The 55,412-nt window shown below is 63.4% G+C and carries 57 protein-coding genes, 4 tRNA genes and 1 riboswitch (1 of these 62 running past the window's edge); of the genes, 26 read left to right on the plus strand and 35 right to left on the minus strand.

Features of this window, described 5'->3' with window-relative positions:
* Positions 1–159 precede the first annotated feature (159 nt).
* The 6 genes from LN996_RS03665 to LN996_RS03690 all read right to left on the minus strand — a co-directional run bounded on the left by LN996_RS03665 (position 160) and on the right by LN996_RS03690 (position 6,316).
* Positions 160–1,020 carry a phosphogluconate dehydrogenase C-terminal domain-containing protein gene (locus tag LN996_RS03665; RefSeq protein ID WP_231338825.1) on the minus strand — a complete coding sequence of 287 codons (861 nt, stop codon included), beginning with the start codon at positions 1,018–1,020 and terminating at the stop codon, positions 160–162.
* 1 nt (position 1,021) lies between these two features.
* A complete protein-coding gene (locus tag LN996_RS03670; protein ID WP_231338826.1) occupies positions 1,022–1,834 on the minus strand; it encodes a sugar phosphate isomerase/epimerase in 813 nt (270 codons plus the stop codon).
* Positions 1,831–2,655, minus strand: a complete 825-nt coding sequence (locus LN996_RS03675; protein ID WP_308102695.1) for a triose-phosphate isomerase family protein — start codon at positions 2,653–2,655, stop codon at positions 1,831–1,833. Before LN996_RS03675 ends, LN996_RS03670 begins: the two co-directional genes overlap by 4 nt.
* Complete coding sequence (locus LN996_RS03680; RefSeq protein ID WP_231338827.1) at positions 2,639–3,109, minus strand: ribose-5-phosphate isomerase; 471 nt, start codon at positions 3,107–3,109, stop codon at positions 2,639–2,641. The genes LN996_RS03675 and LN996_RS03680 overlap by 17 nt, the downstream gene beginning before the upstream one ends.
* Complete coding sequence (locus tag LN996_RS03685) at positions 3,106–4,863, minus strand: dihydroxyacetone kinase family protein (RefSeq protein WP_231338828.1); 1,758 nt, start codon at positions 4,861–4,863, stop codon at positions 3,106–3,108. The genes LN996_RS03680 and LN996_RS03685 overlap by 4 nt, the downstream gene beginning before the upstream one ends.
* Before the next feature lie 85 nt (positions 4,864–4,948).
* Positions 4,949–6,316: an MFS transporter gene (locus tag LN996_RS03690; RefSeq protein ID WP_231338829.1), complete on the minus strand. Its 1,368-nt coding sequence runs from the start codon at positions 6,314–6,316 to the stop codon at positions 4,949–4,951.
* A 212-nt stretch (positions 6,317–6,528) separates the two neighbouring features.
* On the opposite strand from LN996_RS03690, the gene LN996_RS03695 reads away from it, so the two are divergent.
* A complete protein-coding gene (locus LN996_RS03695; RefSeq protein WP_231338830.1) occupies positions 6,529–7,269 on the plus strand; it encodes a FadR/GntR family transcriptional regulator in 741 nt (246 codons plus the stop codon).
* A gap of 94 nt (positions 7,270–7,363) precedes the next feature.
* On the opposite strand, the gene LN996_RS03700 is transcribed toward LN996_RS03695, so the two are convergent.
* The 4 genes from LN996_RS03700 to LN996_RS03715 all read right to left on the minus strand — a co-directional run bounded on the left by LN996_RS03700 (position 7,364) and on the right by LN996_RS03715 (position 10,576).
* Positions 7,364–7,434: transfer RNA gene (locus tag LN996_RS03700), tRNA-Cys, on the minus strand.
* A gap of 161 nt (positions 7,435–7,595) precedes the next feature.
* On the minus strand, positions 7,596–8,060 hold the full coding sequence (locus tag LN996_RS03705; protein WP_231338831.1) for a hypothetical protein: 465 nt from the start codon (positions 8,058–8,060) through the stop codon (positions 7,596–7,598).
* A gap of 54 nt (positions 8,061–8,114) precedes the next feature.
* On the minus strand, positions 8,115–9,059 hold the full coding sequence (hutG, locus tag LN996_RS03710; protein ID WP_231338832.1) for a formimidoylglutamase: 945 nt from the start codon (positions 9,057–9,059) through the stop codon (positions 8,115–8,117).
* A 74-nt stretch (positions 9,060–9,133) separates the two neighbouring features.
* Complete coding sequence (locus tag LN996_RS03715; protein WP_159705375.1) at positions 9,134–10,576, minus strand: NCS2 family permease; 1,443 nt, start codon at positions 10,574–10,576, stop codon at positions 9,134–9,136.
* A 114-nt stretch (positions 10,577–10,690) separates the two neighbouring features.
* Between LN996_RS03715 and LN996_RS03720 the strand changes: the two genes are divergently transcribed.
* Together LN996_RS03720 and LN996_RS03725 are read left to right on the plus strand one after the other, a co-directional pair.
* Positions 10,691–11,320: a copper resistance CopC family protein gene (locus LN996_RS03720; protein ID WP_231338833.1), complete on the plus strand. Its 630-nt coding sequence runs from the start codon at positions 10,691–10,693 to the stop codon at positions 11,318–11,320.
* A 150-nt stretch (positions 11,321–11,470) separates the two neighbouring features.
* A riboswitch (cyclic di-AMP (ydaO/yuaA leader) is annotated at positions 11,471–11,663 on the plus strand.
* A gap of 3 nt (positions 11,664–11,666) precedes the next feature.
* Entirely contained in the window at positions 11,667–12,443 is a 777-nt protein-coding gene (locus LN996_RS03725; protein WP_231338834.1) for an NlpC/P60 family protein, read from the plus strand.
* A gap of 164 nt (positions 12,444–12,607) precedes the next feature.
* Here the strand turns inward: LN996_RS03725 and LN996_RS03730 are convergent, their stop codons facing one another.
* Entirely contained in the window at positions 12,608–13,300 is a 693-nt protein-coding gene (locus LN996_RS03730; RefSeq protein ID WP_231338835.1) for an FAD-binding protein, read from the minus strand.
* Positions 13,301–13,717: 417 nt separating this feature from the next.
* Between LN996_RS03730 and LN996_RS03735 the strand changes: the two genes are divergently transcribed.
* Positions 13,718–14,755 carry a universal stress protein gene (locus LN996_RS03735; protein WP_231338836.1) on the plus strand — a complete coding sequence of 346 codons (1,038 nt, stop codon included), beginning with the start codon at positions 13,718–13,720 and terminating at the stop codon, positions 14,753–14,755.
* Between the two features lie 20 nt (positions 14,756–14,775).
* Positions 14,776–17,544, plus strand: a complete 2,769-nt coding sequence (locus LN996_RS03740; RefSeq protein ID WP_231338837.1) for a PEP/pyruvate-binding domain-containing protein — start codon at positions 14,776–14,778, stop codon at positions 17,542–17,544.
* On the opposite strand, the gene LN996_RS03745 is transcribed toward LN996_RS03740, so the two are convergent.
* Both LN996_RS03745 and LN996_RS03750 read right to left on the minus strand, forming a co-directional pair.
* Complete coding sequence (locus tag LN996_RS03745) at positions 17,541–18,461, minus strand: cation diffusion facilitator family transporter (protein ID WP_159705357.1); 921 nt, start codon at positions 18,459–18,461, stop codon at positions 17,541–17,543. The two genes, LN996_RS03740 and LN996_RS03745, sit on opposite strands and share 4 nt — an antisense overlap.
* A gap of 10 nt (positions 18,462–18,471) precedes the next feature.
* Positions 18,472–18,981 (minus strand): metallopeptidase family protein, encoded by a 510-nt coding sequence (locus LN996_RS03750; protein ID WP_231338838.1) that lies wholly within the window; start codon positions 18,979–18,981, stop codon positions 18,472–18,474.
* 91 nt (positions 18,982–19,072) lie between these two features.
* Between LN996_RS03750 and LN996_RS03755 the strand changes: the two genes are divergently transcribed.
* Positions 19,073–19,996, plus strand: a complete 924-nt coding sequence (locus tag LN996_RS03755) for a carbohydrate kinase (RefSeq protein ID WP_231338839.1) — start codon at positions 19,073–19,075, stop codon at positions 19,994–19,996.
* A gap of 7 nt (positions 19,997–20,003) precedes the next feature.
* On the opposite strand, the gene LN996_RS03760 is transcribed toward LN996_RS03755, so the two are convergent.
* Positions 20,004–20,945 carry a DMT family transporter gene (locus LN996_RS03760; protein ID WP_159705348.1) on the minus strand — a complete coding sequence of 314 codons (942 nt, stop codon included), beginning with the start codon at positions 20,943–20,945 and terminating at the stop codon, positions 20,004–20,006.
* Positions 20,946–21,192: 247 nt separating this feature from the next.
* On the opposite strand from LN996_RS03760, the gene LN996_RS03765 reads away from it, so the two are divergent.
* The 3 genes from LN996_RS03765 to LN996_RS03775 all read left to right on the plus strand — a co-directional run bounded on the left by LN996_RS03765 (position 21,193) and on the right by LN996_RS03775 (position 21,545).
* Positions 21,193–21,265, plus strand: a tRNA-Glu gene (locus LN996_RS03765).
* Positions 21,266–21,349: 84 nt separating this feature from the next.
* Positions 21,350–21,423: transfer RNA gene (locus LN996_RS03770), tRNA-Asp, on the plus strand.
* Positions 21,424–21,469: 46 nt separating this feature from the next.
* Positions 21,470–21,545, plus strand: a tRNA-Phe gene (locus LN996_RS03775).
* A 205-nt stretch (positions 21,546–21,750) separates the two neighbouring features.
* Here the strand turns inward: LN996_RS03775 and LN996_RS03780 are convergent.
* Together LN996_RS03780 and LN996_RS03785 are read right to left on the minus strand one after the other, a co-directional pair.
* Positions 21,751–22,479 carry a PKD domain-containing protein gene (locus tag LN996_RS03780; RefSeq protein WP_231338840.1) on the minus strand — a complete coding sequence of 243 codons (729 nt, stop codon included), beginning with the start codon at positions 22,477–22,479 and terminating at the stop codon, positions 21,751–21,753.
* A gap of 232 nt (positions 22,480–22,711) precedes the next feature.
* Positions 22,712–23,176 carry a DUF6318 family protein gene (locus LN996_RS03785; RefSeq protein WP_231338841.1) on the minus strand — a complete coding sequence of 155 codons (465 nt, stop codon included), beginning with the start codon at positions 23,174–23,176 and terminating at the stop codon, positions 22,712–22,714.
* Between the two features lie 383 nt (positions 23,177–23,559).
* Between LN996_RS03785 and LN996_RS03790 the strand changes: the two genes are divergently transcribed.
* From LN996_RS03790 to LN996_RS03825, 8 genes are all read left to right on the plus strand, one after another.
* Positions 23,560–24,090, plus strand: coding sequence for a hypothetical protein (locus LN996_RS03790; protein ID WP_231338842.1), 531 nt, complete (start codon positions 23,560–23,562; stop codon positions 24,088–24,090).
* Between the two features lie 90 nt (positions 24,091–24,180).
* A complete protein-coding gene (locus LN996_RS03795) occupies positions 24,181–24,627 on the plus strand; it encodes an Asp23/Gls24 family envelope stress response protein (protein ID WP_231338843.1) in 447 nt (148 codons plus the stop codon).
* The gene (locus LN996_RS03800) at positions 24,624–24,815 is read left to right on the plus strand and encodes a DUF2273 domain-containing protein (RefSeq protein WP_018779541.1); all 192 of its coding nucleotides are present in this window, start codon (positions 24,624–24,626) and stop codon (positions 24,813–24,815) included. Before LN996_RS03795 ends, LN996_RS03800 begins: the two co-directional genes overlap by 4 nt.
* Positions 24,812–25,192 (plus strand): hypothetical protein, encoded by a 381-nt coding sequence (locus tag LN996_RS03805; RefSeq protein WP_231338844.1) that lies wholly within the window; start codon positions 24,812–24,814, stop codon positions 25,190–25,192. The genes LN996_RS03800 and LN996_RS03805 overlap by 4 nt, the downstream gene beginning before the upstream one ends.
* Complete coding sequence (locus LN996_RS03810) at positions 25,189–25,824, plus strand: DUF6286 domain-containing protein (RefSeq protein WP_231338845.1); 636 nt, start codon at positions 25,189–25,191, stop codon at positions 25,822–25,824. The genes LN996_RS03805 and LN996_RS03810 overlap by 4 nt, the downstream gene beginning before the upstream one ends.
* On the plus strand, positions 25,821–26,432 hold the full coding sequence (locus tag LN996_RS03815) for a hypothetical protein (RefSeq protein ID WP_231338846.1): 612 nt from the start codon (positions 25,821–25,823) through the stop codon (positions 26,430–26,432). Before LN996_RS03810 ends, LN996_RS03815 begins: the two co-directional genes overlap by 4 nt.
* Before the next feature lie 102 nt (positions 26,433–26,534).
* Entirely contained in the window at positions 26,535–26,870 is a 336-nt protein-coding gene (locus LN996_RS03820) for a hypothetical protein (RefSeq protein WP_231338847.1), read from the plus strand.
* A 116-nt stretch (positions 26,871–26,986) separates the two neighbouring features.
* Positions 26,987–27,667, plus strand: a complete 681-nt coding sequence (locus LN996_RS03825; RefSeq protein ID WP_374110770.1) for a DNA alkylation repair protein — start codon at positions 26,987–26,989, stop codon at positions 27,665–27,667.
* Positions 27,668–27,680: 13 nt separating this feature from the next.
* Here LN996_RS03825 and LN996_RS03830 read toward each other — a convergent pair whose 3' ends face one another.
* Positions 27,681–28,082, minus strand: a complete 402-nt coding sequence (locus tag LN996_RS03830; protein ID WP_231338848.1) for a helix-turn-helix transcriptional regulator — start codon at positions 28,080–28,082, stop codon at positions 27,681–27,683.
* Positions 28,083–28,334: 252 nt separating this feature from the next.
* Here LN996_RS03830 and LN996_RS03835 point away from each other — a divergent pair, with 252 nt between their 5' ends.
* The 4 genes from LN996_RS03835 (at position 28,335) to LN996_RS03850 (ending at position 32,869) form a co-directional block, all read left to right on the plus strand.
* Positions 28,335–29,681, plus strand: coding sequence for an ABC transporter substrate-binding protein (locus tag LN996_RS03835; protein WP_231338849.1), 1,347 nt, complete (start codon positions 28,335–28,337; stop codon positions 29,679–29,681).
* 96 nt (positions 29,682–29,777) lie between these two features.
* Positions 29,778–30,743: a carbohydrate ABC transporter permease gene (locus LN996_RS03840; RefSeq protein WP_231338850.1), complete on the plus strand. Its 966-nt coding sequence runs from the start codon at positions 29,778–29,780 to the stop codon at positions 30,741–30,743.
* On the plus strand, positions 30,740–31,702 hold the full coding sequence (locus LN996_RS03845; protein WP_231338851.1) for a carbohydrate ABC transporter permease: 963 nt from the start codon (positions 30,740–30,742) through the stop codon (positions 31,700–31,702). The genes LN996_RS03840 and LN996_RS03845 overlap by 4 nt, the downstream gene beginning before the upstream one ends.
* 114 nt (positions 31,703–31,816) lie before the next feature.
* Complete coding sequence (locus LN996_RS03850) at positions 31,817–32,869, plus strand: LacI family DNA-binding transcriptional regulator (RefSeq protein ID WP_231338852.1); 1,053 nt, start codon at positions 31,817–31,819, stop codon at positions 32,867–32,869.
* 31 nt (positions 32,870–32,900) lie between these two features.
* Here the strand turns inward: LN996_RS03850 and LN996_RS03855 are convergent, their stop codons facing one another.
* The 5 genes from LN996_RS03855 to LN996_RS03875 are packed head-to-tail and all read right to left on the minus strand — an operon-like array spanning position 32,901 to position 37,074.
* A complete protein-coding gene (locus LN996_RS03855; RefSeq protein WP_231338853.1) occupies positions 32,901–33,788 on the minus strand; it encodes a hypothetical protein in 888 nt (295 codons plus the stop codon).
* A gap of 36 nt (positions 33,789–33,824) precedes the next feature.
* The gene (locus LN996_RS03860; RefSeq protein ID WP_231338854.1) at positions 33,825–34,631 is read right to left on the minus strand and encodes an exodeoxyribonuclease III; all 807 of its coding nucleotides are present in this window, start codon (positions 34,629–34,631) and stop codon (positions 33,825–33,827) included.
* A gap of 60 nt (positions 34,632–34,691) precedes the next feature.
* Positions 34,692–35,258, minus strand: coding sequence for an HdeD family acid-resistance protein (locus tag LN996_RS03865; RefSeq protein WP_231338855.1), 567 nt, complete (start codon positions 35,256–35,258; stop codon positions 34,692–34,694).
* Between the two features lie 26 nt (positions 35,259–35,284).
* Positions 35,285–35,911, minus strand: a complete 627-nt coding sequence (locus LN996_RS03870) for a response regulator transcription factor (RefSeq protein ID WP_231338856.1) — start codon at positions 35,909–35,911, stop codon at positions 35,285–35,287.
* Complete coding sequence (locus LN996_RS03875; protein WP_231338857.1) at positions 35,908–37,074, minus strand: sensor histidine kinase; 1,167 nt, start codon at positions 37,072–37,074, stop codon at positions 35,908–35,910. The genes LN996_RS03870 and LN996_RS03875 overlap by 4 nt, the downstream gene beginning before the upstream one ends.
* 212 nt (positions 37,075–37,286) lie before the next feature.
* Between LN996_RS03875 and LN996_RS03880 the strand changes: the two genes are divergently transcribed.
* Together LN996_RS03880 and LN996_RS03885 are read left to right on the plus strand one after the other, a co-directional pair.
* A complete protein-coding gene (locus LN996_RS03880) occupies positions 37,287–37,862 on the plus strand; it encodes a heme-binding protein (RefSeq protein WP_231338858.1) in 576 nt (191 codons plus the stop codon).
* 80 nt (positions 37,863–37,942) lie between these two features.
* Positions 37,943–38,620, plus strand: coding sequence for an ankyrin repeat domain-containing protein (locus tag LN996_RS03885; protein WP_231338859.1), 678 nt, complete (start codon positions 37,943–37,945; stop codon positions 38,618–38,620).
* On the opposite strand, the gene LN996_RS03890 is transcribed toward LN996_RS03885, so the two are convergent.
* The 3 genes from LN996_RS03890 to LN996_RS03900 are packed head-to-tail and all read right to left on the minus strand — an operon-like array spanning position 38,617 to position 41,250.
* The gene (locus LN996_RS03890) at positions 38,617–39,831 is read right to left on the minus strand and encodes an acetyl-CoA acetyltransferase (RefSeq protein ID WP_231338860.1); all 1,215 of its coding nucleotides are present in this window, start codon (positions 39,829–39,831) and stop codon (positions 38,617–38,619) included. The two genes, LN996_RS03885 and LN996_RS03890, sit on opposite strands and share 4 nt — an antisense overlap.
* Positions 39,828–40,514 (minus strand): CoA transferase subunit B, encoded by a 687-nt coding sequence (locus LN996_RS03895; RefSeq protein WP_231338861.1) that lies wholly within the window; start codon positions 40,512–40,514, stop codon positions 39,828–39,830. The genes LN996_RS03890 and LN996_RS03895 overlap by 4 nt, the downstream gene beginning before the upstream one ends.
* Before the next feature lie 19 nt (positions 40,515–40,533).
* Positions 40,534–41,250, minus strand: coding sequence for a CoA transferase subunit A (locus tag LN996_RS03900; protein ID WP_231338862.1), 717 nt, complete (start codon positions 41,248–41,250; stop codon positions 40,534–40,536).
* Positions 41,251–41,427: 177 nt separating this feature from the next.
* Between LN996_RS03900 and LN996_RS03905 the strand changes: the two genes are divergently transcribed.
* Positions 41,428–42,192, plus strand: a complete 765-nt coding sequence (locus tag LN996_RS03905) for an IclR family transcriptional regulator (protein ID WP_231338863.1) — start codon at positions 41,428–41,430, stop codon at positions 42,190–42,192.
* On the opposite strand, the gene LN996_RS03910 is transcribed toward LN996_RS03905, so the two are convergent.
* Complete coding sequence (locus LN996_RS03910) at positions 42,189–42,761, minus strand: GNAT family N-acetyltransferase (RefSeq protein ID WP_231338864.1); 573 nt, start codon at positions 42,759–42,761, stop codon at positions 42,189–42,191. The genes LN996_RS03905 and LN996_RS03910 overlap by 4 nt on opposite strands.
* Before the next feature lie 207 nt (positions 42,762–42,968).
* Here LN996_RS03910 and LN996_RS03915 point away from each other — a divergent pair, with 207 nt between their 5' ends.
* A complete protein-coding gene (locus LN996_RS03915; RefSeq protein WP_231338865.1) occupies positions 42,969–43,343 on the plus strand; it encodes a VOC family protein in 375 nt (124 codons plus the stop codon).
* A gap of 206 nt (positions 43,344–43,549) precedes the next feature.
* Positions 43,550–44,236, plus strand: coding sequence for a fasciclin domain-containing protein (locus tag LN996_RS03920; RefSeq protein WP_231338866.1), 687 nt, complete (start codon positions 43,550–43,552; stop codon positions 44,234–44,236).
* A gap of 104 nt (positions 44,237–44,340) precedes the next feature.
* Here the strand turns inward: LN996_RS03920 and LN996_RS03925 are convergent, their stop codons facing one another.
* The 9 genes from LN996_RS03925 to LN996_RS03965 form a co-directional block, all read right to left on the minus strand.
* On the minus strand, positions 44,341–44,535 hold the full coding sequence (locus LN996_RS03925; RefSeq protein ID WP_231338867.1) for a hypothetical protein: 195 nt from the start codon (positions 44,533–44,535) through the stop codon (positions 44,341–44,343).
* A gap of 45 nt (positions 44,536–44,580) precedes the next feature.
* Positions 44,581–46,602: a BCCT family transporter gene (locus tag LN996_RS03930; RefSeq protein ID WP_231338868.1), complete on the minus strand. Its 2,022-nt coding sequence runs from the start codon at positions 46,600–46,602 to the stop codon at positions 44,581–44,583.
* Between the two features lie 453 nt (positions 46,603–47,055).
* Entirely contained in the window at positions 47,056–47,862 is an 807-nt protein-coding gene (locus LN996_RS03935; protein WP_231338869.1) for an IclR family transcriptional regulator, read from the minus strand.
* Positions 47,863–48,006: 144 nt separating this feature from the next.
* Entirely contained in the window at positions 48,007–49,251 is a 1,245-nt protein-coding gene (locus tag LN996_RS03940) for a molybdopterin molybdotransferase MoeA (protein WP_231338870.1), read from the minus strand.
* Positions 49,252–49,371: 120 nt separating this feature from the next.
* Complete coding sequence (fdhA, locus tag LN996_RS03945; protein WP_026005570.1) at positions 49,372–50,589, minus strand: formaldehyde dehydrogenase, glutathione-independent; 1,218 nt, start codon at positions 50,587–50,589, stop codon at positions 49,372–49,374.
* A gap of 161 nt (positions 50,590–50,750) precedes the next feature.
* Positions 50,751–53,069: an FdhF/YdeP family oxidoreductase gene (locus LN996_RS03950; protein ID WP_231338871.1), complete on the minus strand. Its 2,319-nt coding sequence runs from the start codon at positions 53,067–53,069 to the stop codon at positions 50,751–50,753.
* 10 nt (positions 53,070–53,079) lie between these two features.
* Positions 53,080–53,964, minus strand: coding sequence for a bifunctional 5,10-methylenetetrahydrofolate dehydrogenase/5,10-methenyltetrahydrofolate cyclohydrolase (locus LN996_RS03955; RefSeq protein ID WP_231338872.1), 885 nt, complete (start codon positions 53,962–53,964; stop codon positions 53,080–53,082).
* Complete coding sequence (locus LN996_RS03960) at positions 53,961–54,587, minus strand: cyclodeaminase/cyclohydrolase family protein (protein WP_231338873.1); 627 nt, start codon at positions 54,585–54,587, stop codon at positions 53,961–53,963. The genes LN996_RS03955 and LN996_RS03960 overlap by 4 nt, the downstream gene beginning before the upstream one ends.
* 3 nt (positions 54,588–54,590) lie before the next feature.
* Positions 54,591–55,412: the final stretch of an FAD-dependent oxidoreductase gene (locus LN996_RS03965; RefSeq protein WP_231338874.1), read on the minus strand. The gene runs 1,671 nt beyond the window's last position; 822 of the gene's 2,493 nt are visible here — the last part of the coding sequence; its start codon lies off the right edge, out of view; it ends in the stop codon at positions 54,591–54,593.

Consider the following 55,412-nt stretch of genomic DNA (forward strand, 5'->3'; position numbering starts at 1 on the left):
AGACCCCCGCACACACCAAATCAACAAACTCGGCACGCGCACCCGAAGGAAACAACTTGACCATGAAACGCTCCATCAATCAGAGCGTTGCAACGACCCTATGACTTTGCCAGCCAAACATTGGCATCAAATGCCACCTCGGTGGAGGGATGGGAGGCCTTAGCGCTTGACGGCGTCCAGCTTGAGCATCTTGGCGATCACGCCGTCGAGTTCGGAGTCGTCGAAGATCTTCTTCCAGTCGTCCTTGATGATGGTGTCCTTGCCGTACTGGATGGCGATTTCGCAGGCTTCGGAGAACGGGTTGGATCCGCGCAGGGCGTTGGTGAGGGCGATCTGGACGTGGCCGAACAGCATGGCCTTGGCTGCTTCCTCGGGAACGCCGGCGGTGTGCACGGTCTCGTGGAGTGCCTCGTTGAGGAGCGTGCCGATCATGCAGGCCACGGTTTCCACCAGGGTGGGTTCCAGGATGGCGAGCTGCTTGACGGTGACCCAGTGAACGTCGATCACGGGTGCGTAGATGGTGCGGATGACGGCTTCTGCTACGTCGCGGGTTGCTGCGGGTGCGTCCTCGTCGATCGCGGAGACCACGTTCTGTGGGGCGCCCTGGCCGCCGAAGGTGTCGGCCCATTCTTCCTTGGTGGTGCGCTCCAGGAACACGGACGGGTGGCAGGGGTGCGCGACCGCCTGGACGACGTCGTCGCGCTTGGCCAGCAGGCCTGCGTACGCGGCGGCGGGATCGAGGGTCAGCAGGATCGCGCCGGACTTCATCTGCGGGACGACGCCCTCGGAAACGATGCCGAGGACGGTGTCCGGTACGGCGAGGATGACGACGTCGGCTGTGGGAACGGCGTCGTCGGTGGCGGTGATGTCGCGGCCTTCGGCGCGGACGCGGTCCTGGCCGGCGGGGGAGTTCTCACTGTAGAAGACGTTGTGGGTGGACTTCTGGAGGTTGCGGGAAACGCGCATCCCCATTTTGCCACCGGCTCCGACAACGGCGACGGTCAATTGTTCTGCTGACATTTCACTTGCTCCTTAGGAAATCGAGGCTTTGTTGGGTCCACTGGTTTTCGAGGCGGATGGTCTCCGCTTCGGAGTCCTGCCACGGCAGCCAGTGCTCCACGATTTGGTTGATGTTTCTTTCTTTGGGCTGGATCTTTTCGACCATGTAGTCGTAGTCGAGAAGGCCTTCGCCGAGGGGTGCGCCCGAGTACGTGAACCCGACCCATCCCTGCTTGCGGCTGAACGCAAAGTCTTTGATGTGCATGTTCAGGACATAAGGCGCGACGGCGTCAATCACCTGCCGCGGCATCTCCAGCGCAGCCACGGTGTTGGCGGGGTCGCTGCAGATTCCGAGGTAGGGGCTGTTGACGTGGCGGACGACGTCCAGGATCCGGTCCGTGGGGACCTGTTCATAGGTCTCGACGGCGATCCTCACCCCGGCTGCCTGGAATTCCGTCAGGATCCCGGTGAAGATCCTGACGGCTTCCTCGGTGTCCGGGGTGTGGCCGGAGACGTTTAACATGGTCCGCAGCAGGTCCGAGCCCAGCATCTGGGCGATGTGCAGGAACTTCGCCAGGTGCTCCGGACGGATACCCTTGGTCCCCACTTCCAGGGTGATGCCCAGCTCGTCCGCCGTACTGCGGACGGCGGCGAGCCCGGCGTCGTTCATGTCTTCCAGCGGCGCGTAGTCGCAGATCTGGAAGAGGTCCACGCCCATATCCGACGCCTTACGCAGCGCGTCATGGATGCTCAGCGGCTGGCTGACCTGGTCCGAGAGCTGCCAGAAGAACGCGTAGCTGCTGAGGCCGATCCTGCTTTGGGAGGCGCCGTTCATGCTGCCACCGCCTTAGCGGCCAAGCGCGCGGCGGTCTCGTCCAGGATGGTTTTCAGCGCTGCGGGATCGTGCGCGAAGCGGCCCAGGAACAAGCCTGCGACGGCGGTGTCCAGTTCCGTGATGAGGCCCGGTCCGGCGCTGCCGCCGTAGATGACGCGGCTCTCTTCCTGGCCGGGCAAGGAACGCAGGTGCTCGTCCAGTCCGCGGACCACGGCGCTGATGTATTCCGGTGTTGCGGGTTCGGGGGCGCCGATGGCCCATTGCGGCTCGTAGGCCACGATGGTCCGGTCTGTGGGGCCGAGCGTTGCGGCGCGGTTGAGGGCGGCGTCGATTTCGGCCGTGCACTGGGCGATGGCTTCCTCGGGGGAGCCTGCGATCAGTTCGCCAACGCACAACACCGGGGTGAGCCCGTTGCGGTAAGTGGCCGCGGTCTTCAGGCCGATGATCCGTTCGTCTTCGCCGAAGATCCTGCGGCGCTCCGCGTGCCCTACCTCGACGTACCGTCCGCCGAGTTCGGCGACGGTCTTGCCGCCTACCTCGCCGGTGTACGCGCCTTCGTCTTCCCAGAAGATGTCCTGCGCTCCGGTACCAACGCCGGCCGCGCCCAGGATCCGGGCTGCTTCGGGCAGGGCGGGGAGAGTGGGTAGCACGAACAGTTCGATGTCGCCGCTCACCACTGCCGGGTGCTTGAAGGCGATGGTGGCGATGTCGCGGCAGTAGTCCACGGAGCGCTGGTAGCCGAAGTACATCTTCAGGCTCACGCCGATCACCGCACGTGGTTGCCGGGAAGCCGCGTCGGTGGTCTTAGCAGGAAGTGACACCCTCGTAGTCCTTAATCAGTGTGACTTTCTCGGCCGAGGCAGAGGTTTCGTCGAAGGTGTAAGTGAGCCATTCCTTGGCCAGGCGGCGGGCGAGTTCCAGCCCGACCACGCGCTGGCCGAACGTGAGGACCTGGGCGTTGTTGCTCAGGACCGAGCGTTCAACGGAGAAGGAATCGTGGGCGGTGACGGCGCGGATGCCGGGGACCTTGTTGGCGGCGATCGCGACGCCCAGGCCGGTGCCGCAGACCAGGAGTGCCCGGTCGGCCTTGCCGGCGGCGATCAGTTCAGCAGCGGCGATGGCTACGGACGGGTACGGAGTGTGGCTCGTGGCGTCCACTCCGACGTCGGTGACGGACTCAACGAGGCCGTTCGCTTGCAAGTCGGCCTTGAGGGCTTCCTTGTACTCGAATCCGGCGTCGTCCGATCCTATGACCAGGCGCAGTTTGGTGCTCATGCTGTTTCCTTTACTGAGATCTTCCCGGCGGCATTCCCGGCGAGGGTGTTGTGGATGGCCCGGACGATCAATGCCATGGAGACGGCTCCGGCGTCGGGTGTTCCCAGGCTCTTTTCGGCGTGCGGGCGGGCGCGGCCCATGAGGGGCAGCAGGTTGGCGGTCGCTTCGGCGGATTGCTCGGCGATGGTGGCAGCGGCGCCCCATGCATCCCGAAGTGTTGCTCCGCCCTGAACTGCCGCGGTGAGTGCTTCGCTGAACGGGGACAGGACGTCCACCAAGGTTTTGTCGCCTACTTTGGCCTTGCCGAAGTCCATGATGGAACGCTTCGCTTCGGCCACACCCGCGGCCACGGCTACGGCGCTGGGGCGCTCGCTGTCACCCACGGATTGTCCGACGGCGCGCAGGGCCATGCCCCACAAAGCGCCCGAGGTGCCACCGGCTTTGTCCGCCCAGGCGTCGGCGGCCAGGTTCAGGGCGGTCCCTGCCCCGGCACCGCGTTCGACGGCGTCTGCCGCAGCAGCGACGGCGGCGTGGATTCCACGCTCCATGCCGATCCCGTGGTCACCGTCGCCGGCGACCGCGTCGATCCGGCCGAGTTCTTCCACATTGGTGTCAACCACGGCTTTGGCGGCGCCCAGGGCCGCGAGGATGGTGGGCGCTGCGGTTTTGGACTCTTTGCTGGCGTCCGGGATCACGGATTGCTGCTCGGCGGCCATGGTGAGCTGGTCGGCGTCGAGCGCTTGAGCGCTGACCGCACCGCGGCGGAAAGCCGGGGCGTCCGCGGGTGCGAGCCAGAGTTCCTCGAGCTCGGAGTCCAGCCAGAACAGTGTGAGGGAGGTGCCGGCCATGTCGAAACTGGTCACGAGCTCGCCGACCTGCGGGTCCACAGCCTCGATACCGGCCTCGGCGAGCAGCTGGGCCACGCGGCGGTAGACCACGAACAGCTCCTCGTACTTGACGCTGCCCAGGCCGTTGAGGATCGGGACCACCCGTGCGCCGTCCACGGAAAGGCCGTCCGGGATCTCGGCAAGGAGGTCCTTGACCAGCAGTTCGGCGAGTTCATCCGCCGTCGGGATGTTCGTCTCGGCAATGCCGGGTTCGCCGTGGATGCCCATGCCCACGGCCATGCGCCCTTCGGGAACTGAGAAGAGCGGGTGGTCCGCGCCCGGGAGCGTGCACCCGGTGAACGCGACGCCGAAGGAACGGGTGCGGTCATTGGCGCGCTCGGCGATCTCCACCACAGCGTCCATGGAGTAGCCGGCCTCAGCGGCAGCGGCCACCACCTTGAAGACTGTCAGGTCCCCGGCGATCCCGCGGCGCTTGTGTTTCTCGGCCAGGGGAGCCGAAGAGATGTCGTCCGTGACTGCGATGCTCCTGCAATCGATGCCCTCGGCGCGGAGTTTTGCCTGGGCCTGGGTGAAGTGCAGGACGTCGCCGGCGTAGTTGCCGTAGCCCAGGAGTACGCCGCCGCCGTTATCCGCTGCCTTGGCTACGTTATAGACCTGCTGTGCCGAGGGTGAGGCGAACAGGTTGCCCATCGCCGCGCCGTGCGCCAGGCCCTGGCCAACCAGCCCGGCGAAGGCCGGGTAGTGGCCGGAGCCGCCGCCGATCACCAAGGCGACCGAGTTCGGCGTCGACCGCGTGCTGCGGGCAACACCACCGGAGACGCGCCGGACCCACCGGCCGTGCGATGCGACGAAGCCTTCGATCATTTCATCAGCGAAGGCTGAGGGCTCGTTGAAGAGGCGGGTCATGGGGTATCTCCTGGGCTGTACTGAAGGGTGTGAAGTGTGGTGGTTGTGCCCTCCCTGATGGAAGGGCACAACCTGCTTGTGGTGGTTACGGCTCCGCGTGCTGCCCGGCCCCTTGTGGGTCCAGCGCCTCGGCAGGCGTGCCAGCAGATGCCTTGCCCTGCTTGCTGAGGGTCACCATGAGGATGGAGGAGAGCAACATGAAGCCGCCGACGACGAACATCGGGACCGTGTAGCCGCCCGTCAGATCCTTGAGCCAGCCGGTGATGTAGCCGGCGCTGAAGCCCGCCAGGTTGCCCACCGTGTTGATCAGTGCGATGCCTGCTGCTGCGGCTGCGCCGGTGAGGAACTGCGTGGGGACGGTCCAGAAGTTCGGCAGGGCCGCGAAGATGGACATGGCCGTGACCGTGATGACGGCGATGGTTGCCGCGGGGGATCCGGCGAACAGCGCCAGAGGGATGCTGACTCCGCCGATTAGGGCCGGAAGGGCGATGTGCCAGGTCTTCACGCCGCGCTTGGTGGCGTCCTTGGACCAGAAGTACAGGGCAAAGGCTGCCGGCAGATACGGAATGGCCGTGATGAGTCCCTTCTGGAACACATCGAACTTGGTGCCGTAGAGGCCTTCGAAGCCGGCGATGATGGTCGGCAGGAAGAAGCCCAGTGCGTACAAGCCGTAGATGAAGCCGAAGTAGATCAGGGAGAGCATCCAGACGCGGCCGTTGCCGAACACCGTGCGAACGCTGACGTGCTTGTTGCTGGCGGCGGTTTCCTTCTTTTCCTTTTCGAGGGCGCCGGTCAGCCAGGTCTTCTCTTCTGCGGTAAGCCACTTGGCCTTGGAGGGGTTGTCTGCCAGGTAGAACCAGGCGATGATGCCGACGATGATCGCGGGGATGGCGACTCCGAAGAACATGAAACGCCAGCCCTCGAGGCCAAAGAACATTCCGTGCTGCTGGATCAAAGCGCCTGCGAGGGGAGCACCGATCACCGTGGTGAGCGGCTGCGCCAAGTAGAAGAGGGCCAGGATCTTGCTGCGGTGCTTGGACGGCACCCAGAGGCTCAGGAAGAGGATGGCGCCGGGGAAGAAGCCGGCTTCTGCCACACCCAGGATGAATCGGAGAATGTAGAGCTGCTCAACGTTGCCCACCCAGGTGAAGAGCAAGGACACGATGCCCCAGCTGACCATGATGCGGGCCAGCCAGCGGCGGGCGCCGAACTTGTGGAGGGCCAGGTTGCTGGGGATTTCGAGAAGGATGTACCCGATAAAGAAGACTCCGGAGGCGAAGCCGAACTGTGCCGCTGAGAGGGCGAGGTCGTTGTTCATGCCGTTGGGGCCGGCGAAAGAAATGGCGGTGCGGTCCAGATAGTTGATGAAGAACATCAGGGCGACGAACGGCACAAGCCGGACTGCCACCTTCTTAATTGCGGATTTTTCGACCACCGATTGTGTGGTGTCCACATTGACTCCTAGATGTTGGTGTCCCTGCGGATCCTGCACTGGATGCGCCGGGCTGGTTCGTGGCATGGCCGGCGGGGATCCGGCGATGGCGAAGCTTGTGATTTAAACCATAGGACTGGATTCTAAATTGGTCAACCGGTTGACTGGTTAAAGTTTTTTGGGCTCTGACTAGTCGCCGCAGGGATTGGTCATCCGGTTGCTACGCTGTGAAGGTGTCAGCGAACTCAGCAGCAGCGGCCCACATGACGGCCGCGCTTGCCCCCATGGAGCAGGGCTCCGTTGTGTCCGAAGTAGCGGAGCGCCTCCTTGCCTACTTCACGAGTGGAGACATCGCCCCCGGCACCCGGCTTCCGGCAGAGCGGCAGTTGGCGGCTTCACTTGGTGTTGGACGTTCGGCCGTCCGCGAGGCCCTCGCTGCCCTGGAGATCCTCGGGATCGTGATCGTCCGTCCCGGCTCGGGAACGTACCTGCGCGACGGCGTTTCCGAACTTTTGCCGCGGACGCTCAGCTGGGGATTGATGCTGGGGGAGCCGCGGACCCGCGAGCTGGTGGAATTGCGCAGCGGACTGGAAGTTCAGGCTGTTGAGTTGGCGGCCCTGAGGGTCACGGATGAAGCCTTGGAACGGATGCGGGCCGACCTTGACGTCATGGAGAGGAACCTCGACGACCTCGCAGCCTTCGTGGAAGCCGATGCGGCCTTCCACCGCGAGATCGCCGCGGCCTCCGGCAACATGGTCCTGGAAGAACTCCTCCAAAGCATCCGCTCGCTGCTGCGGATCTGGGTGGACCGGGCACTGACCGATGAAGGCCACGCCGAGGCTGCCCTGCGCGAACACACTGCCATCTACGAGGCACTTGTTGCCCGGGACGCGTCCGCCGTTTCACAGAACATGCGCTCGCACATGGCTACGGCATCACGGCGCCTGCTGGCGGGCTTCGACGCAGCCCAATAATCTCCCGCCAGACGGCAAATAATGCCAATGCCTGAGCGGAACGTTGCCATCAAATGCCATCCCGCGAAGGGGTTTCCGGCTCAGGTCCCCCGAGACGTGGTGGCGGGATTCGAACCCGCGTGCGCTGCTTTGCAGGCAGCTCCCTGGCCTCTCGGGTACACCACGTGCAAACGACACTAGGCGCCTGGGCGCAGCCGGATCAAAGTTCATTTCGCAGGCTTTCGCAGGGCTACGAAGCGTTGCCGCAGGTTGCTGCCCGTGACCTCAAAGCTGTCTAATGCGACCCCATCCCCGCTGTCGTACACGGCCCAACAAGCGGTGGGCGGTCAGAGGCTGTGGTTCGCCCTTCGAAGCGGCTGTGCTCGTTTCTGCGCCGCCAGCTTCGCCACTCCCGCTGCAACCAAGAGCGTGAGGATCGCCGCTGCCATGTGGGTGTACAGCAGGAGGTGCACGGAGCCCCCACTGGGAGCGGCCCCTGCTGGCACGTCCCCCAAGACCTGGCCGCTGTGCAAGTGGTCCAGCAGCCCGCTGCCCGCAAAGAAGCCACCGAAGGCGACGAAGCCGAAGTGAAGCAGTTGCTGCGCCAGCCCGGAAAACAGCAGCAACAACAGCGGCCCGTGCACCCAACGGGCAATGAGCTGGGCGGCGAGTGCAGCCAGCGCAGCGAAGGCCAGGACGACAGGTATGGCCGGAGCGCTTCCGCCCGCGACCATGTGCGCTGCGAGTCCCAGAACCACAGCAACGGGCCCGGCAATCCAGGCCCACTTGTCCTGCACAGGAGTTTCGCGCATCGCCATCCTTCCCTCCCCACAGGCTAAGCGGAGGAGGCGGCTGGCAACAGGGGCCTAGGCGAGCAGCGTGTTTACCAGACGTGCCGCTACTTTTGCTGTCCTGGAATCAACGTCGAACTCCGGATTCAGTTCCGCGACGTCCAAGTGCACCAGCTTCCCGCTCGCAGCGACCTGACGGCAGATTGCGCTGATCACCGGCAAGGGCACGCCATAAGCGGCAGGCGCGCTCACCCCGGGCGCCACTGCTGCCGGCATGACATCCAGGTCGATCGTTAGGTACAGCGCGTCAACGCCAGCCAGGAAGTCGGCAACAAATACCTCCACGGCCTCCGGGGAGCACAACTCATCAAGGAGGTACTTCACGCCCAGCCGGTCTGCGGTGTCGAAGAGCGTTCGCGTATTGTTCGGCTCCGAAATGCCCACGACGGCGTACTGCAGTTCGCGCCCCGCGGCCGCTTCGGCGTGGGCCATCTGAAGGAACGGCGTGCCCGAGCTCGGCGTGGGTTCGTCGCGCAGGTCAAAGTGGGCGTCCAGGTTCAGCACGCCCAGTCGCTTCCCACGAACGGCTTCAGAGCCAGCCACGCCCAGGTAACTGGCAAACGCGGTCTCGTGGCCGCCGCCCAGCACTACAGTGAGGTTTCCGGCGTCGAGCAGTCCCGAAATGGCGCGTCCGGCGCGCTCTTGGCCCGCTTCCAGTGAGTCGTCCTCCACAACCACATCGCCGGCGTCGAATACGTCACGGTCAAGGTGGAAAGCCAGCGGACCCAGCGCCGAGCGGATGGCGGCCGGTGCCGCCGCGGCACCCACGCGGCCCTTGTTGCGGAGGACTCCGGCGTCGCTGCAGAACCCAAGTACGACGGCGGGACGCGAGGCCGTTGCCGGCGCGGGCGACGTCAGGGGTGCTACCGCCTGCCACCACCGGCGGTGCCCGGCACCGTCGCCGTCAAAGCGCCCGGTCCACGGGGTGGGGCTGACATCTACGGCGAGGGTGGTTTCCATGCTTCAAGCACACCCGAACGGGCACGCGAAAACCAGCCACCCCGCACCGCGCGTGTCTGAAACCCCGGATTTCCCTATTTGACCCCGAGCAGCTCTTCCACGGTTCCGATGCCGAAGAACAGCAGGAACGCGGCAGCCACAGCCCACATGAGCGGGTGGACTTCGCGGGCACGGCCTTGGAACGTGCGGATCAGGACGTAGGAGATGAAGCCGGCGCCCAGGCCGTTGGCGATGGAGTACGTGAACGGCATCAGGGCGATGGTCAGGAACGCCGGGATGCCGACGCCCCAGTCCTGCCAGTCGATCTTGCCCACCTGGGAAACCATCATGAAGCCCACGACAACCAGTGCCGGGGCAACGGCTTCGAACGGAACCAGGTTGATCAGCGGCGTGAAGAACATGGCCACCAGGAACAGCACTCCGGTAACGATCGAGGCGAGGCCGGTGCGTGCGCCTTCGCCGATGCCCGCTCCGGATTCAACGAAGATCTGGTTGGACGATACGGACGCGCCGCCACCGACGATTGCGCCGAGGGCGTCAACCTGCAGGACCCGGTCCACGTTGGGGATGTTGCCGTCCTTGTCCACGGTTCCGGCCTCGTTTGCCAGGCCCACCATGGTGCCCATGGCATCGAAGAAGATGCTCAGGAGGATCACGAAGGCCAGCAAAGCAGCAGCGATGAAACCGAGGTGCTCGAACGCGCCGAAAGGGTTCGCCTTGCCGATCAGGGACAAGTCCGGGGCGCCCCATTCGGAGAGCGTGGGCGCCACGAGCGACCATCCGCGCGGGTTGACGTTCTTGCCGTCAAAGCTCGGGCCGATGTGGAGCGTGAATTCAAGGATGGCTGCCAGGGCGGTGGAAACCACGATCCCGATCAGGATGGCGCCGCGGACTTTGCGAACCACCAGGGCGATGGTCAGGATCAGGCCCACCGCAAAAACCAGGGTGGGCCAGCCCATGAGCTTGCCGTCCACGCCCAGCCCCAGGGGAACCGTGGTGCCGGCAGCGTCCGGGATGCGGCGCACGAATCCGGCATTGACCAGGCCGATCAGTGCAATGAAGAGACCAATGCCCACCACGATTGCCGTCTTGAGGGCTTCTGGAACGGCTTTGAACACCGCAGTACGGAAACCGGTGAGCACCAGGATGAGCATGGTGACGCCGGAAAGCACCACGAGGCCCATCATGTCCGGCCAGGTCAGTCCGGGGTGTGAGGCCACGGTGACTGCCACGAACGCGTTCACGCCGAGCCCCGTTGCAACGGCGAACGGGTGCTTGGCCCACGCGCCCATGAGGATGGTCAGGATGCCCGCCACGAAAGCCGTAGTGGCTGCGACGGCCGTGAAGCCCAGGGACGCTCCGCTCGAGTCCGCTCCGGAGAGGATCAGGGGGTTCAGCACCACGATGTAGCTCATGGCGAAGAACGTTGCGAAGCCGCCACGAATTTCCCGGGAGTACGTGGATCCACGTTCAGTGATTTTGAAGTAGCGGTCGACTGCAGAACCTTGTTTAAGCATGAAGGACTCCGGGGATCGAGGGGAGTGTGCTCTCAAATCCTATGCGGTCGGATACGGGCGCCCCGGACGATTCGCCTAGTCTGTAAGGAAGCCAACACTAGGAGAAACCGCCCCATGCGTACCATCCGCCCGCTTCTGGCCGCCGTCGTTGCTGCCCTCGCCTTCGCGTCGGCCTTGCTGTTTTCCGCGGCTCCGGCGTCCGCCCATGACGTCGCCGAATCCACCACGCCGGCCAACGGTGCCAGCGTGACTGTTGTCCCGGCGTCGGTCTCCATCACGTTCAACAACCGGCCGCTGGCCATCGGTTCGGGCGTAACGGTCACGGCGGGCGGCGAAAACTGGGCAGACGGTCCCGTGGAAATCATTGACAACCAAGCTGTCCAGAAGCTGCGCGAAGGCGCACCCGCGGGCGAGTACACGGTGGTCTGGCGGGTCGTCAGCAGCGATTCGCACCCCATCGAGGGCACCTTTACGTTCACGGCAGCCGGAGGCGCGACGTCGGCAAGCGGTTCGGCGGTTGCCTCACCGTCTGCTTCGGCTCCTTCAGCCTCGGTACCGACGGCCGGTACCGGTGCGCCGGGAACGGGCACCAGCGAACCGGCAGCGGATGCCTCCCAGCCGTTCCCGTGGAGCATCGTGGGACTGGCCGTTGTTGCTATCGGACTCGTTATCTTTCTGGCTGTTACGGCACGTAGGAAACTCGCTGCTTCCAACGACGCGGATGGCGATAATCCCGCGGAATAACAGGGTTTTCTACGTACCTGCGAATATCTCGAAACGGTCACCGCGACACGCCAGAAGAGTAGTTCTCGTTACTTAAATGTGACTTCGGCGTGATCATCGCGTACGGTTGTACCTGTGCCTGTTCCACGTAGCGGGCACTTCCGGCCTGATTGCCTAGCTCTGCCGCAGTCCGGAATCCGTTCGCAGACAAACCTTACGGCAGAGACGGGGAACCCATTTTAGGTCGCTTTCGAGCGTGCCTTGGGGTGAAGTCACGAAGCTTCCGCTGAACAGCGGGGGATAGTGACCGGGTGACTCCCATCCGAATCCGACAGCTAACCTCGCAGGCATCGGGAGAGGCTCTTTCATGTCTTCACGCATTCTTCGCGGCCGTCGTAAGGCGGACAGCGTACGTCCTAATCCGTTCATCTCCATCTCCAAGGCAGTTGCCAGCAACGCCTCCGGCGCTGGCCGCCAGGCAGCTGTCATCGCAGCAGCCTCGGGCCTCGTCTTGACCGGCTCCATCGCCGCCCACGCAGCTGAAGCTCCGGTTCAGCGGGACTCCAGCCCCGCCACGGTCGCAGAGACCGCCTCCGAAGCTCCCACCCAGGTTGTTACCGCCGCCTCCACGGCGACCATCAACTTCGAGCGCCCTGCCGTTGCTTCCGTAGCGGCTCCGGTCATCGAGAAGCCGGCTCCCGTCGTTGAGGCTCCCGTAGCCAAGAAGGCAGCAGTCACCACTGCCGCTGCAACGGCTCCTGTCGCCAAAGCCGCAGCTGCCGCTCCGGCTGCTGCTGCTCCCGCTGCTGCTGCCCCGGCAGTCGGTGGCGTCAACGCAGCCATGGTTGCCTCGGCTTACGCCCAGATCGGCATCATGCAGGACTGCACCGCCATGGTGGAACGGGCTCTCGGCTCCGCAGGCATCCCTGTTGGTGACCTTGGCCCCATGCAGTTCATGAACTACGGCAAGGTCGTCAGCGACCCCCAGCCCGGTGACATGATCGTTCAGTCCGGCCACGTCGCCATCTACATCGGCAACGGCCAGGCCATCAGCGGTGGCATCAACGGCAACCAGACGGGCATCCACCCGATCAGCTGGTTGACCGCAACGGGTCCCCTGACCTACGTACGCGCTGGCGCATAAGCCTCACGCTTCTGTCCAAAGGCCGGTGTCTTTGAGGAATCACTCCTCAAAGGCACCGGCCTTTGGCGTTAAGTTTTGTGCGTAAAAGTTCCAGACATGGACGTACGACGGCGGGTAGGCGCGCCTTTGCCGCGTAGTGGGGCAGGGTGTGCCGGTTGGATCGGCTAGGCGGTGGCCAGGCCTGGCCCTGCCGGGAGGGCAACCTTGGAAGAGATCGCCTGACCCACTGCTTTGGCCTGCCGAAGGACTTCCTTGGGGGTGGGCGTAATGAGTTCGCCGACGCCTACAAGATGCATCCCGACTGCCCTCATGGCCGCGGCCAGGTTTTGGCCGATGGCAATCCCGAGTTCGGCCAGCATCCGGCGCAACTGGCTCTGCGCACAGCGCGTGACCACGATGTGGTCGGCCAGGAGAACCCCGTTGGCGGTGTGGACTGCCCACTGGCGACGGGTGGATTCGAGGGGGCCGGATACGTGGAGTCCGGTTCTCAGCCCCGCAGTGGTCATGCTGGCGGCCAAACCGTAGCCAATCTGCTGTGACGGATCCGAGCCCAGGAAATCAAGGCGCACGGCGCGCGTGGTGCTGCGGACGTCCAGCTGATGGCTTGCCGCGTAGTTCCGTAAGTGGCGGAGGATCTCGTTGCGTTCCTTCATTGCAGCGGGATCGGCGGCGTCGCAGCGTTGAAGCATGCCTGTATGGACCGACGGGCCCGTTGCGGACAACGCACCAAAGCCGTCCACGACGATGGAACCCACGCCATAGCGGCTGAGCTCACTGGCAACTGCCAAGCCGGACAAGCCGGCTCCGATGACCACGGTGGTGGTGCGTTCCGTGGCGGAATCAGGCGTGAGTGACACTGCTTGGTTCCTCCTTGACGTGTGTGCCCTTCGGCATCGCGTGGGGTCGCGTCCGAGTTCCCCAAGCGGCCGCAAATAAATGGCCGGTGTGTGTCGTGAAACACGTTTGCCGGCCATTCGGTGACTCGAACACTACCGAACTTTTTCGGCCATGGATAGCCTCCCGGATGCGCGTGTTTGGGTTGTTCATCCGGAGCGCAAAATGGACCTCCGATAACCGAGCCCGGACCGTTATACACATAGCCCAAAGTCGCCTTGATTCGGCGTTGCCGACCGAGAATAGTGGGCCTTGGAAGGAGAAATTTCCAGGTTTCTCCTGCCCCGGCCATTGACAATGATGCAGTCAGGGAATCCGACCCGGAAAACCTCTGGCAGAATAGCCGGAACATCAAGCAGTAGGTGGAGAGGCGGGCCCCAATGGACCAGCACGGCAGACACAGTGAAGAGCCACAGCAGGGCGACGACCAAGCTGTCGCACCAGGCGGCATCGTCGTTGGAGTGGACGGTTCAGAGCACGGTCAGTGTGCCTTGGTTTGGGCCGCGCGGGAAGCAGAGCGCCGGCAGCTTCCGTTGCACATCGTCACGGCCTACTCCGTGCCCATCTTCGCCGCATCAGGGCTGGACGGTGGCTACGCAACCGTGGACGATTCAGTGATTCGCGAGGGCGCGGATGCGATCGTGAAGCAGGCCATGGACAAGATCTCCGGCTATGCCATCGACGTCGACGCTTCGGTGGAGAACGGCGACGCTGCAGGTGTCCTGCTGGATCTCTCCGCAGAGGCCGCACTCCTTGTTTTCGGCAGCCGGGGCCGTGGAGGTTTCGTCGGGCGCCTGTTGGGTTCCGTCAGCAGCGCCTTGCCGGCCCACGCCAAATGCCCCACCGTGACGGTGCCCCTGTATTGCGCCGACCGGCTGGGGGAGAATACCGAGGACAAACACATCAAGGCCGAGCATGCCAAGGCAGGCCCCCGCACCGTGGAAAACGTGGTTGCAGTGGGCGTGGATGGCTCTGAGCAAGCCCGTGTGGCAGTGCTCGAAGCAGCTGAGCAAGCCCAGCGCATGGGCGCCAAGCTCCGAGTGATCTGTGCGGTGCCGCAGTACAGCGGTTCCCTGGCCTGGGTCCCGGCCCCGTTGGACCGCGATGCTCTGTTTGCGGACATCAGGGTCCAGCTCGACGCCGGTGTCGCGTGGCTTAGGAGCCACTTCCCGCAACTGACCATTGAGACGGACCTCCGCGATGGATCGCCGGTGGACGTCCTGGTCGAGACGAGCCGCAGCGTGGAGTTGGTGGTGCTGGGGACCCGTGGCCGCGGCGGGTTCGCTGGCATGCTCCTGGGTTCCACCTCGGACGGCGTCCTGCACCACGCCAAGGGGCCGGTGCTGGTGGTCCCGGACCGTGAGGATCCCCGGCTTGCTGACCGCGACAAGTTTGGGCCGATGCTCGGCGCAGCCTAAGCCGCGGATTGCCACCTTCCATGGACAGCCAGCAGGCCGGGGAGCAGCCGCAGGACCAGGGAGCGGACCCAGTCGCGTCCGGGTCGGTGTTCACGCTGGATATTGCCGACATCCGCGCACCTATGCTTCCGGAAGTGGGTGGCAAGGCCGCGAACCTGGGTGAGCTGGCAAGCGCCGGGTTGCCCGTCCCTCCTGGCTTCTGCCTCACCACAACGGCATACCGGCTCGCGCTCTCGGACGTCGGCCTGCAGGAGGTCATTGCCGCTTTGGAAGCGGCCGGCCCTTCTGATCTTGACCAGTTGAACGGGCTCGCCACCCGTGCCCGGTCCTTGGTGCTCGACGCCGGAGTCCCGGCTGCGGTGGCTGACGCCGTGCGGTCCGCCTACCAGCAGTTGGGAGGCAACGTCCCTGTCGCCGTCAGGTCGTCAGCTACCGCCGAGGACCTGGCCTTCGCGAGTTTCGCTGGCCAACAAGACACATACCTGAACGTCGTCGGCATCGACGCTGTGCTGGAGGCCGTTAGCCGCTGCTGGGCCTCGCTCTGGACAGACCGTGCCGTGGCCTACCGGACCACCAACGGCATTGACCATGCTTCGGTGACGCTGGCCGTGGTCGTGCAGGAAATGGTGGATTCCGCTACCGCCGGTGTCATGTTCACCGCCAATCCGGTCACGGGGAACCGGTATGAAGCAGTGATTGACGCCAGCCCTGGTTTGGGAGAGGCCGTGGTGTCCGGCGCGGTGAATCCGGACCAGTATGTTGTGGACGTCCGTCGATGGTCCATTGTGAAAAGGACCATCGGTGACAGGCAGGTGGAGATCCGTTCGCTTCCTGGTGGTGGCACGGAACGTGTCGAGCGCCCCGGCCGGGATGGTCCTGGTGCTCCTGCCCCGCAACCTTGCCTTAGCGATCCCCAAGTCCTCGCCTTGGCGGAATTGGGCCGTAAAGTCCAGGAGCACTACAGCGCTCCGCAGGACACCGAGTGGGCCATCGATGATGATGGGAAACTCTGGCTAACCCAGGCCCGGCCCATTACCACCCTGTATCCGCAAACCACGCGCACACCTCCGGGCGCCGGCGAGCACGCTTTCCTGAACTTCAGTCTTGCGCAGGGCCTCACCAGGCCACTGACACCCATGGGCCTGGCCGGTATCCGCCTCATAGCCTCGTCCGTTGCCAGGACTGCGGCGTTCGATGTCCCGGATCCCCGGTCCGGGCCAGCGCCGTACTACGAGGCGGGCCAGCGCATCTTCTTCGACCTCACTGCGGTGCTGAGGAGCCGGGTTGGCCGGGCAATCGTGCCGCGGGTTTTCGATGTCATGGAGGCCCGGTCAGCCACGCTCATGCGTGGCCTGTTCGACGATCCACGCTTCACGGTCAGAATCAAGACACCCCGGAAGCTGATTCGCCACGTCGCTCCGGTCGCTGCCAAGTATCGTGTGCCGGAGTCACTCTTCCGCGGCCTGTTCCGCCCGGCTGCCGCCATGAAACGTCTAGAGGCGCTGACCGCGGAACTTCGCAAAACCCTCGATGTCCCGCGTACGGCAACGTCCCATCAGCGGCTCGCCCACGTCCAAAGAATCCTTGGCGAGGAGCTGTTCGCCACAGTGCCGCAGGTACTGCCCCTTCCCGCGCTCGGTTTTGCGATGCTGGCGCTGGTGAGGCGGATCCTGGGGGATCAAGCCACGTACGACGAACTTCAGACGGTGATCCGCGGCCTGCCCAACAATGTCACCACAGAGATGGATCTGGCCCTGTGGCAGCTTGCCTCGCAGATCCGCGACGACCCCGACGCCGTTGCCTTCATGGCTGGCCGGACGGCAGCGGCGTTGGCGGAACAGTATCGGGACGGAAGCCTCCCACCCGTTGCACAGTCAGGACTGGATTCCTTCCTGAGCCTGTACGGGCACCGGGCCGTTGCCGAGATCGACCTCGGCATGTCCCGCTGGTCAGACGATCCCACCCACATCCTTGGGGTCGTCGCCAACTACTTGAGGCTCGCGGACGGCGCAGAACCTCCGGATCAGCAGTTCCAAAAAGCCGCTCGGGAAGCGGATGAGCAGGTTGCGCGCTTCGTGGCGCGGGCCAGGGCGAAGAGCCCGGTGCACGCGGCGATCGTGCGCGTCGCGTTGGACCGGACCAGGAGGTTCGCGGGGCTTCGCGAATTGCCCAAGTACAACCTCGTCCTGGGACTGGCTGCCGCGCGGGAGCAGTTGCTCTCGGTGGGACGCGAACTGGCAGAGTCCGGGCGCATTGAGCGTGCTGAGGACATCTTCTTCCTGGATCTTGACGAAGCTGAGGCTGCGCTGGCTGGAGATGACCTCCATGGAAGAGTGGCCGAGCATCGTGCGGCCTACCAGCAGGAACTCCGGCGCAGGCATATCCCGCGGGTGCTGTTGTCTGATGGAACCGAACCAGAGGCCACGCCGGGGATCAGCGGAAAACAGCGCCCAGGCACCTTGTCCGGCAGCCCGGCGTCGGCAGGCCTCGTGACAGCACCGGCGCGCGTCATCATGGATCCCGTTGGCGCGCACCTCGAGCCAGGAGAAATCCTCGTCGCACCGTCAACGGACCCAGGATGGACGCCGCTGTTCCTTACTGCTGGGGGACTGGTCATGGAGATGGGCGGGCCCAACTCACACGGTGCAGTGGTGGCCCGTGAATACGGGATCCCCGCAGTGGTCGGGGTTCCGGACGCAACATCGCGCCTTGGGACCGGTCAGCGCGTCACGGTGGACGGGGGCGCCGGGACGGTCAGCGTTGAGGACGCGGGTGGCGGGACAGCCTAGGCGTGCTGGTGCGATTCGTGCTCGGAGTGGCTCACAGGCTCCAACTGGAAGGTGCAGTGCTCGGTGTCGAAGTGCCGGCCAAGGCAGGACCCCAGCTGGTCAAGGATGCTGTCCGCCCCGCTGGCGTTGAGGACCGCGTCCTCCACCACAACATGGGCTGAGAACACGGGCACGCCGGAAGTGATGGTCCAGATGTGAATGTCGTGGGCCTCGACCACCCCATCCACAGCGAGGATGTGCTCGCGGATCATGTTCACGTCCACGCCCTTCGGGGTGGCCTCCAGGAGGACATCCACCACGTCGCGAAGCAAGTGCCAGGCACGGGGAATGATCATCAATGCGATCACCACAGAGGCGATGGGGTCTGCCGCGCTGAAGCCCGTGGTCATGATGACGATTGCTGCCACGATGACCGCGATGGAACCCAGGAGATCTCCAAGGACCTCAAGGTAGGCGCCACGGACATTGAGGCTTTCCTTTTGTGCACCCTGCAGGATCAGGAGCGAGACAAGGTTGGCCACGGCACCCAGAATGGCGGCCCACAGCATGACATCGGTATGAATGTCCGGGGATTCCCCGAAACGGCGGATGGCCTCGATCATGATCACAACAGCGATGACAATCAGAATCAGGGCGTTGGCCAGGGCAGCCAGCACTTCGGCCCGCTGATAGCCATAGGTGCGCTGGTCACTTGCTGGACGCGTAGCAATCCACGCCGCCATGAGGGCGATGAAAACGCCTGCTGCATCAGAGAGCATGTGGCCGGCATCAGCCAGCAGGGCCAAGGATCCAGACACGACGGCGCCAACAACCTGGATGCCCACCACCCCTAAGGTGATGGCCAGGACGGCAATGAGCCGCTTCCGATGCTTGCCGGTTGCTGTGACTCCGTGGGAGTGGTTGTGGTCGTGCCCCATGGATATAAGGCTAGCCCCAGCCGAGCTCATGCAAGCGGTCGTCGTCTATCCCAAAATGGTGAGCTATCTCATGGACCACAGTGATGGCCACTTCATCAATGACTTCTTCACGCGTGCTGCAGATGTCCAGGATCGGCTGGCGGTAAATGGTGATCCGGTCAGGCAGGGAGCCCGCCTCCCACCAGGAATCACGTTCGGTCAGCGGGACGCCCTCGTAGAGTCCCAACAACACTGTGTCCGGATCTTCTCCGGCTTGCGGCGTGTAGTCGTCCTCAATGAATATCGCTACGTTGTCCATGGCGCTGGCCGCCTTGGGCGGGATCAGTTGGAAGGCGTCACTGACTGCCTCTTCAAATTCCTCGGGAGACATTTCGAAAGGCCGGGCCGCTCCAGCCGCGTAGGCCTCGTCCACGGGATTGTGCTCAACGGGACTGTGCACCGCGTTCCGTTCCCTGAGGGGAGACGAAGGGCGCTCGCCGTCCGGGACGATGGGCAAGCCGGGAGGAAGATTCGCGGGCATGATCCGACTTTAGTCCGCTGCGGCCGCATCGGCGCCGTGTGTGATGAGAGATACTAAAAGTCAATCTCTTTTCGACAGACACAGGAACCGCATGACCGGCACCTCTTCCCTCGCGCCTGAGCCCCTCGACGTCGTCGTTGTAGGTGAGGCCTTGATCGACATCGTGCAGTCCTCCGATGGGCAGGTGGAGTACCCCGGTGGTTCGCCGGCCAACGTCGCCTTCGGCCTGGGCCGATTGGACGTCAAAGCCGGCTTGCTGACCGCCATTGGCCGTGATGCGCGGGGCGACGCCATCGCAGCACATCTGCACAGCGCGGGTGTGGTGCTGTTGCCCGGCTCCATGTCAGCCGGAAAGACCGCGACGGCGACGGCCCGCATAGCTGCCGACGGTTCTGCTGATTACACCTTCGATATCGATTGGGACTTGCCTCCGATTGCCTTGCCCTATGCGCCGAGAATCCTGCACACAGGCTCAATCGCCACCTTCCTTGAACCCGGCGCAAGCGTTGTCCGGAGTTTGCTGGAGCAAGCTCAGGGTGGGTGCATGGTCACCTACGACCCCAACATCCGCGCCGATCTTCTGGGGAGCCACCACGAGGCCCTGGCGCTCTTCGAGGAAATAGTGCCGCTGACCGACGTCGTAAAGCTCAGCGGCACCGACGCCCGCTGGCTGTATCCGGGCAAAGCGCTCGAGGATACGGCGAACCACCTCCTCGCCCTTGGCGCCGGATTGGTAGTGGTGACCCAAGGGGTCAAGGGCTCCCTCATGGCTACCCGGCACATACAGCTCAACGTTCCCGCCGTTCCCGCCACTGTCGCGGACACCATCGGGGCGGGCGACTCCTACACGGCTGCGCTCATCATGGGGCTCCTGCTTCGTGGAAGTGACGGACTGGCTCCTACCGTCATGGAACGAATCGGCACCATTGCCTCCATGGCTGCCTCCATCGCCGTCGGCCGGCCGGGCGCCAATCCGCCCACGCACCGCGAACTTTTGGCCGGAATGGCCCGCTAACGGGAAGCTAACGGGTTCGACGACGGGTCAGGCCGACGCCGATCAGGCACACCACGCCTCCGATCAGCCCCCAGATGGTGGGGACCTCCTGAAGTACGGCCCATGAAATCAGGATGGTGGTGCCCGGCACCAGGTACGTGGTGGCAGCCAGCTTTCCCGCCGAAATCAGTGACAGGGCGTAAGCCCACGTGGTGAATGCGATGGCCGTGGGGAAGATGCCAAGGTAGATCAAACCCAGAGTGGCGGGGAGCGGTGCTGCTTGGACCTCGGAAATCAGCTGCCCTGTCCAAGGCAAGCAGCAGATCGCGCCCACCATGATCCCGAACCACGTCGCCTGTCCTGCCGTGAACTTCCGGAGCACGGGCTTCTGCAGGATGGCACTCACCGAAGCGAGTACGGCGGCGAGCAAGCACAACAGCACCCCGGCGACGTCCGCCGTCGAACGCTGTCCCGAACCCAACGCGATCATCGCGACGCCGCAGAATGCCACCCCGCTGCCAATCAGCAGCCAACGCGGGAAGCCCTCCTTGAGGAAGATTCCGGCAAGGATCGCGATCAGGATGGGCGAGACGTTGATCAGCATGGCGCTGGTCCCGGCGTCCAGCATGTGCTCCGCAGCGTTCAGAGCTACGTTGTAACCGCCAAACCACATGACACCGTAGGCCACGATCGGCAACCATTCCCGGCCGCTTGGCCAGACTTTCAGCGTTGGAAGCACCACGATTCCCAGCACGACGGCGGCAACCGCCAAGCGTCCGAGCGTCAAGGAACCGGGGGAGAAGCTGGGGCCGACTGCGCGGATGCCCACGAAAGCCGAAGCCCAAAGGACGACGGTGACGATCACGGCCGCGATGCCGAGCTTGCTGATGGCCGGTGCCGGCGCGGGGGTGGTGCGCTGGGGCAGGTCCGGGGAAGGCTGGCCGGGTTCGGCCGGGGAGGTGGTTGTCATAGAGCCAAATCTAGCCGTCAGACAGTCGGTGCGGCTGGCGGTTTTCGGACGCGTCAGGGCAATATCCTGCCAATGTTCGGCGACCGGCCCGATGGCCTCAGCTGTGGGTCCCTGGACCGTGCGCAGACCTCGATTTGGGAATATCGCCATCTATGCTCTAAAGTTTTAGAGTCCAGTTCGGACGAGCGAGACACGGAAAGAACGCGTAAAGCGTCGCTTTTCTTTGCGAAATCCGAATTGAGTTCAGGCCCCCATCGTCTAGCGGCCTAGGACACCGCCCTTTCACGGCGGCGGCACGGGTTCGAATCCCGTTGGGGGTACGCAAGGAAGTGGTAAATCGGATGAAAAAAGTCTGGTAAGCTAGAAGCCTTGAAAAAAACGCGGTAGAGATACTGCAAACGCAAGGCCCTGTAGCGCAGTTGGTTAGCGCGCCGCCCTGTCACGGCGGAGGTCGCGGGTTCAAGTCCCGTCAGGGTCGCTCTGAGCGCCGAAGAAATTCGGTTCTCAAGGTGACACGTCACCTAGGCTCTGTAGCTCAGTTGGTAGAGCGTTCGACTGAAAATCGAAAGGTCACCGGATCGACGCCGGTCGGAGCCACCACTGGGAAGCATCAGTTCTTCGGAACTGGTGCTTTTCTTCTTTAACGCGATCAACCCGCCTGACGCGTAGGGCCGTGTGCGGCCAGCATTTACTCTGATTCTTCGCAGGGGCTGACCCGCCGGATCTCCGGTGTGTCGAAGCTCACGTCAGTTCATAGAGGGTGGTGGCGGTACGGATACTTCGCCCGCTGGCTCCTCCGCATCCCCTAATGTGCGGATTCACCGCCGGGGCAGCCCCAGGATTTGGGGTTCTCTTCGCAGGTGTCGGCTACGAGTGCTCTTTCTGTTTTCCAGACCTGGATGGTTTTGGGCGGTGTGCTGATGTCCAGGGTTCCGTTGATGGGCAGTGGTGGGCCGTTGTTGACGGAGTAGGTGCCGGTGAAGCTTGCTGTGAGGGTGGCTTGGTAGTTGCCGGTTTCGGTGTAGATGTGGCTGGTGCGGGTCTCGTTGCTGAGCCATTCGGTCTCGGGGATGGAGTAGCCAGCTACCGGGGTCGGTCCGAGGTTTGTTCCGTCGCCGAAGGTGTAGGTGTAGCTGGCGGGTGTTGCGGTGAGGTGGACGCCTTGGCCGAGGATGGTGACGTCGAAAGCCTGTTCTCCTGCGGTGGCGTAGAAGTTGGTGGGTCCGCCTTTGAGGGTGTGTGGGAAGGGTTGGGCTTCGAGGGTTCCTGGACTTACGGGTAGTTGGCGGAAATCGTTGAGGATTCTGGCGGCGATGTTGGCCAGGACGTTCTCGGGGTGGGGGTCGTACAGGCACGTGGGTCCGCTGACGGGGATCCAGTCGGTCCAGCCGGGGTTGGTGATGGCTTTCGGCGCCTGTTTCCAGATAACAGGGGTGCCTTCTTCGCCGCCAACTGTGGTTGCAGGGCATTCGAGGGCGTCACAGCCGGGGTCCTTGGTATCGGGCCCGTCGGCGCGGCAGTGAGTATCAGCCATGTACTGGTTTGGGTCGTCAGTGGCCGGCGAATCGCCAGATCCGCCGAGGCTAGGGGCTAGCTGTCCTGTCAAAGGATCGACGTGAAACCTTGCACCTATTTCGATGCCCCGGTCCCCAGCATTGTTTGCTGCCCACGCACCATCGGCCGGGGTAGAGGGAAGGGCAAGAGCCAAGGTGAGGATGATCCAACCTAGGACCCCCAGAGCGAAGAGGGACAGCCCTCTGGCGGTCTCATTCAATGACGCCAAGGTCCACCACCGTCCATTTTCCCTCGACATACTTAGCGAATATGGCGAAGGCATCATTGGAGGCTTCCGACCTTGACCTCCCGACAGTTCCGTCAGCGTTGTAGTAGTCAATTTGACCTTGAATGACCTGCACCTTCACCGCCTGTACGGCTTCGGCGGTCCATAGCGCTTCTATGGCCGGTACGGAGATTTTCCCTCCGGCTAACCAGCGCCCATCGACGAAGCCATCTTCACCGGACTCCTGAAGGCCAAGACAAAGCTGGCATTCCGGCGAGCTCAAAGGGAGCCACAATGACATGTCACCTGTTTCTCCAACGTAGGACAGTTGTGCATACCAATATCTGATAAACGCTTCCAGCCCAGCCTTCGAGTTCTCTTTCGCCAGGTCGGGCATCACAGGAACCGGCACATTCTGTGCCTTCCCCTGGGCATCCGCAGGCTTGTACACGGCAGACGCCGACGCTGTACCCGTGGTAGCCGAAGCTGCCGGGACCGAAGAGCTTGTGGTGGGTGACGCCGTCGTCGTGCCCGTATTAGATGGTGAACCGCCGGGCGTGGAGCCGTTCTGGCAGCCCGCCAGAAGCAAAGCAAGCCCCACGCCCAAGGCCGCCGTCCGGGAGAGCGCAAAAGGAAAAGTGGCAGACGAAAGGCGTGGCATGACAGGCTCCCCAGCAGCTGTTTGGCGGTGTGTCGGCCAGTCTAGGTGCGTCAAACGCGCCCACCACAGTCACGAACCGGGTCTTGTGGATAACCCAACCCTTTTCACCGCGGGGTGCTGGGCGTAGTCTTGCCTCGCTGGCCCGTCAATCGCACGCATCCTATGGGGGAACCATGGTCACCATCCCACGTTCAAGTACGCCCAAGCGCCGCCGCCTCATTCCGGTAGCCCTTCTGATTGCCACGCTGACCCTCAGCGCGTGCACCATCCCGTCGCCGGTTGCGCAGCAGTCTCCCAGTGCGTCGTCGGAGGCTCCGGCCGCGGAGGTGGGAACCAGTTCAGCCGCACCCTCAGAATCGAGCCCGGACGCAACAGCCAGCACCGGCGCCACCACTGGCATGGGCGGAGCCTATGGTGAGTTCACGTCGATTTCCGAAGCCTGCATCTCGGTCAGCGCCACCATGCTGAGCGTCACCATCCTGCCGTTGGCTGGACTGGTGGGCGGCAATCCCGATGACGTGGAGAAGGCCAAGCAGGAGTTGTCCCAAATGCAGGGCAAAGTGCCGGATGAATTGAAGCCCGCCTTCGAAAAGCTCAGGGCTTTCACGGAGTCCGCAGGATCGGATTTCAGCAAGTATGGCGATGGGAAGTTCGAAGAACTCATGAAGCCCATTCAGGACTGGATGGATAAGAACTGTAAGTAGCCGCCGCGCGCACTCCCCTCTCGCCTGACGCTTCTCCCAAAGCGTCGGAGCTAGACGCTAGGGTGGTACTCAAGAGAAGGGGAGTGCTCCATGGAAGACCAGAACGTGCAGTTTGATCCCGTGCCTGGGGGCGAGATCCTTGGTACCGGACGCACCATCATCTCCGAGGCGGCCGTGGCCAAAGTTGCGGGCATCGCTGCTCGAACCGTGCCGGGCGTCTACTCGTTGGGATCGGGGCCGTCCCGTGCTCTGGGCGCCATTCGCGACGCCGTCGGCAGTTCGGACCATGCAGCGGGCGTCCGCGCAGAAGTCGGCGAAACCCAGGTGGCCGTGGACATCAATCTGGTAGCCCTTTATGGACATCCCCTGCACAGCGTCGCCAACCAGGTCCGGAGTGCTGTTTTCCGTGCGGTTGAGGAACTTGTTGGCCTCCAGGTCATTGAGGTCAACATCGAGATCAACGACGTTTACGTGGCCCCATCGGCCAAACCTGTTGGTACCAAGAATGTCCTCGCTGAAAGGGAGGCACTCCAGTGAGCATGACCGTTGTTGGAATTGCGATCGGCGCCTTCGTGGCCTTCATGTCCTTTTCGTTCGGACTCTGGGGTTTCCTGATCTCGCTTCTTTTCATGGGCATCGGTGCGCTGCTGGGCCGCGCAGCTGAGGGCAAACTGGACCTCCGCAGCGTCCTGGATGCCATTACGGGCCGGCGCTCTTCGTCATGAGCGTGGCTGAGGCTGTGGACACCACCACCAGCCTGGCCGGCCACAACCGGATCAGTACCCAGGCATTGACATCCTTGGCGCGCGCTGCCGCCGCCGAGGCTCTTGGCGTTCCCGCCACCGACATCCGCGCCGATTGGGCGGACGACGACGGCCTGCTGGCTTTGTCGATCGTGGCACCGATCAGCATCCCGGCTTTGACCGAGGTCCTTCGGGATCCGTTGCGTGTACAGGGCTTCGGGGGATCCATCTGGGATCGTGCGGTGGCAGCCAAGGCAAGTGTTCTTGACACGGTCACGAGACTCAGCGGCTCCCAAATAAGCCGGGTAGACATCAGGATCAGTGGAGCGCATGTGACGGAGGGAGGCCGCGTTCAGTGACACAGGACCAGGAAACACAGGTGGACTCGAACGCAGGAGCAGGCCCGGTGGCAGGTGAAGACCCAGAAATGAGCCGAATCCTGCGCCGTGAGACCCATTCGTCCCGGGCAGGGGCATCCGTCATCGCCGCGGTGCTGGTGATCCTTTTCTGCGTCTATGCGCTGCTCGAAGCAGGTGTTCGCGCAGTTGGGCAACCGCCGTGGCTCATCGACCCCACCACAGCGGCCGAACGCATTATCAAGCTCCCCGACGGCATTACGCCCCTGCTGTTGGGTGCCAGTGGTGCCGTTATCGCGATGATCGGCCTGTTCTTTTTCCTGCATGCAGTGCTGCCCGGCAGGCGGGCACGGCATCTGCTCCGGGACCCGCGTACCGCCGTCGTAGTTGATGATGAGGTCCTTGCCTCCGCCCTGGCACGTCGTGCACGAACTGCTGCGAACGTGACCCAGGAGCAGGTCATGGTGGTTGTCTCGCGCCAAATGGTGGTGGTCAATGTACGGCCCACCTCGGGCAGCAGGGTCAGTGAAGAGGCTGTTCTGGCTGCGGTGCAAGCCGAACTTGATGAGATGTCGCCGGTACCGATGCCTTCTGTCCGGGTAAACCTGGCGTCGTCGGGGGTGATTGGCGCGTGAACGGAACACCAAGGGCCCTCAACCGTGTACTGCTGTTCATTATTGGCGTGAAACTCCTGGCCGTCGGTCTGCTTCTCCTGTTGTTGGCCACCGTGCCAGCGGTGGCTGCATGGTGGCATGGCTGGTCCGCCAGTGTCTGGGCTGGCATGGAGACCGCCTTCCGCGAGACGCGCTTCCCAGGGCGGGAAGAAAGCTGGCTGTGGATTGCGGCCGGCGCGATCCTGGTGGTCATCATCATCGCCATGGTCGCCTGGCTCTCCCAGCAAGGTAAGGGCCGGGCCAACCTTTTGGTCGCCAGTGACGACGACAGCCATATCAATGGCGAAGTCCGGATTGGTGGAGGGGTCGCCGAGCAGGCGCTCAGGGCGGCCTTGTCTGAGAGATCAGACCTCGCGGGCGCCTCAGTGGCGACCTATGAAGTGAAGGGCAAGCCTGGCCTGCGTATTCGGATCCAACCGAGGCAAGGAGTGGCGCCGCATATCCTCGCGGCCGAGGTGTCGCAGCTTGTTGAAGTATTGGACCAAGTAATTGGTCAGAAGACGCCGGTGCTTGTCCACATGGTTTCCGGAGCCCGGTCCCGTTTCACTAAGGCGGAACGTGTCCGCTGATATTGCAGAACCCGACACCAAGCCAATAGGTTGAATCCAAAGGGGGAATAACTTCCTTTGGCACGTACTGTCCCAGATCCAACCGTCACAAAGGAGAGCACCATGAGTGAAGAGACCACGGGAGCCGAAGCGGTCAACGGCGCGGCGGAAAATGCCAAGGATGCCGCTGGCGATGCCTTGGAGAATGCCAAGGAATTTGCTGGCGAGGCTGTTGAGAATGTCAAGGAGTTTGCCGGTGACGCTGCTGAGAATGTCAAGGAGTTTGCCGGTGACGCAGCCGAGAATGTCAAGGAATTCTTCTCCGGTGATGTAGGAGAAAACGCCAAGGAATTGGCGGGCGATGTCGCGGAGAAATCCAAGGAAATCGCCGGAGACGTTGCCGAAAACGTCAAGGGTTTGGGCTCGAAGATCGCCGGTCTGTTCAAGGGCGAGAAGTAACCACGCAAAACAACTGATGGCAGCCCCCACCGCGGACAACCGACGGGACGGGGGCTGCCATCTTCTTGTCCTTGCCTAGTAGCCTGAGATTCATACGCAATGGACAGGAGACTGCAGTGGCTGGAACGACGGTGCTGGAAACGACCGTGGCCGAACTCATGGACGAGCTGGCCGCTCTGGAGGAACCCCGGGCCCGGGAAGTCAACGAAAAGCACGGCGACGACCACGGCGTGAACCTCAGCAAGCTGCGCGCCGTCGCGAAGAGGCTGAAAACGCAGCAGGAGCTGTCGCGCGAACTGTGGTCCACGGGCGACACCGCTGCCAGGCTGCTGTCACTCCTGATTTGCCGCCCCAAGGCCTTTGAAAGCGAGGAGCTGGACAGCATGCTCCGTGAGTCCCGGACTCCCAAGCTGCAGGACTGGCTGGTGAACTATGTGGTGAAGAAGAGCCCGCACTCCGAGGACCTGCGGGTGGCGTGGTTTTCTGACCCTGACCCTGTTGTGGCGAGTGCGGGGTGGGCGCTGACGTCCGAGCGGGTAGTCAAGAAACCTGAGGGCCTGGCCCTGGAGCAGCTTCTGGACATCATCGAGGCCGAAATGAAGGGCGCTCCGGACCGCCTCCAGTGGGCCATGAACCAGTGCCTGGCCCAGATCGGGATCGAGTTCCCGGAACATCGAGCCAGGGCTTTGGATATCGGCGAGCGGCTTGAAGTCCTCAAGGACTACCCCACGCCGCCTAACTGCACGTCACCTTTCGCGCCCAGCTGGATCAATGAGATGGTCCGGCGCAAGGGCTGACCATCCGCCGGGCCTAGCCCCTGTTGCGGTGCATCATCCGGTAGGTGAGCTCTGCGAGGAGTTCTTCGTCGGAGAGGTGCGAAGCCCGGGCGATGGGAGCGGCGGGTACTGCTATGCGCGGAGGCCCCTGACGCGGTTCGTCGCCCGAACGCATGTCGTCGGGGGTGATCATTTCCGGCGCAAAGCTGGATTTTCCTTTGAGGACCTCTGAGACGGAGCCGGCCCGCCAACCCAACGCGTGTTCCAGCTTGCGCTGGTTGATTTCCTGGGTGCGCCGCGTGCCCGATTCCAACGTGCGGACGGTCTTGATGGCGGTGCCTGCCTGCTTGGCCAACTGCACCTGGCTCAAGCCTTGCGCCAGGCGTTCTTCCTTGATCAGTCGGCCGATAGTCTGCAGTGCTTCAAGTTCATCCACACTTCCTACCCTTCCATAGGCAACACTGGGTAAACAAATCGGAAGGCTGCCCTGCCGGTCGCGGCGGACTTCCGAAGAGGCGGCTCCAAGGGGTCGCTACTGACCCTCAATCGAGATCAGCAGACTGCTTGGTATCGATGCGGTTACGTTCGGTGTAAGCGCTTGCATTTATGCTTCCATCATGGCTAGTGTGAGCGTCACCACATCAATTGCGCCGCCGAAATCACTTGTACTCAGCGAGGAGTCTTTAGCATGAAGAAAACCAAGTACCTGCTACCGGTCGCAGCCGCCGGTGTTCTGGCACTTACCCTCTCAGCCTGTAGCGGAGATGGTGGTGGTGGGGGATCCACCGCCGGCTCGGATAACTGCTCCGCCTACGAAAGCTACGGCAAGCACGACGGCAAGACCGTCTCCGTCTACTCGACGATCGTCGATATCGAAGCCACCAACCTCGAGGAATCCTGGAAGCAGTTTGAAGACTGCACGGGAATCACCATCAAGTACGAAGGCAGCAAGGAATTCGAAACGCAGATCGGCGTCCGGGCCCAGTCCGGCACCGCTCCTGACGTGGCAATCTTCCCGCAGCCCGGTCTTCTTGCAACCCAGGCCCGGGCCGGGTACTTGAAGCCTGCTCCCAAGACCGTCTCCGACCTCGTGGACAAGAACTGGTCCCCGGACTGGAAGAAGTACGGCACCGTGGACGGAACGTACTACGCGGCCCCGATGCTTGCGAACGTCAAGGGCTTCGTTTGGTACGCGCCCAAGACCTTCAAGGACAAGGGCTGGGAAGTCCCCAAGACGTGGGACGAAATGATCGATTTGTCCAAGAAGATCGCGGCAGATGACAAGAACATGAAGCCGTGGTGTGCCGGATTCGAGTCCGGTGAGGCTACGGGTTGGCCCGGCACTGACTGGATCGAAGACGTCGTCCTGCGTGCCCACGGCCCCGAGGTCTACGATCAGTGGGTTGCCCACCAGATTCCGTTCAACGACCCCAAGATCGTGGAGTCCTTCGATAAGGCCGGCGACATCCTGCTCAACCAGGACATGGTCAACGGCGGCTTCGGTGACGTCCGCTCGATCCTGAGCACCGGCTTCGCCCAGGCTGGCCAGCCGGTCCTGGATGGTACGTGCGCGATGCACCACCAGGCCAACTTCCAGGCCGCCAACTGGCCTGCAGGAACCAACGTTGCCGAGGACGGCGACGTGTGGGCCTTCATCACCCCGCCGATTGACGAAAGCAAGGGCAAGGCAGTCACCGGTGGCGGCGAGATGGTTGGAGCGTACAAGGACACCGCAGAGGTCCAGTCGTTCCTGGCCTACCTGGCAAGCGCCGACTTTGCCAACAACCGCGTCAAGCTGGGCGGCGTTGTCAGTGCAAACAAGGGCCTGGACCCGAACAACGCACAGTCCGACCTCGACAAACTGACCGTCAAGATCCTCCAGGACCCCGAGACTGTCTTCCGTTTCGATGGCTCGGACCTCATGCCGAGTGCAGTTGGTTCCAACTCGTTCTGGAAGGGCATCGTGCAGTGGATCAACGGCACGTCTTCCCAGGATGTTGCCAACAGCATCGAGTCCAGCTGGCCTAAGAGCTAACTCCCAAAGTGCTGCCTCCCCTGACTGGAATGCCCAGCCGGGGAGGCAGTGCTTTTCCCGGAACTCAGTGATTCACTCACGCCCCGGAGGTTGGGTATGGAATTTATCGGAGGAAAACTCCTTCAAGTAGTGATAGCCCTGGCGATATTCGCAGCGGTTATCGGCATCATCATGCTGGTGGTGGACAGGGCACCGAAATCGGTCAAGGACAGGGTTACCGTGGCCGGCTTCCTTGCCCCGGCCGCAATCCTTATGCTGGTGGGCCTGGTGTATCCCGCGATCCGCACATCAACGCTGGCCTTCACTGATGCCAGCGGCAATGGCAACGGATTCGACAACTTCGTCTGGATGTTCACGCAGCCGGAGGCTCTGACCACGCTGCGGAACACCGTCATCTGGACTGTCCTGGTTCCCCTGTTGTCCACGGGCTTTGGACTCGCCTACGCAGTCTTCATCGACAAGGCCAGGGGCGAGAAAGTACTGAAGTCCTTGGTCTTCATGCCGATGGCCATCTCGTTTGTGGGCGCCGGCATCATCTGGAAGCTTGTGTACGACTACCGTGGTCCTGGCATTGAACAAACCGGTGTCCTCAACTTCTTCCGCGACGCCCTGGGAATGGACCCGAAGCAGTTCCTCCTGGACGCCCCGGAAAACACGTTCTTCCTGATCATCGTGATGGTCTGGATCCAGACCGGCTTTGCCATGGTGATCCTTTCGGCCGCCATCAAGGGTGTCCCGGTGGAACTCGTCGAGGCAGCCCGCCTTGATGGAGCGAACGCCTGGCAGCAGTTCCGCAACGTCACCATTCCGGGTATCCGTGGAGCACTGGTGGTGGTGCTGACCACCATCACCATCGCCACCCTGAAGGTGTTCGACATCGTCCGGACCATGACTGCCGGAAACTACGACACTTCTGTTGTGGCCAACGAAATGTACACACAGGCCTTCCGCGCAGGTGAGCCGGGACGCGGTGCCGCATTGGCGCTGGTCCTGTTCCTGATGGTTCTGCCCATCGTCGTGTACAACGCTCGAGTCCTTCGCAAGCAAAGGGAGATCCATTGACAGCCACGCCAGCCCCGAAAGAGGCCTCGAAGGCCACCCGGCAGCGTCCTGGATCCGACCCTACGGAGGACGCCCAGCCGATCATGCGGAGGGTCAAAACCAAACTGACCTCCAAGTGGGCAACAGCGGCAGCGATCGTTATCGCAGTCGTCTGGTCCGTCCCGACGTTCGGTCTGTTTGTCACCTCGTTCAGGCCGGCTGCCAAGCAAGTTGGACCCCGGTCCAACGGCTGGTGGAATGCCTTTGTGGACTGGGACTTCACGTTCAAGAACTACACGGACGTCCTCACGCCGGCCGGCTCACAGTCGGCCAACTTGTCTCAGTACTTCGTCAACTCCATAGCGATCGTCATCCCGGTCACCATCTTTGTGCTGGTGCTGGCATCCATGGCTGCCTACGTGTTCGCCTGGGGCAAGTTCAAGGGTCGGGACGCACTGTTCATCTTCGTCTTTGCCCTGCAGATCATCCCGCTCCAGATGGCGTTGATTCCGCTCCTGCAGTTCTTCACGCAGACCCTGCACCTGCCGGCGGGCTCGTACGCCCAGCTCTGGATCGCCCACACCATGTTCGGTCTTCCGCTGGGTATCTTCCTCCTCCACAACTTCATCTCCGAAATTCCCGGTGAAGTCATCGAGGCGGCAAGGGTGGATGGTGCCGGACACAGCACCATCTTCTGGCGGATCATCCTGCCGCTCTCCGTTCCGGCTCTGGCATCCCTGGCGATCTTCCAGTTCCTGTGGGTCTGGAATGACCTGCTGGTGGCCCTGGTGTTCTCCGGTGGAACAGCGGATGTAGCCCCGATTACGCAGCGTTTGGCGGAGATTTCCGGTACGCGCGGCGCCAGGGACTACTTGAACCCGGCGGCGGCATTCGTTTCCATCATCATCCCGCTCCTGGTGTTCTTCGGCTTGCAGCGCTACTTCGTGCGCGGCCTGCTGTCCGGCGGCCTCAAGGGCTAGGAACCGCAGCCCTCGGCTGCGCAGCGCATTACGATGCCGCGTAACCGAGGGCTGCAAACCACCCGTCCACATTTAAGGTGAAGGCGGAGCAACGGCGGCCGGAGAGGGGAGCCTGTGTCACGAACAACGGGTAGGTCCCAACGCGGCGGCCACACCGGCGTCAGTATTGAGGACGTCGCTGCAGCCGCTGGCGTCTCGACGGCGACCGTCTCACGGGCGGTGCGGGGACTGCCGCGGGTGTCTCCGGCGACCCGCGAAAAGATCCTCGAAGTTGCCAGTTCGCTGGGATACGTGGCGTCGTCGTCGGCGTCCGGGCTTGCAACGGGCCGCACCCGTACCATCGGCGTCCTGGCACCCTTCGTCAGCCGATGGTTCTTCTCCAAGGCCATCGAGGGCGCGGACCGGGAACTGCATTCCCGCAAGTACAACCTTTCCCTGTTCAACCTTGGTGGCCACGGCAGCAACCGTGAGCGGCTCTTCAGTTCCACCATGGTCTACAAGCAGATCGATGCATTGTTGGTCCTGTGTATGTCCTTGACCGAGGAAGAACTCGAACACCTCCACAAAATCGACATCCCGCTGGTAGTGGTGGGTGGCCATGTTGAAGATTGCGCCTACATCGGCATCAATGATTACGACGCCGCTTCCACGGCCGTGCGGCACCTCCTGGACCTGGGCCACAAGGACATCGCCCTGCTCCACGGCGACGACGAAACGGACCTGAACTTCGACGTCCCCCGGGTGCGGATCCGCGCCTTCCAGGAGGTCATGGCCGACGCCGGGCTGGAAGTCCGCCCCGAATGGGACCAGTGGGGCGATTTCACGGTTGCCAGCGGCCAGCAGGCTTTCAACAGGCTTTGGAGCCAGCCGGGGCGCAAGCCCACGGCCATCTTCTGCTCTTCGGACGAGATGGCGATGGGCGTTATTTTCGAGGCGGGCCGCCACGGGGTCAGGGTGCCGCAGGATCTCTCGGTCATCGGCATTGACGACCACGACTTCTCGTCCTCCATTGGCCTGACCACCGTGGGCCAACGGCCCGACAACCAGGCCGAACTTGCCACGAAAATGCTCCTTGACGAGCTGGACGGCAACCCGGAAGCCGTGCATTCGGAAGTTGCCCCCCATGAGCTGATCGTTCGCGAGACAACAGCCCCGCCAAGCGCCTAAAGCCCCATTCGTCGCCTCAAGCCCCGCCAAGCTAGGAAGCGCGCGCCAACTGCCGGATGGGGATCCACCGCGACGCGAGCCGGCGGTAGGCAGCGGCCGCTCCGGTCATGTCGCCCTCAGCCAAGCACTCGATACCCAGCCGCACATCCATGGGCGACTCGTCCGGGTACACCTTGTCGGCCACGGCTCCATAGTCCAGCTCAACCATCGACTGAAGGTGGAACAGCTCCAGCCATTCCGTCAGCTGCGTCAGGTCATCCAGCATGTCCAGGTCCGGCGCGGCCAGGGCCAGGTGGGCCACGGCGAAGCGGGCCCGATCCAGGGCCTCCGTCAGGGGAGTCCACACCCGCACGGTCAGAATGCGCCCCTCGGATTCCACCACGTCCTTGCGGTCCGACTCGGCAAAGAGCGAGAACCAACTGAACGGGATTCCCCATGTTGACGCCCGGGTATGGACGCGCTTGGCGTCTTCCCCGGCATTGATGCGATCGATTCTGACCTGGTGCCTATCCCTTTGAGAGACCGGAATCAGAAGGTCGGCCAGCGGACTATGCACACCGTCCATGAGCGCGTTCGCCGCCAAGCCGGCCCGAATCACCAGTTGGCTGGGGCAGTAAAGCAGCCGACCGGCGTCGTGATCTTCTTTATCCGCCCCGGCGGCATGCCGCCCGGCGGGCACCCGCGTCATGCGGACCAGGTCCGTTCGGCCAGTGGGGAAAGGATCGCCGCCGGACCGCGTGATGCGGCCCAGCGAGGCCTGCAGCTCCGCATTTTCGACGGCGGCCCGGGAACCTATCTTGCCGCCCTCCGCCACGAGTTGGCGCTGCTGTTCGGGCGGGAACGCTTCGAGCGGCTCATAAATGCGCAGCGACGAAGAGAACGGCAGTCCTGCCTGGCCCCGATACAGGTTTCCAGTCATGTCCAGCCGTCCCCTTTCGTCGCGGTGAGCGTGTTCTTAGTCTGCGAGCTCCACCATCACGGGAGCGTGGTCCGAGGCGCCCTTGCCCTTGCGTTCCTCACGGTCGATGGAGGCACCTGTGACACGCGATGCCAGCGCCGGGGACGCGAGGCAGAAGTCGATGCGCATGCCTTCCTTCTTGGGGAAGCGCAGCTGCGTGTAGTCCCAGTAGGTGTAAACGCCGGGGCCGGGAGTGTAAGGGCGGACGACGTCGGTGAACCCGGCGGCTTCGAAGGCGTGGAAGGCGGCGCGCTCGGGTTCGGAGACGTGGGTGTAGTTGTTGGTGCGGAACAGCTCGATGTCCCACACGTCGTCGTCGAACGGGGCGATGTTCCAGTCACCCATAAGTGCGATCTGGGCGGTCGAGTCGGACTTGACCCACTCGGCTGCGTGGCCCTGCAGGACGTCAAGCCACTTGATCTTGTACGGCATGTGCTCGTCGTCCAACGAGCGGCCGTTGGGAACGTAGAGGCTCCAGATCCGGATGCCGCCGCAGGTGGCCGCAATGGCACGCGCTTCCTGGGCGGGGTCCTTGCCTGCCTTGCCGAATGCCGGCTGGTCCAGGAAGGTGCGCTCCACATCGTCCAAACCCACACGGGAGGCGATGGCCACCCCGTTCCACTGGTTGACGCCGAAGTGTGCAACCTCGTACCCCATGCGCTCAAAGAGCTCCCACGGGAAGTTCTCGTCCTTGCATTTGGTTTCCTGGATGGCCAGGACATCGCAGTCGCTGCGCTCAAGCCAGGCTTCAACGCGGTCGGCACGGGCGCGGAGGGAGTTCACATTCCAGGTAGCTATCTTCACAGCCACTAACTTACCGAACTTGGCGCTGAGCGCATCCCCTCACGGCTTTTTACCGGGATACTAGTGGCCATACAACGGCCGGGTATCGGCCAGTTTGCGCAGCCCGATGCCTGAGGCAATGAGCAGCAGGCCAGTCAGGATCGCGAACCCTGCCAGCATCCACACCACGCCCAGGAAGCCGAGGCCCGGATTCACCAGCACCACAATCCCGAACACCGTGGTGATGAGCCCGGTCAGGAACCAGAGCCCCCAGTTGCTGACGAAGTTCCTGGCAGCCAAGGACAAGACAATCTGTGAGAGCCCGAGCACGAGGGCCCACAACCCGATGAGGACGCCTACGGCCGCTGCCGTGATCCCGGGCCAGGCGATGGCCAGGATGCCGGCAGCGATCGAGATGAGGCCACCGGCAATCGACCACCGTGACCGGCCCGCGGGGTCATAAAAGTAATGGGCCAGGCTGGTGATGCCGTCGATGATCGCGAAGAACCCGAACATCACAACCACAACGAACGCCGTGGCGCTTGGCAAAGCCAGGATTAACAGGCCAAAAACGATGGCGAGGACACCCCTGACGATCAAAGCCGTTCCCGGGGTCTTGAACAATTTTCGATCCGCTGCGTCCGACATACGGTCAGCGTAGCCAACCACGTGTCCTACCGCATCCCCTCGCGCCGGATAGCGGTGGCAATTGCTGCAGCCCGTGTCTCGACACCCAGTTTGGCGTAGATATGGGCGAGGTGGGTTTTGACGGTTGCCTCGGAGATGAACAGGCGTTTCCCGAGATCGCGGTTGCTGAGGCCCTCGGTCAGCAGGCTGAGCAGTTCGGCTTCGCGCGGGGTGAGGATCTCGTCCGGATTTCGAAGCTGTTGGAACAGGCGCGAGGCCACTGGCGCGCTCATCACGCTCTTACCCTCCACGGCGCCACGGACCGCTGCGAAGATCTCTGCCGGCGCCGCGTCCTTGAGCAAATAGCCCATGGCCCCTGCGTCCACGGCACGGACGATGTCGGCATCGGAGTCATAGGTGGTGAACACGATGACTGCCTGCTTGGGTCGGCGCTGGCGGAGCTGTTTGATGGCTTCGATGCCGTCCATCCCTGCGCCCATGGCAAGGTCCATGAGGACGACGTCGGGCGCCTGCTGCTGGGCCACTTCGAGCGCTTCCTCACCGGATGCGGCTTCGCCGACGACGGCGATATCAGGTTGGGTGCCCAGAAGCGCCTTGAGTCCGCTCCGGACTACGGTGTGGTCGTCCACGAGCACCACGGAAATGGTGGTCACAGGGCCTCCTTGGAAGAACTGGCCGGCGGGCTGACAGGCAGCTGCGCCGCGATAATGGTGCCTTCTCCCGGCGCGCTTTCCACCGACAATTCTCCGCCCAACTGTTCCACCCGTTGCCGCATGGCCCTCAGCCCGTAACCGCCCTTTTCCGACGGCGATGGCAGCGCTGCGGGATCAAAGCCGCGGCCGTCGTCGAATACGTCCAAGGTCACCGCATCCGGAAGGTACCCAAGCGTCACGCTGGCGTGGTCGGCACTGGCGTGCAGCTTGATGTTGGCCGCGGCGCTCTGGGTCACGCGCAAAAGGGCGTGCCGTACCTCGGAGGGAAGGAGCCTCGGGTCTCCGGTGACTTGGACCCGGATGGCGTCGACGTACTGACGGGCCGCATGTTCCAGCGCCTCGGGGAGGGGCGCGGCCTCCAGGCCCGGGGCGGAGAGTTCGTGAACCAGGCTGCGGGTGTCGGCGAGGTTTCGTCGCAGCACATCGGTTGCCTTGCGCACGTCAGGGTTCGCAGCATCGGGCCAGGACCGCTGTGCTGCCTCCAGGAGGAGCAGGCTGCTGGCCAGGCCTTGGGTGACGGTGTCGTGGATTTCGCGGGAAACACGCTCGCGTTCCGCGGCGATGCCGGCCTCCCGTTCGCTTACGGCAAGCTGCTCCTGGCCGCGCTCGACCTTGTCATAGATCAACGTGAGCATGGCACCGGCGGCGAGCGGGCCCAGGAGCATGGCAACGTCCGTCCACTCGCTCATCCGGAAGAGTCCGACGGCGGTGGCGGCCACTGTTGCGCCGCCCGCCACATACGCGGCCGGCCCGCGGAAGGCCGTCCGGGTGAGGAAGAAGATGGCGAAGGAACACCACGCGAAGCTCGGGGCGACCACCACCAACGCGGCCCACGCTGCAACCAAAGCGATCATCCACGCCAACCACAGCTGGCGCCGGCGTTCGCCGGGGTGCCGCCGATGGGCCAGGAGCGCGGTCACGGTGTACAGCGCACAGACTGCTGCTGCCAACGCCACGGTCCAGAGGTTGTCCGCGGGGGAGTGCCGCATGACGTAGCGGACCGCCGAAGCGACCATCAGGACGGCAAAGCCCGAGTGCACGACGGCGTCGATGCGGCCGTCGATCCGGCTGCTTGTGTCCGGCCGTGGCGCGGCTGCTGGCATGCGTGGTTCCTGTTTCCGATTCCGTTGAGGGCGTTCTTCCCATGCTAGATGCCCCGCGTTCATTGGTCTCTCCACCTTTTGGCTGATACCGCTGGCGGAAGGTATGAGGCCGTGGCCTGCTTCGGGCCGATGCCGCAGCGGTTCCGTCCCGGGAGCATGGAGATGTACCCGATGCTTACTACGAGCCCGATGCTTACTACGAGGAGAACTCCGTGAAGAAGTCCAACAAGATGATTGCCGCCGCCGCAGCCGGAGCACTGTTGCTTACCGGCGGTGTTACAGCCGTGGCCAATGCTGTTGCGCCTGCCGCCGCGCCGGTCGCCGCCCCCGTCAAGGTCGCAGCCGACGTTCAGCCTGCACCGGAGAACGTCGTGGCCCAGAACCGCATCACCGTGGGAGCTTCGAGCAAGGCCGTGAACGCCGCGCTCGCCAAGTGCCAGGCTGACAAACTGCCTTTCGTGACAGTGGCCCTGGTGGACCGGTTCGGCACCGTCCAGGCGCTCCTCCGTGGTGACAACGCCGCCGAGCACACCATTGAGGCGGCCAAGCAGAAGGCGTACACGGCGGCTGCGTTCGGTGCTCCCACCAGTGAACTGGCCAAGCGCATCAATGGCAACGGACCCTCGATTGCCGACCTCCCCGGCACCCTGTTCCTGGCCGGTGGCGTCCCGCTGAAGGTCAACGGTGTTTCGGTGGCCGGCATCGGCGTGGGTGGAGCACCGGACGGTGCCCTGGACGAAGCCTGCGCCACCGCCGGCGCTGAGGCCTTGGCCGTGGCAGCGAAGTAGCCATGAATCCTCGTGGAGTTTTTGTACAGATACCGCCCTTATGGAAGCGTTTTAGGGGCGTCTTCTGTACAAAAACTCCCGTGGTTGGGGCGGGATTGCTGGTGCTCGCGCTGCTGTCCGGATGTACGACGGCGACAGCCCCGCCGTCCGGCGCGCAGCCTTCCAGCCCGAGCCCGACTCAAGCAGCTCCCACCTCAGCCGCACCGTCGAGCGTGGGCCCTGGCCCGGCGTCGTCGGCTGCCGCGCCGCCCCAACTGTCACCGGAGGCCCAGATCAAAACCGACCGTCTCCTGATCCTCGCCGCGAAAGCCAACGATGTTGTGAAGGTCCGTGAACTGATCGCGGCCGGTGGCAACGTCAACGCGAAGGATGACATCCAGGACTCAGCGTTCCTCTACGCGGGAGCCGAAGGATTCAACGAGGTCCTTCAGCTGACGTTGGGTGCCGGGGCGGATGTTCGCAGCATCAACCGATACGGCGGCACTGCCCTGATCCCGGCGAGCGAACACGGGCACACGGACACTGTGCGCATCCTCATCGCGGCGGGCGTTCCTGTGGACCACGTGAACAACCTGGGATGGACCGCCATGCAGGAAGCCATCCTGCTCAACAACGGCGGACCCAACCAGCAGGACGTGGTCCGGCAGCTCCTCGCTGCGGGAGCCAACCCGGATATCCGTGACCCCCAAGGCCGAACCGCCCTGCAGAACGCAGAGCGGCTCGGGTTTGCGGAGATCGCGGCGCTGATCCGGGGTTAGACAGACTCCAGCACGCTCACGTAGTTCGCGATGCCCACGCCGCCCATGTTCTGCACGGCACCGCGGCGCGCGTTGGGCAGTTGCATGTCCCCTGCCGTGCCCGTGAGTTGCATGGCCGCGATGACGTGCTGCGAGACACCTGTGGCGCCGACGGGGTGGCCCTTCGCTTTCAGGCCGCCGGAAACGTTGATGGGCAGCTTGCCGTCCTTGTAGACCCAACCCTCCTGGACGGCACGGCTGCCTTCGCCGCGCGGTGTCAGCCCCATGGCCTCGTACATGATGAGCTCGGCGATGGTGAAGCAGTCGTGCACCTCGGCGAAATCCAACCCCTCGATGCCGACGCCCGCCATGGTGAAGGCGCGCTCCCACGACGCCCTGGTGGCGGCGAATTCGGTAGGATCGCGCTTCTCTGCCGGGAAAAAGTCGTTCGCGTGGCCAAAACCAGCCAAGCGCACAGGTGCGGTTGCGCCCCCGGTTGCCGACGTTGAGAGCACGACGGCGGCGGCACCGTCCGATACCGGCGAACAGTCCGTGCGGCGCAAGGGCTCGGCCACCATGGGGTTCTTGTCGGAAATAGTCCGGCAGAACTCTACGCCGAAGTCGCGGTGCATCTGGGCGTACGGGTTGTCCATGCCGTTGTGGTGGTTCTTGGCGGCGATGGAACCGAGGACGTCGCCCAGGCCACCGGGGTACTTTTCAGCGTCGATGCTGGACCCGTAGCGCTTCCCGTAATGCTTGGCCACCTCTGCGAACAAGCCCGTGAACCCGGTGCTGGATGCCTTGCCGGCCATTTCATACGAAGCACCGAGGAGGGCTGCTCCCACCACATCTGCGCCGGCGTCGGTCATTTTCTCTGCGCCGATCACCAAAACGTTGCGTGCTGTTCCGGCGAGCACTGCTTTCACGCCCTGCTGGAACGCCGCGGATCCTGAAGCGCAGGCGTTCTCAGTGCGGGTGGCCGGGACATTGCCCAGGTCCGCTGAGAGTTGGAGCGCCAGGGACGACGTGAATCCCAGGGGCTGCATGCCGGAATTGAACTGGCCCAGGTAGATCTCGTCGATGTCCTTGGGGTCGAGCCCGGAGTTGCTGATTGCTTCCCCCGCAACCTGGACAATCAGTGATTCCAAGGTGTCGTCCGTCAGCTTGCCGAACTTGCTGTGGCCCCATCCCGTGAGCAGGATGTCCTTGCCGAACTGGTCTTTCAGGCTCATGCGTTGGCTCCTTCAAGCGTGTGTTCTTCAGACGTGAGCGCTTCCGTGAACTCCGCGTCCGTCTTGCTGCGGATCTCCTCCACCGTGACGCCGGGCGCGAGGCGGGTCAGCAGAAGGCGGGTGCCGCCGTCGTGCGTTTCTTCGATATCGAAAACGGCGAGGTCCGTGATGATCCGGTCAACGCATCCGAGCCCGGTCAAGGGCAGGGTGCATTCGCTGACGATCTTGGCCGTGCCGTCCTTGGCATTGTGCTCTGTGAGGACCACGACGCGCGGTGTCCCGGCCACTAAGTCCATGGCTCCGCCCATTCCCTTGACCATCTTGCCGGGGATGGTCCAGTTGGCGAGGTCGCCGGAGCCGGAGACCTGCATGGCACCCAGAATGGCCACCTTCACGTGCCCGCCGCGGATCATGCCGAACGACGTTGCGGAATCGAAGATGCTCCCGCCGGGGGTGATGGTGACGGTCTGCTTGCCTGCGTTAATAAGGTCGGCGTCTTCGTCCCCTTCATAGGGGAAGGGGCCCATGCCGAGCAGGCCGTTCTCGCTCTGGAGAACCACCCGCACGCCGTCGGGCAGGTTGTTGGCCACCAGCGTGGGGATGCCGATGCCGAGGTTGACGTAGTCGCCGTCGTTCAATTCTTCGGCCGCGATGGCGGCCATCTGGTCGCGTGTCCATGCCATGGTGAATGCTCCTTTGTTTCTAAACCGTGAGGGATTCGCGTCGCGACCGGACCGTACGCTGTTCGATGTCTTTGACGCGATCGGTCGCCTGCACCAGCCGTTGGACGTAGACGCCCGGAGTGACGATGTGGTTGGGGTCCAGCCCGCCCGGCTGCACAATGACTTCGGCCTCGGCGATGGTCACCTTGCCTGCGGTGGCGACCACGGGGTTGAAGTTCCGTGCGGTATAGCGGTAAATCAGGTTGCCGTCTGTATCTGCCGTGTGGGCATGGACCAGCGCGACGTCGGCGGTGATGGCGCGCTCGCGGACGTACGTGACGCCGTCGAACTCTTCCAGAGGCTTGCCTTCGGCAACCAAGGTGCCCACACCCGTCCGCGTGTAGAAGGCAGGGATGCCCGCGCCACCGGCGCGGAGGCGCTCGGCCAGCGTGCCCTGCGGCGTGAACTCGACCTCGAGCTGCCCGGCCAGGTATTGCTCGGCGAAAAGCTTGTTCTCGCCGACATAGGACGCGATGACCTTCCGGACCTGGCCCGCCTCAATCAGGACGCCCAGGCCCTTGCCGTCCACGCCCATGTTGTTCGAGACGATGGTGAGGTCCTTGGCGCCCGACTCCCGGACGGCGTCGATCAGGTCTGCGGGGATGCCGCTCAGGCCAAAACCGCCGACGGCGATGATCATGCCGTCTGCCATCAGGTCATGGAGCGCCTGGGCTGCGCTCGCGTGGATTATGGACATTCTGGACTCCTCGTTGAGTGTGGCTGGATGGTATCCACTTTGTGGACTCGTTGCCTCTGTACTGGAGCCTAGGTTTCTTCGGGTGGGTGGTCAACGATCAATGGTGTTGGCTACTCACGGTGTGGACGCTACGCTTGAAGCTGTCCATATTGTGGATCAATTCTCCAGGAGGATGCCGTGGCAGTACAAGGAGCCCAAGTAGTGGGCCGAGTGGCTTTGTTACTGCGCCTGGTGGGTCGGAAGCCCGAGGGCACGTCGTTGGCGGGCTTGGTGCGCGAATCCGGGCTGACCAGGCCAACGGTTCACCGGCTGCTGACGTCCTTGGCCGCAGAGGGTTTGCTGGAACATGATTCCGCCTCCGGAAAGTGGGTATTGGGACCGGAGATCTTCCTGCTGGGATCGGTGGCCGCGGCTCGCTTTCCCATGGAGGACATTGCCCGGCCGTCCCTGCGCAGGCTCGCTGCGGAGACGGGCGAGAGCGCGTTCTTCTCCATCCGCCGCGGGAACGAAACCGTATGTGTCCTGCGGGAAGAGGGCTCGTTTCCGGTGCGTTCATTCGTACTCCACGAAGGTGTGCGTTTCCCGCTGGGAGTGGCGTCAGCGGGCACAGCCATCATGGCTTTCCTGTCTTCCGAAGAACAGGAGTCGCTGCTGGCGGATTGGCCGTCGCATGCGGGCGACTTTGCTGGAGGGCATCCTGCGGACGTGGTGCGGAGTAACCTTTCTCAGACCCGGCTGGCGGGCTTTTCCGTTAATCCCGGGCTGATCCTGGAAGGCAGTTGGGGGATGGGCGCCGCCGTCTTTGACCAGCAAGGCCGGCCGGCCTGGGCACTTTCCTTGACGGGAATTGAACCCCGGTTCCGTCCGGTCCGCCAGGAATTCCTCGGCAAGCTGTTGCTCGAGGAGGCGCACCGAATGACGGCCCGGTTGCAGGGCGGCTAGCTGAGGTCCAGGCGCATCAGCACCCGGGGGAAACCGTTGAGCACGGAGGTCGTCTCAGCTACCTTCTTGAAACCTGCCTTCTCGAAGAGCTTCCGCGTGCCTACGTAGGCCATGGTCAGATCAACCTTGCCGCCCTTATTGTCCACGGGATAGCCCTCGATGGCCGGGGCGCCGTGGCTCTTGGCGAAGTCGATGGCGCCGCGCAGGAGTTCATGGGAGATGCCTTTGCCGCGATGCCCGGGCCTGACGCGGATGCACCAGACTGACCACACCTCGGCGTCGTCAACGTGGGGGATCTTCCGGTTCTTCGCGAAAGTGGTGTCCGCGCGGGGGTGGACAGCTGCCCACCCCACCACTTCGTCGCCGTCGTAGGCCAAAACACCCGGAGGAGGGTCCTCGGCCACCAGCTTCTTCACGAACTTTCCACGGTCCTGCCTCTGGAGTTCCTGGTTCAGTTTGGAGGGGATCCTGTAACTCAGGCACCAACACACATTGGAATCGGGGCTCTTGGGCCCAACAAGGGCTTTCACGTCATCGAACACCGTCGCGGGCCGCACTTCGATTGCCATGGCGCCCATCTTGTCATTGGGTTGAGCCCCTCAGCTAGACTTGCGGACGTGATGACCGGATCGGGCTTCTGCCCTGCACGGATCGGCTACCCGGCCGACCTCTGACGCGCTGCCGCGCCCACCGTGGTGTTGCCCCGCGGGCTCCTCCTTGTGGATCGATGAACCCTTCAGCCCATCGACATAACCCCACATATAAAGGAGTTCCGAATGCCCGCGTTGTTCAACCACACCATCATCGCGTCCCTCGACCGCACGGCGTCAGCCGAGTTCTACCGTTCCATCCTTGAAGCTGAGGAAGCCCCAGGCTGGGGGCCCTTCACCAACCTCACGCTGGCCGGCGGGGTGATGCTGCAATTCGCCGAGCCGCCGGTCGAGATCCAGATGCAGCACTACGCATTCCTGGTTGATGACCAGCACTTCGACCGCGCCTATGAGCGTCTGGTGAGTGCCGGCGTCGAACATTGGGCGGATCCGCAGATGACCCGCCCGGGCGAGACAAACACGGAACACGGCGGCCGCGGCGTGTATTTCAAAGACCCCGCCGGTCACGCGCTGGAGCTGATCACCAAGCCGTACTTCTAAAGGCGGAGCGGCGGCTGTCGAGGGGCCGCGGTGGGGTGGGTATCGCTGGTTTAAAAAACTTTTTCAATCCGGACCCATCCACCCCGTCCCATCCTCCGAATAGCTGGTGAGACACAAACCGCCGGTGTAGCAAAAGCCGCACCTGCAGCCCGTGTCCCACCACCCGATGGATCCAACGCCCTGGTTCCAAAAACAAGGAGAATGACATGTTGTCCACAAAGCGCCCCGCCCTCGCCTTCGTTGGCCTCACTGCAGCCGCCCTTCTCGGACTCACTGCCTGTGGTGGTTCCAGCACACCTTCATCCTCGTCGGCAGCTCCGTCCTCCGCGCCGGAGTCGTCGTCGGCCATGCCGTCTGCTTCGCCGTCGGCCTCCATGAGCAGCGCCGCCATGGATCCGGCCGCTAACCTTGTGGGCCCCGGCTGCGCCGGTTACGCCGCACAGGTTCCGGACGGTGCCGGTTCGGTCATGGGCATGGCCCAGGACCCGGTAGCCGTAGCAGCATCGAACAACCCGCTGCTCAAGACCCTGACCGCCGCGGTGTCAGGCAAGCTCAACCCCAAGGTGGACCTGGTTTCCACCCTGAACGGCAGCGAATTCACGGTGTTCGCACCGGTTGACGATGCCTTCGCCAAGATCGACCCCGCAACAATCGAGACGCTCAAGACGGACGATGCCCTGCTGAGCAAGATTCTCACCTACCACGTAGTCCCCGGTCAGCTGACCCCGGACCAGATCGTCGGCACCCACAAGACTGTCCAGGGTGGCGAAGTGACGGTTGCCGGCACCAAGGATGCCCTCACGGTTGACGGCGGAGCCAACGTGATCTGCGGTGGCGTCCAGACTGCCAACGCGACGGTTTACCTGATCGACTCAGTGCTGATGCCCAAATAAGCCTTAGGATTTTGGCAGTAGCAACAACAAAGCAGTAGCAACAACAAAGCAGGCGCCGGGATCCGGCGCCTGCTTTGTTGTGTTGCGGAGTGCTGTGGTGAGGCCTAGCGGCCGAAGTCACTGTCGACGTACGAGCCGGCCCTGTTGTGTTCCGATCCACACGGGCAGTGGTCAACCTCAATCCGGACTGTCATTGGCTTGGATGAGTCCAAGGTGAGGCTCACATCCTCGCTGGCTCGGGCATTGCGACTTGCCTGGGTGTTGAGGCGGAGGGTGCCTGGGGCAGACGTGTTGGGCATGGTGGACCTTCCTGATGCGTGAATGGGTGTTGGCCGGAAACCGGGTTACTTGGTGTCTGGGTCCTGAGGTGGTTTACCAACCAGGGGGATGGTTCCCGTCGGTGTTCCCCCGGCGCAATCGGACTCCGTGCACTTTTCGGCGCAATCGTGCCTGGTGACGAGGTCGAACTGAACGCCGCCGTGTTGTTCCACCCCGGTCCGGATGGCTCGTTCCACCACCGAGGTGGCCAGGCGTTTATGCAATTGCAGGGGATCGCGGCGAAGGTCCTTGACCAAGGCGAAACAGAGCAGCAGCATGACGATCACAAAAGGCAGGGCAGCCACAATGGTCACTCTTTGCAGCCCGGACAACGCTTCCGAGGGTTTATCGCCGCCTGCAAGCAGCATGACCGCTGCCACTGCACCGGTAAGGCTTCCCCAGAAGATCACCACTCCTCGACGCGGGTGCTCAGCACCATTGGAGCTGAGGGATCCCATCACGATGGAAGCCGCGTCGGCACCGGTGACGAAGAAGATCGCCACCAGGACCATGGCCAGGACAATGACGGCTGCGGTCAGCCAGCCGGGCATGCCCAGGTTCTTTACCAAGTCGAAGAGGGCGCCGTCGAAGTTGATGGAGGGGGCGCCGTCCACCATGGTCACCAGCCCGGGAGTTCCGGCCTTGTCCGCCTCCTGCTGAACGTGGAAGGCAGCACCGCCGAAGATCCCGAACCAGATCACGCTGACTACGCTCGGCACCAGCAGCACGCCGGTGACGAACTGGCGGATGGTGCGTCCACGGCTGATGCGGGCGATGAACATTCCCACGAAGGGCGTCCAGGAGATCCACCAGGCCCAGTAGAAGATGGTCCAGCTGGTCATCCAGCTGCGCAGGGAGTCGTCTCCCACGGCCTCGGTGCGTGAGGACATTTCAGCCAAATCCCGGGCGTAGTCACCCACGGCGGAGGGGATCAGGTTGAGGATGAACAGTGTCGGCCCGGCCACGAACACAATGAGAGCGAGGACAACGGCCAGGACCATGTTGATGTTGGACAGCCACTGGATGCCGCGGCTGATGCCTGAAACGGCTGATGCCACGAAGCAGAAGGTCAGGATCGCGACGATGACCACCAGCACGGGAGTGCCGATCTCGCCCAGCCAGCCGTTGGAGGTCATGCCGCTGCCGATCTGGAGGGCACCGAGGCCCAGCGAGGCGGCAGTTCCGAAAAGCGTGGCGAAGATGGCCAGGATGTTGATGAACTTGCCGAGCGGCCCTTCCACCATGCGGATGCCAAAGAGCGAGGTGAAGGCCGCGGAAACCAGTTGCTTGCGGCCCAGACGGTAGGTGCCGTAAGCCATGGCGATGCCGACTACTGCGTACATGGCCCAAGGGTGCAGGGTCCAGTGGAAGATGGAGGTGGCCATGGCAGTCTGGATGGCTGCCGGTGTGCGGCCGTCCACTGTTCCCGGTGGTGGCGAGATGTAGTGGTACAGCGGTTCAGCCACGCCATAGAACATGAGCCCGATGCCCATGCCGGCGGCGAACATCATGGCCACCCAGGAGATGGTGCGGAATTCGGGCTTCTCGCCGTCCTTGCCCAGCGGGATGTTGCCGAATTTTCCGAGTGCGAGCCAGAGGACGAAGATCACGAACAACGAGGCGAGGACCATGAAGAGCCAGCCCGTGTATTCCATGACCCAGTTGAGGGCGCCTTTCGAAGTTTCAGAAAGGCTGTCCCTTCCAACAAATCCCCAGACCACGAAGGCGACGGCGATGGCGCCCGTGATCCCGAAGGTGACTTTGTCGAGGGTAAGTTTGCGGTTCCGGCGGGCCGAAACGGCCTGCTCGGTCTTGGCATGGCGCAGCTCTTCCATGATCTGTTCGTGTTCTACAGAATCGGAGAGGGGCTCTGCGCCTCCGTCCTCAGCGTTGAGGGCGGCCAAGTTGGTGTCGTCGGGGGAGACGCTGATGACTGCTTCAGGGTTCTCCGCGTGGGCGGGGCTGGCTGCGGCCGGGGTACCTGCCACGTGATCATTGGCAGGTAATTCGTCGGGTGTTAGCGGTTTTGTGTCACTGTTTATAGCCATGAGCGGGTCCTTTGCTCGGCGTGTCATGAGCCTGCATTTCTACGAGGCCTTGGTGAATGGACTGGTGGGAAGGTTGGGTCTTCCTCCGATCCGATGGTCATGGCGGGCCGTGGCGCCTCCCCGAGTGCGCGGTCACGGAGCGGGCAGGCGATAGCGATGATGCACCTCTTCTGGTTCGTGGGGCGGGGGCGGTTGAATCGTCCTTCCGCGCTCCGAAAGCGTGTTCCGCAGGAATCAACAACATCCGCACTATGCAACAGAGTGCTCTCCGTCACATCCAAAGTCAAGGGATTTTCACTCTTTAACGGCAGATTGATATATCAATTGGCTGGAAGCATACGCGTTGCGTATCATGGATGACGTTGCAAATAGCGCGTCACCTTGGGGTGCTTGGAGCAGCGGGCGTTATGCCGGCGAACGCCATCCCGGAGTGTTGGCCGATGCGTGGTCGCGCTAGCGGCGCCTGTAGCCCATTCGGTCGCTGATGGTCAGCCCGGCCTCGCGGAGACCGTCAATGAGCCCTGGCTGGTCCTCGGGTGAGAAGCGGAACGCGGGGCCGGAGATGCTCACCGCGGCAATGACGCTTCCCGCGTGGTTGTAGATGGGCACGGCAACGGCCGTGAGGCCGATTTCGAACTCTTCGTGCACTGTGGCATACCCTCTGCGGGCCACGTCCAGCAGCTGCTTTTCCAGCTCTCCACGGTTCGTCACGGTACGGGGCGTACGCGCGGGCAGGCCCACCGTTTTGAGGACCTGGCTTCTCTCGTCGGCCGTCAGTGCAGCAAGAAGAACCTTGCCGCTGGACGTGGCGTGCAGGGGTGTCAGGCTGCCGACCCAGTCGTAGGTGGCAAGCGTCGACGGTCCCATCGCCTGGTCCACGTTTACCGCGTAGTTCGACCTCAGCACGGCCAGGTTGACGGTCTCCTTGTATTCGGCCGCCAGCGCCTCCAGGACTCCGCGTGCCTCATGCACCACACTGAGCCGGCCGGGGATGGAGGAGGCCAGGCGGAGGATCCCAAAGCCCAGCTGGTACTTGCCGCGTTCACTGTTCTGCCGGACGATGTCGCGGTTGACCAAGGAGCCCACCAGCCTGGACACGGTGGATTTATGGACGCCCATTTCTTCGGCGATTTCACTGACTCCGGCATCACCTTGGCGAGCCAGGATTTCCAGGATCTGGAGCGCGCGGTCCACAGATTGGACGCCGCCGCCTTGGGCGTCTGCGTCCTTGTCGATGTCCGGGTTGTTGCGTGCGGCCATGGTGCCTCGTGTCGTTGTCCAGGCAGGCCGCCCCGGGCTGATCGCTCTGTCCGGCCTGCACCCCTAGTCTGTCCTCATCCTAGACGGAGTTTTGCACGGACCCTTTCACACCGAGGGAACCCGCGATGGTCAACGGACCGCTGGTCAACGGGGCTGCTGGAGGTCTGTCCACGGCAACGGCAGGACGGGTACTGGAGAGCCGGCTGCCACGCCCTCCGGAGGGACAGCCATGTATGCGTCCGCCCATGAAAGCCCACGCATCATCCCGGGCCCAGTGTGGGAGGCGGGGAACACGAGGCCGTGGATCAGGGTGCACGGTATGAGACGGGTGCTTCCGGGGGCGGGGTCAAGGTCCGCCCCGGAGACCATCTGCACGGCCGGTTGGAAGGAACGGCTGCCCAAAGCGGCGAAGAGGGGTTCACCAAGGGTCATCAGGGCCATCATGGCGGCCAGCGGGTTTCCCGGTAGCCCGATGACGAAACGGCCATCAGGAAGTTCCGCCAACACTGCCGGATGGCCCGGCCGCATGGCAATCCCGTCCAGGAGGAGGCGCCCACCGAGTGCCGCAACGGCGTCGCGGAAGTGGTCTGTCCCCGATTTCCCGGTTCCGCCGGTAGTAATGGTCACGTCCGGCCGCGGTCCATCAGGGGCGCAGCCCAGGGCTGAAAGCCACTCTTCGTACGAATCGCCAATCCTGAGCTGGCCCTCGGGCGCCCCACCCAATTGCGAAATGACGGCATCGAGCTGCGGGCCGAATGCGTCGCGGACCCGTCCCGGCGCAGGCTCACCTGAGGTCACCACCTCCGATCCGGTAAGTACGACGGCGACCCTCGGCTTGCGCTGTACCGGCAGGTGATCGTGTCCAGCCACAGCGGCGAGGGCAATGTGGGCTGGATTGAGGACCGTTCCTGCGGGTATGAGGACTTCACCCGCGGAGGCTTCTTCACCAGCGGGACGGATGTGCCGACCAGGGGCAGCCTCGCCCGGCTTCGTGTCGTGCCTGACTGAGAGGTGCGCGTCCCCGCAGGCCTCTCCACTCTCCTTGCGGAGTACCGCAGTGGCACCGGATGGAATCAAGCCGCCGGTGGCAATAACGCTGGCTTCACCGACGGCGAGCGTCCGGCCTGACTCTGTGACGATCCACGGACCGCTGCCATTGACGGCCCAGCCGTCCATGGCCGATGACGCGTAATGGGGCAGGTCCTGGTGGGCAGTGACGGGGCTGGTCAACGTGCGCCCGATCGCTTCGCCGAGGGCGACGTTCGACGACGGAAGCGGGCCGGCCCAGTCGTAGGCCAGCTGCCGGGCTTCGGCCCAAGCCAGGGCATGCCTTCGTTCATCCGCAACCAGGGGACCGGGAGCGTCGGTAAAGATTGCTTGTGCGAGCATGGATGCCCCTGCCTGATGTGGTGGTGCTGATAAGAGCAGATACCGGGGACTGCACGGCCTTCCCGTCATGCTTGCCGCGCAGTCCCCGGTATCCGTTGGTGCGTACTGAATTTGTTCGTACTACGCCTTCACGTAGCCGTTGGGGTTCAGCACGAACTTTGTTGCCGCTCCGGCGTCGAATTCGGCGTAGCCTCGGGGAGCGTCCTCGAGCGGGATCGCTTGGGCGTTGACTGCCTTGGCGATCTGGACCTTGTCATGCAGGATGGCCATCATCAACTGACGGTTGTACTTCATGACCGGGCACTGGCCAGTGGTGAAGGACAAGGACTTGGCCCAGCCGGTACCAAGGGACAGCGAGAGGGAGCCGTGCTTGGCGGCGTCGTCGATTCCACCCGGGTCGCCGGTGACGTAGAGCCCCGGGATACCCAGGGATCCGCCGGCGGCAGTGATGTCCATGAGGGAGTTCAATACAGTGGCCGGAGCCTCATGTGAGGCATCCTTGCCGTGACCGCGGGCTTCGAAGCCCACGGCGTCCACGCCGCAATCCACTTCCGGAACGCCAAGGATCTGTGCGATCTGCTCTTTCGGATCGCCGTTGGACACGTTGACGGTTTCGCAGCCGAAGGAGCGCGCCTGCGCCAGCCGGTCCTCGTTCATGTCACCCACAATCACGACGGCGGCGCCCAGCAGTTGCGCGCCCACGGCGGCAGCAAGGCCCACGGGCCCGGCACCTGCGACGTAAACCGTGGATCCGACGCCCACGCCGGCGGTGACGGCGCCGTGGAAGCCGGTGGGGAAGATGTCCGAGAGCATGGTCAAGTCCATGATCTTTTCCAGTGCCTGATCGCGGTCCGGGAAGCGCAGCAGGTTCCAGTCGGCGTAGGGAACCAGCACAAACTCTGCCTGTCCGCCCACCCAGCCGCCCATGTCCACGTAGCCGTAGGCGCTGCCAGGGCGGTCAGGGTTGACGTTGAGGCAGATGCCGGTCTTTTGCTCCTTGCAGTTGCGGCAGCGGCCACAGGAGATGTTGAACGGTACCGAGACGATGTCGCCCACCTTGATGAACTCGACGTCGGGGCCAACCTCCACCACTTCGCCGGTGATTTCGTGGCCGAGGACCAGGTCCTGCGGAGCTGTGGTGCGGCCCCGGACCATGTGCTGGTCCGAACCGCAGATGTTGGTGGTTACCGTCCGGAGGATCGCGCCATGCGGCACCTTCCGCCCGACGTTTGCCGGGTTGACGCCCGGTCCGTCCTTGAGCTCAAACGTTGGGTAGTCAGTGTCGATGATTTCAACGACACCGGGTTCCTTGTAGGCGACTGCTCTGTTTCCTGACATGGTCACTCCCTATTCTTTGGCTGTTGCTGCAAAGTGCTGCCCAATGATCCGAAAGCGGTGCTTCGATGAGGAAATACCTCCCCAGGTTTCAGGCACCGAAGCACCATTCACGGACCATTGGACACGTGGAAAATTAGACGGGTGGGAATCTTGTTATGGATCTATGCCTTTTCCAGCCGGATGATCACCGACTTTGAGGTGGGCGTTCCGCTGGTATCCGCTACGGAATCGAGGGGAACAAGGACGTTGGTTTCGGGGTAGTACGCGGCCGCGCAACCCTTCGGCGTCGAATAGGATACGATGCGGAAGTTCTCGGCCCGTCTGTCGGTTCCCTCGAACTCGGAGATTAGGTGGACCATGTCCCCGTCGGCAAAGCCGAGCCCGCTGATGTCCTCCGCGTTCACGAGGACTACGCGCCGGCCGCCATGGATGCCACGGTAGCGGTCGTCCTTGCCATAGATGGTGGTGTTGTACTGGTCGTGGGAGCGCAGGGTTTGGAGGACCAGCCGGCCAGGCGGGATCTTGATGAACTCCAGGGCATTGCCTGTGAAGTGCGCTTTCCCGGAGGCGGTGTCGAACTTCCTGGCATCGCGGGGCGGGTGTGGCAGCACGAAGCCGCCCGGATGTTGGATCCGCGCTTCGAAGTCCTCAAATCCGTCGAACACGGCTTCGATGTGTTTGCGGATCAGGGTGTAGTCGTCCCGCATGGCCAGCCACGACGCCTGCGGTGTGTTCGGCAGGCGGGCATTCCCATCCGTAAAGAGCCTGTCCGCGAGGTTGCAGACGATCGCTACTTCCGAGTGGAGGTGGTCGCTGGCGGGCTTGAGCCGTCCCCGTGAGGCATGGACGGCGCTCATGGAGTCCTCCACGGTGACGCGTTGATCGCCGGTGCGTTGGGTGTCCTTCTCGGTGCGGCCGAGTGTGGGCAGGATCAGCGCCCGGCGTCCGGTGGACAGGTGCGAGTGGTTCAGTTTGGTGGAGATCTGGACACTCAGCCGGGTGTTGGCCAGCGCCAGTTCAGTTACGTCCGAATCCGGGGCTGCCCTGACGAAGTTGCCACCCATGCCCATGAAGAAGCGGACTTTCCCGTCCCGCATGGCGCGGATGGCTGCCACGGTGTCATAGCCGTGCTCCCGGGGAGAGCGGAACTCGAATTCCTGGTCCAGCCGGTCGTGGAACGTCGAAGGCATTTTCTCGAAGATGCCCATGGTGCGGTCGCCTTGGACATTCGAGTGGCCGCGCACCGGGCATACGCCGGCTCCGGGCTTGCCGATGTTGCCCTGGAGCAGCAGGACGTTGACCACGTCGCGCAGGGTAGGGACAGAATGCTTGTGCTGTGTCAGTCCCATGGCCCAGCACACGATGGTGGCATTGGAGGCGAGCAGCCGCTCACCCGTCGAATGGATCTGATCCAAGGTCAGGCCGGTTGCCTCCACGATGTCATCCCACTCCACCTTCTCCAGGAACCGCAGGTAGTCGTCGATACCCACGGTGTGGTTGTCGATGAATTCATGGTCCAGCACAGTGCCCAGGCCCGGGGTGTTCCGTCCCGCAGCTTCGGCTTCCAGCAGGTACTTGCCCAATCCTTGGAAGAGGGCCTGATCCCCGCCGGCCCGGATCTGCAGGAAGTCGTCCGTCAGCTGGGTCCCTTGAATCATGCCGGCCACATGCTGTGGGTTTTCGAAGTGCAGGAGCCCGGCTTCGGGAAGGGGGTTGACGGACACGATGATCGCGCCGTTCTTCTTCGCCTTCTCCAAAGCACTGAGCATGCGCGGATGGTTGGTGCCGGGGTTCTGGCCGGCCACGAAGATCAGCGACGCCGTTTCCAGGTCCGTCAGGCTGACAGAGCCCTTGCCGATGCCAATGGTTTCCACCAGCGCGGAGCCGGAGGATTCGTGGCACATGTTGGAGCAGTCCGGGAGGTTGTTGGTGCCCAGGCCGCGCACCAAAAGCTGGTACACGAACGCGGCCTCATTGGAGGTCCGGCCGGAAGTGTAGAAGACCGCTTCGTCAGGGTGTTCCATGCCCCGCAGCTCCTCGGCCATGAGGTCATAAGCGTCGTCCCAGTCGATGGGTTTGTAGTGCGTCGCACCTTCGTCCAGGTACATCGGGTGCGTGAGCCTGCCCTGTTGACCCAGCCAGAAGTCATCGCGGGTCTTGAGCTCGGCAATGGAATGCTTGGCGAAGAACTCCGGCGTGACACGGCGACGGGTGGCTTCCTCGGCCACTGCCTTGGCCCCGTTCTCGCAGAATTCCGCTGCATTGCGCTTTTCATGTTCGGGCCAGGCGCAGCCCATGCAGTCGAACCCGTCCAGCTGGTTCACTGCCAGCAGGGTCTGGACACTGCGAAGCGGTCCCATCTGTTCCAGCGAAATTTTCAACGCGTTGGCAACGGCCGGGATGCCGACAGCCTTGGTCTTGGGCTTGCTGACGGTCAGCTTTGACTCGTCGATGTTCTCGCGCGGAGCTTTGGAATGCATGGGAGACCCTTCAGATCCGGGAAGTGGAAGCGGCCAGCAACCCGCTGCGGGACTGCTGCCGGGCGGCTTCGACCGTGTGCAGCAACAAAAGCGCGGTGGTCACTGAGCCTACGCCCCCCGGAACCGGACTCAGGCCGGCCGCGACGCCGGTGACGCTGGCTTCGTCAACGTCCCCCACCAGGGAACCATCGCGCAGGACATTCGTGCCGACGTCGATCACTACTGTCTCCGGCGAGAGGTGGCTGCCCTTCAGCAGCCCCGTCCGGCCGGCAGCAACAACCACGACGTCGGCTGGCTGGGTATAGCGCTCCAGCGGTCCCGATTTTGAGTGGCAGATGGTGACGGTCGCGTCCCGTTCGAGCAGGAGCAGGGACAGCGGCTTGCCCACCACGGCGGAACGCCCGACGACGGCCACGTTCCGTCCTGCGACGGGGATGTGGAAGTGGTCCAGCAGTTCCACGACGGCGCGTGCAGTGGCGGGTGCGAAGGCGGGCTGACCGACAGCCAAGCGGCCGAGGCTGAGGGGATTGGCGCCGTCGATGTCCTTTTCCGGAGTTATGAGCCCCACCAAGCCGTCAGCCCTGACGCCGTTGGGCAGTGGCGTCTGGAGAATAATGCCATGTACGGATGGTTCAGCGCTGAGGTCCTCCAGGACACCAGCCAGCGCTTGTTCGCTGGCATCGTGGCCGAGGTCGACGATCCTGCATCCGACGCCGGCGCGTCCGGCGGCGCGTTCGATGGACCGCACGTACCAGTGCGTTGATTCGTCGTCCGTGGCGACGACAACAGCCAACGCCGGGCGAAGTCCATCGTTTTCGAGAATGCGCGCGCCGTCCTGTGCCTGTTGCTGGATGAGGCCAGCGAGCACCTTGCCGGAGAGTATTTCGGTGTTCACGCAAGGATCCTTTCGCGGACACGCTTCGCCAGGGAATCGGCCGCCAGGACTACCTTGTCCTCGATGCCGTTGGTCTGCCCGGCCAGGACGGAGCGGGCATCGAAGTCCTTGATGGCGACGACGTTGATATCGATGTTGACGCGGGCGGTTGTGGCGGCTGCGCGGGCTGCATCGGCGGCAGCTGCGACGTCGCTGATGACGTTGGGGTTGGCCACGTCAAAGAGTTCGGTGGCGAGGTCCACCACCTCACCGGCAACCTTGATGAGCTGGGCCGGAGTATGGGCAGCCTGGACCAAGGCGTCTTGGATGGCTGTTGTCTTTACTGCCTTGAGCTCGTCGGTTTCCGAGGGGAGCTTGTAGGAATCGATGACGGACTGGAAAGCGTGTTCGTCAGCGTCCGCAAGGCGCAACGCCTCGACGATCAGGTGGTCGGCGGCGCTGGTGATCCGGCTGACAAGTGCGGCATGTTCCTCATATTTTGCACCGGTGGTGTACCTGGCGACCATGGCGACCAAGGCAGCGCCCTGGGCGGCATGCAAGGCTGCGGCTGCGCCTCCGCCGGGAGTGGGCTGACGTGAGGCAAGCCTGGAGAGGTAGTCGTTGATGGTTTCTGAGCTGATCATTGATTAGCCCCGGAGCCGGCTCATGGTGGGGTCGTACAGCGGGTCCTGGGTCACGGTCGCCTGGATGCGGCGGCCGAAGTACTCGATTTCCACGGAGTCGCCGATTGATACTGCAGCGGGTAGGTACGCGTAAGCAATCGGTTTGCGGACCGAGTAGCCGTAAGCGGCACTCGTGACGTAACCCACCGCCTGGTCCTTGTAGAACACCGGTTCCTTGCCCAGCACCAGGCTCCTGCCGTCGTCGACCGTCAAGCAGCGCAGGCGGCGCTTGGAGCTTTCCTCGCTGCGCCCCTCCAAAGCGGCCTTGCCGACGAAGTTCTCCTTGGTCATCTTCACCGCGAAACCGAGGCCCGCTTCGTAAGGATCATGCTCAGTGGTCATGTCCGTGCCCCAGGAACGGTAGCCCTTTTCGAGCCTCAGCGCGCTGAAGGCTGCGCGGCCTGCGGCGATGACGCCGAACGGTTGTCCGGCCTTCCACAGGGCGTCCCAGAGGCGCTGCCCGTTGTCCGCGCTGGTGTAGAGCTCCCATCCGAGTTCACCCACGTAGGACAGGCGCATTGCGGTGACGGTAACGCCGCCGATGGTGACCTTCTTGGCACGGAAGTACTTCAGGCCGTCGTTGGTGAAGTCATCGCTGCTGACCGTGCTGATGAGGTCACGGGCGAGGGGACCCCACAGGCCAATGCAGCAGGTGCCACCGGTGGTGTCGCGGACCTGGACCCAGTCGCCGGCGCTGCCGTTCTCGGTCTGGTGCCGGGCTGCACGCTCGAAGTAGGCGGTGTCGATGTTGCCGTTGGCGCCGAGCTGGAACGTGTCCTCGCTCAG

The organism is Arthrobacter sp. AK01 (genome assembly GCF_021109375.1).
Taxonomy (GTDB): domain Bacteria; phylum Actinomycetota; class Actinomycetes; order Actinomycetales; family Micrococcaceae; genus Arthrobacter.

What these genes read in the sequence shown, in the direction of transcription:
- LN996_RS03865 (WP_231338855.1), bottom strand. Translation starts at nt 35,258, where the DNA reads ATGTCGGACGCAGCGGATCGAAAATTGTTCAAGACCCCGGGAACGGCT.
- LN996_RS03835 (WP_231338849.1), top strand. Translation starts at nt 28,335, where the DNA reads ATGAAGAAAACCAAGTACCTGCTACCGGTCGCAGCCGCCGGTGTTCTG.
- LN996_RS03680 (WP_231338827.1), bottom strand. Translation starts at nt 3,109, where the DNA reads ATGAGCACCAAACTGCGCCTGGTCATAGGATCGGACGACGCCGGATTC.
- LN996_RS03940 (WP_231338870.1), bottom strand. Translation starts at nt 49,251, where the DNA reads ATGCTCGCACAAGCAATCTTTACCGACGCTCCCGGTCCCCTGGTTGCG.
- LN996_RS03705 (WP_231338831.1), bottom strand. Translation starts at nt 8,060, where the DNA reads ATGCGCGAAACTCCTGTGCAGGACAAGTGGGCCTGGATTGCCGGGCCC.
- LN996_RS03725 (WP_231338834.1), top strand. Translation starts at nt 11,667, where the DNA reads ATGTCTTCACGCATTCTTCGCGGCCGTCGTAAGGCGGACAGCGTACGT.
- LN996_RS03935 (WP_231338869.1), bottom strand. Translation starts at nt 47,862, where the DNA reads ATGGCCGCACGCAACAACCCGGACATCGACAAGGACGCAGACGCCCAA.
- LN996_RS03790 (WP_231338842.1), top strand. Translation starts at nt 23,560, where the DNA reads ATGGTCACCATCCCACGTTCAAGTACGCCCAAGCGCCGCCGCCTCATT.
- LN996_RS03780 (WP_231338840.1), bottom strand. Translation starts at nt 22,479, where the DNA reads ATGGCTGATACTCACTGCCGCGCCGACGGGCCCGATACCAAGGACCCC.
- LN996_RS03805 (WP_231338844.1), top strand. Translation starts at nt 24,812, where the DNA reads ATGAGCGTGGCTGAGGCTGTGGACACCACCACCAGCCTGGCCGGCCAC.
- LN996_RS03950 (WP_231338871.1), bottom strand. Translation starts at nt 53,069, where the DNA reads ATGCATTCCAAAGCTCCGCGCGAGAACATCGACGAGTCAAAGCTGACC.
- LN996_RS03755 (WP_231338839.1), top strand. Translation starts at nt 19,073, where the DNA reads ATGACCGGCACCTCTTCCCTCGCGCCTGAGCCCCTCGACGTCGTCGTT.
- LN996_RS03925 (WP_231338867.1), bottom strand. Translation starts at nt 44,535, where the DNA reads ATGCCCAACACGTCTGCCCCAGGCACCCTCCGCCTCAACACCCAGGCA.
- LN996_RS03820 (WP_231338847.1), top strand. Translation starts at nt 26,535, where the DNA reads ATGAGTGAAGAGACCACGGGAGCCGAAGCGGTCAACGGCGCGGCGGAA.
- LN996_RS03895 (WP_231338861.1), bottom strand. Translation starts at nt 40,514, where the DNA reads ATGGCATGGACACGCGACCAGATGGCCGCCATCGCGGCCGAAGAATTG.
- LN996_RS03720 (WP_231338833.1), top strand. Translation starts at nt 10,691, where the DNA reads ATGCGTACCATCCGCCCGCTTCTGGCCGCCGTCGTTGCTGCCCTCGCC.
- LN996_RS03745 (WP_159705357.1), bottom strand. Translation starts at nt 18,461, where the DNA reads ATGGGGCACGACCACAACCACTCCCACGGAGTCACAGCAACCGGCAAG.
- LN996_RS03750 (WP_231338838.1), bottom strand. Translation starts at nt 18,981, where the DNA reads ATGCCCGCGAATCTTCCTCCCGGCTTGCCCATCGTCCCGGACGGCGAG.
- LN996_RS03855 (WP_231338853.1), bottom strand. Translation starts at nt 33,788, where the DNA reads ATGACTGGAAACCTGTATCGGGGCCAGGCAGGACTGCCGTTCTCTTCG.
- LN996_RS03900 (WP_231338862.1), bottom strand. Translation starts at nt 41,250, where the DNA reads ATGTCCATAATCCACGCGAGCGCAGCCCAGGCGCTCCATGACCTGATG.
- LN996_RS03715 (WP_159705375.1), bottom strand. Translation starts at nt 10,576, where the DNA reads ATGCTTAAACAAGGTTCTGCAGTCGACCGCTACTTCAAAATCACTGAA.
- LN996_RS03840 (WP_231338850.1), top strand. Translation starts at nt 29,778, where the DNA reads ATGGAATTTATCGGAGGAAAACTCCTTCAAGTAGTGATAGCCCTGGCG.
- LN996_RS03875 (WP_231338857.1), bottom strand. Translation starts at nt 37,074, where the DNA reads ATGCCAGCAGCCGCGCCACGGCCGGACACAAGCAGCCGGATCGACGGC.
- fdhA (WP_026005570.1), bottom strand. Translation starts at nt 50,589, where the DNA reads ATGTCAGGAAACAGAGCAGTCGCCTACAAGGAACCCGGTGTCGTTGAA.
- LN996_RS03735 (WP_231338836.1), top strand. Translation starts at nt 13,718, where the DNA reads ATGGACCAGCACGGCAGACACAGTGAAGAGCCACAGCAGGGCGACGAC.
- LN996_RS03740 (WP_231338837.1), top strand. Translation starts at nt 14,776, where the DNA reads ATGGACAGCCAGCAGGCCGGGGAGCAGCCGCAGGACCAGGGAGCGGAC.
- LN996_RS03760 (WP_159705348.1), bottom strand. Translation starts at nt 20,945, where the DNA reads ATGACAACCACCTCCCCGGCCGAACCCGGCCAGCCTTCCCCGGACCTG.
- hutG (WP_231338832.1), bottom strand. Translation starts at nt 9,059, where the DNA reads ATGGAAACCACCCTCGCCGTAGATGTCAGCCCCACCCCGTGGACCGGG.
- LN996_RS03795 (WP_231338843.1), top strand. Translation starts at nt 24,181, where the DNA reads ATGGAAGACCAGAACGTGCAGTTTGATCCCGTGCCTGGGGGCGAGATC.
- LN996_RS03915 (WP_231338865.1), top strand. Translation starts at nt 42,969, where the DNA reads ATGCCCGCGTTGTTCAACCACACCATCATCGCGTCCCTCGACCGCACG.
- LN996_RS03670 (WP_231338826.1), bottom strand. Translation starts at nt 1,834, where the DNA reads ATGAACGGCGCCTCCCAAAGCAGGATCGGCCTCAGCAGCTACGCGTTC.
- LN996_RS03920 (WP_231338866.1), top strand. Translation starts at nt 43,550, where the DNA reads ATGTTGTCCACAAAGCGCCCCGCCCTCGCCTTCGTTGGCCTCACTGCA.
- LN996_RS03685 (WP_231338828.1), bottom strand. Translation starts at nt 4,863, where the DNA reads ATGACCCGCCTCTTCAACGAGCCCTCAGCCTTCGCTGATGAAATGATC.
- LN996_RS03910 (WP_231338864.1), bottom strand. Translation starts at nt 42,761, where the DNA reads ATGGCAATCGAAGTGCGGCCCGCGACGGTGTTCGATGACGTGAAAGCC.
- LN996_RS03960 (WP_231338873.1), bottom strand. Translation starts at nt 54,587, where the DNA reads ATGATCAGCTCAGAAACCATCAACGACTACCTCTCCAGGCTTGCCTCA.
- LN996_RS03665 (WP_231338825.1), bottom strand. Translation starts at nt 1,020, where the DNA reads ATGTCAGCAGAACAATTGACCGTCGCCGTTGTCGGAGCCGGTGGCAAA.
- LN996_RS03890 (WP_231338860.1), bottom strand. Translation starts at nt 39,831, where the DNA reads ATGAGCCTGAAAGACCAGTTCGGCAAGGACATCCTGCTCACGGGATGG.
- LN996_RS03930 (WP_231338868.1), bottom strand. Translation starts at nt 46,602, where the DNA reads ATGGCTATAAACAGTGACACAAAACCGCTAACACCCGACGAATTACCT.